Genomic DNA, 41,765 nt, shown 5'->3' on the forward strand with positions numbered 1-41,765 from the left:
CAGTAGTATATTGTAGGATGATTTGTCTTGTGAAATAGTCTTTGGCGTCATGTATCCTATTTTATAACACTTTTTTTACTCTGCTTACTTTTTTCTCTCCTACCCCGAATTATTGAGCGGATACGACTGAAGTCCTCACTACGAACCTGAAGGACTGAAGTCCTCACTACAAACCTGAAGAAGGACTAAAGTCCTCACTACAAACCTGAAGAAGGACTAAAGTCCTCACTACAAACCTGAAGAAGGACTAAAGTCCTCACTACAAACCTGGTTCGTAGTAAGGACTTCAGTCCTTCTTTCTTTCTTTTCCCTTAATTACCTGCTTCCAAGATTTTCTCAGCATTCTTCACACTTTCAATATCGTAAATATCGCGGTTGTAACAAACAATTTGTGCTACCAACTTTTCATGATGTTGCTGAGCTTTTGCCAACATAGAACCCTGGGAACGCCGATAATTGACAACTACTTCTTTCGTTCCCAAAAATGGGATATTATGTCTGTGACAATTGACCCAAAATTCCCAATCTTCGTAACCTTCTTTCATTCCAGCTTTATAACCTGCCACTAAATCCAAAATAGATTTGTGATACAGTGAAGACGGGTGAATCATGTTAGAGTGCTTGATGTTTTCCGGCGAATACAAATCGCAACTCGGTACTATGCGATTTTCTGTACCAAACATTTGATAAGAACCAAATGCTACACAAGGTACATGAGATTTTAAGCATATTTCTAAAAGACTATTCAAGGCGTTTTCAGCTAAAATATCGTCGGCATCCAAAGGCATGATGTATTCACCATTTGCTGCTGCTATTCCAGCATTTCTTGCCAGAGACAGCCCTTGATTTGTTTGTTCTACCAGCCTGATATTATGCTGGGGATTTGCTGCTATTAAATTTTTGGCAACTGTGCTAGTAGTATCTAAGCTGCCATCATTGACAATGATAATTTCCAAATTTTTGTAAGTTTGCTTAATTGCGCTAGTTACCGCTTGTGGCAAAAAATGAGATTGATTGTAGCAGGGAACAATCACAGATACCAAAGGTCGATTTTCCAATTGCTGGGATGCAGAAATTTGCCTGAAACTTTCTGTTTGGGCTGACTTTTGAGCAGCTTGCAAGCTATAAAAATAAATCTTGGGATGAACAATTGCTAATTGATTCAAATCCGTGTTTTGATATTCACTTTCTAAAATTGGATATCTCGATAAATATTCTTGTTTAACAAAAATAAATATATTCTGAGCGTACCAAGGCTCTACTTTGTCATTGTTCCATATTTTTCTCCTCAAGCAATCCACGACTGCAAAACCTTTTGTATGAAAATAATTTACCCAATATTGCGGCCACTGTTCGTTAACGTGTTCGACGCCTCCTTGAAACGGTATCGCAGCCGAAAACAAAATTACTGGTGCTAGTTGAGTGAGAGAATTAACAAAGGTTTCAGCACAGGTAGCTGGTAAATGTTCTGCAACTTCTAGGGAAATTGCTAAGTCAAACTTTCTTTTTAATTGCAGCGGTTGCTTTAAATCGGCGGATTGGAACTGATTTAAAGGAATTTGTAAAAGAGTGCGATCCACATAATCGCCATCTATTCCCAAACAGTCAGCAATTCCCAATTTATGAAAAGCAGCTAACCAACTTCCCGTACCGCAGCCCACATCCACTACACTTTTAGGTAAAATTGGTTGCAGCAAGTCTAACAGCAGGGGGATAATTTCTATAGCAGAAGTGCGAGTTCCTTCTCCTATTAATTCGTAGAAGTCTCTTGTATAAGAGGACTGTTTTTTTTTATTTTTTTTACTGCATGGGGTCGAATCAATGCTATCTAAATTGCTAATTTCATAACCCTGCAAATGTGCTGGTAACTCCCAGGAAACATTCGGATCTGGTTGATGTTTTACAGGCTCGACATTCCCCCGCCAAGCTGCACCCATAATTTGCATTGTTTGATATACTATCGTTTGCCAACCCTGTTGTTTCAAGTAATCTAAACCCTTAGCAACAGCCGGAGCAGCTAAGTCGTGAAATAAAATTATTGCATCTTCTTCAGCCAATTTTTCGCAGGCGATCGCATCATTTAACGGCCCATCACCTTCGTGTTCTCCGTCAATAAAAATTAACGACCATTTTCGGTTCAAATCCTTTGCTAATTGCTCTACTCTTTGGGGACTGTAACCGGGTACTAGCTCGACGGTTGTTTGCACGCCAGACGCATTGAGAGCGCCTTGAATTGAATCGATGACGCTTTGTCTGATGTCCTCTCTTTCTAATAGCGGATCGATGACATCTAACTCAACTCCTGCGAGGGCTAAGTGACAGGCCGACCATCCCAGCCAGCAGCCGATTTCTAACGCTTTTTTACCTGTAAATAGCAGGGCTGTATTGTAAAGGATGTGTGCTTCGTCGCGACTGAGAAATCCGACTGAACTAGCACGGCGATCGACATACCAATTGTGCTCGATTTCCCGGCGCAGATATGGCCACGGACAAGTATTGGTATCGCCCACAATCATGTTGGGAAAGTATGCATCTGGGAGAGTAATTTTTAGTCCGGGCGAGACGTAATCTCCGACAGGCAATGTATTGTTTTGAATTTGAGAGGGTGGTTGTACACTCATTTTTTCTGATTTTAATTGTGGGGATACTGGCTGTTGAATTGGTTGGTAGCGGAGACTAATTTCTACTTGATTCCCGTCTGTTGTTGCTAATTTTACCAAGTCGTGCTTGTGACCGGTGATGTGCAGAATGCCGATCGCCCCGTGCGGCAAATACGGCTCCACAAAACAGCGTCGCTGCTTGTCCCAGACGGGCAAACCGAAGTTGCAACTCCAATTGCACCCAGCCGGCAGCATCTCCGTGCGATCGAACATTTCAGTACCGTAAACCAACCGATTTAACGCTATTTGGTCAGTCATCAAAGAAACGTGCCGCTGCAATGCCTCATCCAGATATTCTGCCCAAAGTTGCCAATGCGGCGCATCTTTGTGCAGCGCAAAGATACCTGCATTAATAGTTGGATAGCTGTGCAACTGTTTGGCAAATTCTTCCCCAAAAGCTGCTTGATAATCGCGATAAACAAATTCCCAGTACCAAGGCAATTTGCCATAAGCTAAATAATAGCCTCTATCTAATTCTGGAACAACTGCTAAACCCCGTTTTGCCGCGCCTTTTACGAATAATTCCACAGCTTGCCAATCCTGTACCCAAGCATCAGCATCTATCCACAGGTAGATGTCAAAATTGGGGAAGTAACGGCGCAGAAACGGACGAGCTAAAAGCCCTTTGAGATAGTGAGGTGCTTCATTTTTACCGGGAAAGTTGAAGTCCCAATCGGGTTTTTGAATGATATTAACTCTTGTTTCCAGCCACTGCAATTGTTCGGGAGTGCAGCCGAGATCGAAAAAGCCGATCGCCACATTTGCACTTTCTGATTTTTCCCGCACCGATAAAATAGTACCTCGCACCAGTTCAAAGTAATTTGCATCGGCAGCCGTAATGATGATAATCTGCATAAATATAGGATTTCTAGTTAAGGATTGGGCATCGGGCATTGGGCATCGGGCATCGGGCATCGGGCATCGGGCATCGGGCATTGATTGTTTGTTATTTTTTATTTTATAGCGGTTATCAAAAAGATGAGGTATGTTGTTGGGCTTTAGCCCTCTTAGTCTAGTGGTTATATAAGCCGTCAGTCATATCTCATCTTTTTGAGAAAGTCTATATAATTGCTGATTCTTCCTTCTTCCTTAAATTATACTATCGAGGATGACTTATGAAAAACTCAAAAGGAAAAGTTTATCTAGTCGGTGGGGGGCCGGGAGATTGTAACTTGATGACAGTGCGATCGCAAAAACTGCTCTCCCAAGCCGAAGTCTTAATCTACGACGCACTCATCGACATCCCGCAACTCGCATTAATTCCAGTAACTTGTCAGAAAATCGAAGTGGGGAAACGCGGCGGCAAACCTTCCGCCCAGCAGCAAGAAATTAACCGTTTGCTGGTAGAACATTGCCAACTTGGCAAACAAGTAGTCCGTCTTAAAAGTGGCGATCCATTTATTTTTGGTCGCTCCAGTTCCGAAATTCAAGCATTAATTATAGCAGGCTGCGAATTTGAAGTAATCCCCGGAATATCCTCAGCATTTGCGGCACCTTTACTAGCAGGAATCCCCCTCACAGATCCGGTGATGAGCCGCTGTTTTGCAGTGATGAGCGCCCACGAACCGGATGCGCTGGAATGGGAAGCTTTAGTGCGGATAGAAACTCTGGTAATCTTGATGGGAGGACGCAATTTAAGCGAGATAGTCTGGCAATTAAAAAAACACGGACGATCGCCCGAAACTGCGATCGCCATTATCCGAGATTGCGGCCGCCCCGAACAGCAAATCTGGATCGGCACGCTCTGCGACATTGTACAGCAAACAACAGGTGAATCTCTATCGCCTTGCGTCATCGTCATTGGGGAAGTAGTTAGATTGCGCGAATTTTTAATCCAGCCAGAAAGCACAAACATGAGCCATACACCTGTCACCGCTAACATGAGCCAACCGCTAGCCGGAAAAACGATTTTAGTCACCCGCGCGGCTTCCCAGTCCGGTCAATTTAGCGATCGACTCCAGCAACTGGGTGCCCGCGCGATCGAAATGCCAGCCTTAGTAATTGGTGCGCCTTCAAGTTGGGAACCGTTGGATAGTGCGATCGACCAAATGTCAAGCTTTCACTGGTTAATCCTCACTTCCCACAACGCCGTAGACTGGTTTTTTCAAAGATTGCAAGCAAAAGGCAAAGACGCGCGGAGCTTGTTTGGCATTAAAATCGCAGTAGTTGGGAAAAAGACAGCAGAAAGTTTGCGATCGCACTCACTACAACCCGACTTTATTCCCCCCAACTTTGTCGCCGATTCCCTAGTCGAAAACTTCCCCGACAATTTGCAAAACTGCAAAATCTTATTTCCCAGAGTAGAAAGTGGGGGAAGAGAAGTTTTAGTCAAAGAATTCACCGCCAAAGGAGCGCAAGTAATCGAAGTACCAGCGTACCAATCTTGCTGTCCCGAAACAATCGATCCGATCGCCCTAGCCGCACTCCAGAATCAAGCCGTAGATATCATAACCTTTGCCAGTTCCAAAACCGTACATAACTTTTGCCACCTGATCGATACAATTCCCGAATTCTCCTTATCTCAGGATTGGCTAGAAAAAGTTTGCATCGCCTCCATCGGCCCGGAAACCTCCAAAAGCTGCCAGAATTTATTGGGCAAGTTAGACCTAGAAGCGACAGAATATACATTAGATGGGTTGACTGAGGCGATCGTCCAATGGGCAACAAAACATCAAATTACATAGTTGCACCCGAAGCGGTACGTAGTTGCGCTTGAGCGCTCTTTCAGGGCTAAAGCCCAACAACGTACCACTTCAGATCGCACAAGTACGTAGTTGCGCTTCAGCGCTCTTTCAAAGGTACGTAGTTGCGCTTCAGCGCTCTTTGAGGGCTAAAGCCCAACAACGTACCGCTTCAACTTTTGCATCCAACAATTAGCGAACAAGCTACCACATAGCAATGAATCATCCATAGTGAGTAGGGTTCGTCAAAGGCCAAGCCTAATTTATTGTAGACATTGCAAGCCTGACATACCTTACAACTGAATGTCTAGATAGGAAATCGCGGAACAAAAAAGCGAGTAAAATTATCAGTAAAGAACAAAGCCGATCGCCAATAGCGTCAAAACATTAATCAAACTAAAAACCCAAAAAGCCCAAACCACCAACCGCAGCGAACTCCCATACCAAACTACCAATTAGCAACAGCCATGAATATAAACTTTTCTCGTTACGACACCTTAACCACCTTGCTAGCAGGAACCACCGCAGCCTTAACCATAGTCATCAGCCAACCGGCGATCGCCAAAACACCCCAAGAAGTCGCCAGCATCGCCGGGCCGCTGACAGTACAAATCAATAGTTCCCTAGGAGACGGTTCCGGGGTAATTATTGCCAAAAACGGCAAAACTTACACAGTTTTAACAGTCAATCACGTCGTAGAAAAAGCAGACGTGAAATACACCGTTCGCACGTCGGCTGGCAAAAACTATCAAGTAAGCAACGTCACCCGCTTGCAAACAGCCCCAACAGATCCGGATTTAGCAGTAGTCAAATTTGAAAGTCCCGAAGAATATCCAGTGGCGACGCTAGCCGATTCTGACAAAGCCGTCATCGGCACTCAAATCTTCGTTTACGGCTATCCCGCTACGGGGGGACTCTTTGGGGCCGAACGAGAACCAGAAATGTCTCCCGGACTCGTTACCAGCCGCCCGCGCGATCGCCGGGAAGGTTACACTTTGCGGTATCAAGCCGTCACTTGGAGTGGGATGAGTGGCGGGCCAGTTTTCGACTCAGAAGCCCGAGTCATCGGCTTGCACGGACAAGGGGAATTCGGTTTCGCCCAAATCAGTAACGGCGAAGTCGCCCCGATTAAAACAGGATTTAATGCAGCAGTTCCCATTAATACATTTATCGCCAAACTGGTGGCGGCGGGAATTAACAAATCCGAGTTGAAAGTAGACAATACTCCCACAACTATCGGCCCGGTATCCACCGCCAATCCGCAAGACGCCCAAGCCTATTATTTTCGAGGGCTTTCCCGCTTAGATGAAGGAGATGCTTGGGAGGCGATCGCCGATTTCAACAAAGCACTCACTTTCAATCCTAAATACAGCCCAGAATTGCATTTTAATATCGGCAATGCCCGCACTTTCATTACTGCCGGCTTGCCACAACCCGACCCCACCCGCGGTGGAACCGCTATTCAAGCATACACGCAGGCGATCGCAGCCAATCCCGGTTTTGCCGACGCCTACTACAACCGAGCTTTAGCTTACCTGACAGAAGACAAAGCCAAAGCAATTGCCGACTTTCAAAAAGCAGCGGAACTTTACAAGCAAGGCGGCAGAACAACCGCATATCAAGACGCCCTCAAGCGCATCCAACAATTGCAGTAGAATGATAAGTTAAGAATTAAGAATTAAAAATGAATTATCCCATTTTTAATTCTTAATCGAATTCATACAAACAGCAGGTAAATAATCATGACTGCTATTACATTAAATCTCAATTCCATTATCCAACTAACTTCCGAACAGTTTTATCAACTGTGTGAAGAACACCCAGAATTGAAACTAGAACGCAACGCCAACGGAGAATTAATCGTCATGCCACCAACCGGAGGAGAAACAGGGAAACGCAATTTAACAGCAGGCGCTCAACTCTGGATCTGGAACGATCGAACCGAACTCGGTGAAGCCTTTGATTCCTCCACAGGATTTACTCTGCCCAAGGGCGCCGATCGCTCTCCTGATGCGTCTTGGGTAGAAAAATCGCGTTGGCAAGCTTTGACACCGGAACAAAAAGACAAATTTATCCCCTTATGTCCTGATTTTGTCATCGAGTTTCTTTCTCCGAGTGACAGCTTGAAAAAGACTCAGGAAAAAATGCAAGAATATATGGATAATGGGGCGTTGCTTAATCATGGTATGAAAAAAATAAGTTTAAAATCCAAAACCTTTGTGGATACTGGTTTCTATGACAGACCTATTTAGCCTTTCATACCGTAAATCAGCAACGCCGGATAATGGCTGCCGCTTGGGTTGGCTGATTAACCGCAAAAAACGAGAAGTAGAAATTTATCGCCCCGGCCAAGAAGTGGAAGTTTTACAATCTCCTCTCGCCCTTTCTGGGGAAGATGTTTTGCCGGGATTTGTTTTAAATTTGCAAAAAATTTGGAATTAGTAAGATTAAACTATAACTTCGCCTATCTTCGGTTCGTAGTGAGGACTTTAGTCCTCATCAAGGAAGGACTGAAGTCCGAACGATCGAACCAATTTGATATAAGTGTAAATATCTATAAAATTAAGGCTAGCGAATTATGGTTCAAACAATTCAAGCTAAAAATGTCACATTAGAAGAATTAAAAACCATTTTTAACCTGCAACTTGTCACCGACGACCAATTTTTCCCTGAATGGCAAGACGAGTTGCCCGAAATCACCGACTTTCAGAAACGACAGCTAGATCAGATTAAAGCGGGTTACTTCAACTTGCTTGAGTATCCGCCGATGCTGGAAAAAACCATCAGTTTGTCGATCGTCTCTCCGCTGTTATTTGCTGGCGAATTTTACCTGCACCCATTTTACATTAAACCGGAAAAGTCCGTCGAAATTTCCGAAGAAGATGAAGGCGTGATTATTAAAGGCAGCATCGACACTTTAGTTTTAAAAGACCAATTGTGGCTGATGGTAATCGAGTCTAAACGAGTTTCTTTTTCCATCGAAGCGGGGCTGGCACAAATCTTAGCTTATATGCTAGCAAACCCCAATCGCGATCGCCCGAGTTACGGCACGATCGCTACAGGCAGCAGTTTCATCTTTGTCAAATTAGTCAACGGAGAATCACCGCGATATGCCACATCTAAAGGATATCTCACTCGCAACCCTGGCAACGAACTTTATGATGTACTCCGCATCCTCAAACGCTTGAGTCAGATAGCAGCTAACAATTAGTCATCAGTCATACCAGATCGTATCCCGTCGATTAGCATAACAAAAAAGGTTCGTAGTACGGACTTCAGTCCGCTCTTTTCTCAGAAGTAAAGCCCAAACATTGCACCTTTTGATTGCGCGTAATTTAGAGAACTTAATCTCACCCGATCAGGCTCCTGTGCCAAGCATTGCAGGTAAATCGATTTCTTTGACGCAAGTTGCACGCGATAAGGACAACACGCAGTCGATAATACAAAGTAGGTCAGCGAGTGGAATTGCACGATCGCCCAGCAGTCCTTCCGCTTCCAGATCCGCAAGTACCTCCGGCGTTCCCACATTACCCGGATTAATGACAGTGACACCTATTTGTTGCGATCGCAATTCCTCCCGCAGCGCGTGAACCACTCCTCGCAATCCGAACTTGGATGCCGAGTTTGCAACCTCGCGGGCAGGGAAATTATCGCGCCCAGACAAAGCGCCCACAAACACAATTTTCGGATTGTGCGATCGTCTGAGTGCAGGTAAAAGCCCCTTAACGAGTCGAATTGGTGCCATCAAGTTCACAGCAATGACTCGTGCAATGTCTTCATCCGAACAGTTTTCAAAGGAATATTTGCGAGTAAAAGCGTTAGTTTCCCAAGTACCTCCCGTGTACAGCAAGGCATCGAGTACATCGCTGCCAATTGCCTGCACAGTTGTCTCCACACCAGTCAAATCTGACAAGTCAGCACTTATCCATTCTCCGTTGGGTGAAGGCGTGCGGGATACGGCTAGCAAACGGCGGGACTGCGACGCGAGGTGTTCGGCAACCGCCAGCCCAATTCCGCGACTTGCTCCTGCGACAAGAATAGTGTTGAACATTTTCCAAATTCCTAGCACATAGTTCTATCGGGTATACTAACGAATCAAGGGATTTTTGTTTTGTGCGATCGCAAATATCGTTTTCTCGATTCTACTCAATCTCGTCTCTGGGCGTTTAGCACTTTGAATCCAAGATAGAATATTTTTTTTAGTTGTTTTGTTGAATCCTGCAAAGTTTCTGTTTGCAGTATCGTCTGTTTCTAAAGCTTCTTTTAAGTCTGCTGGAATCACTAATGCTTCAATCAAATCTAAACTTGTCCATGAGCCATCTTGTTTAGCTGCTATAATTTTTTCTAACCCAGCTTCGGTCATCTTCCCTTCAGCAATTAATTCTTCGATATATTGCTTGTTCAATTTTGACCAGACACTTTTTGGTTTTCGAGGCGTGAAGATTTGTCGGTAACTTTCTGCATCCAATGATTTGACTTTGCTGTCAATCCAGCCAAAGCAAAGTGCTTCTTTGACTGCTTCGCTATACTGCACGCTAGGTTTGCCACTTTTGACTTTGTAATAAACCAGCCAAACTCCGATCGCATTTCCAGAGTTTTGCTGCAACCACTGCCGCCAGCAGGCTCGATCGCTAGCGTAAACTATATCGAGTTGGTCTTCAAATTTCGGCATAACAGGAAAGAGATTTAACCAAAACTATCTTACCAAGGCGAACCAATCATTGTAAAAGCGGCCCAATAATACGGATGCGACAAATTACGATCGCCCCTAGCCGTCAATTCCGCAGGCAAAGGCAGAGGTTGATTGTTGCCCGATCGCACCAAATAACCATCCTGCAACCGCACTTCCCCGCGCAACATCGTCAACTGCGCTTGCCGCAAAGCCTCAGCCTTAATCGGTGCCGTCCGCAAATGCTGGTAAAACTCGGTCATCAACCCCAAAGTTCCAGCATCTGACACATACCACAAACTCGCCAAAGCCGATTTTACCCCCGCGTGTACCGCCAATCCCGCAAACCCCAACTCAGCCTGTTCGTCTCCCACCGCCGTAGTGCACGCACTCAAAACTAACAACTCCACCTGCGGGTTAGATAACTTCAACTCTTCCAACTGATTTAACCGCAATTTAGTATCCCAAAACTGAATGTAAGAATTTTGGGCACCACCAGGCTGAAAATCGCCGTGAGTAGCTAAGTGAATAATTTTGTATTGGGATTGATTGCGTTTTTCCTTCAAATTTGCCAGCGTAAAACGTTCGTTGAGAAAAGACGCACCATGCCAAATCTTGCCCACAATTGTTGATATTTCCAACGGCACCGCAGGTAAAGGATTTTGATCGTATTTTTCGGGAAATTTCGACGCACCCATCGCCAAAACTTCCGAACCCTTAACATCGGCATAGCGAGTATCAGTCAAACTCAAACTGGGAATCAGCCCCAAACTATACTTTTCTACCAAAAACTGTTTGCCGTCAAACAGAGCAGCTAAAGGTAAAGTTCGCAAACCGGCATCCATCGAAAACGCCAACGTGTCAATCTTGTTAGCATCCAATTCCGCTTGCAGCGGTGCAATTAACCACTGGTAAAGTTCCTTGGCAGGTTCCTTGTAATCAGAACCAGTCAATGTCTTGGGAGTTCTGATAGCATTAGTGAATTCCTTAGCAACTTGCAGCACTGTTTCGCGACTTGCAGGCACGCTTTTAAACACATTTTTGCCGTCTGGCAATAACAACACAAGTTCTAAATTCTTGTCTTTCACCCAGACGTAAACGATCGCCGGTTTAACTCCCGTCAAGCGATTGACGCTGCTGAGAGTATCTCGGATACTTTGCTGCGTGATTGACTTTCGATCGAGATTTCCACCAAAGTAACGTTCAAATTCCCGGCCCTGATCTCTATCCCTTTGCTGCACTGCGTCGATCGGACTTATTTGCGCGATCGAAGTCGATCGAGAAATCTCAGGCAGCCTCAAACTCGCGATACTGTCTGGATTGCCACTTCCAGGTTTTTGTGCAGTTGCTGCACTGCCGTTTTCTGTCGCACTAGACGCACCCACATTGTCTTTTAACACCGACTGCGACAGCAAAACAGAGCCGGCAGCAGTCTCGTTCGACCGTTCGTCAACAGGCACAGTAGCAGACCCTGAGGATACATTTGCTGTACCGCTCTTGGCCGGAGACGCTGCGGGAGTCTGAGTGACAATTTGTGGAGAATTGCCTGTATTTTTTAGTCCCACAGTGGTAGTTGGTGCTGGACTCGGCAGGCTCAACAGGGGCGCGGTAGCAGTAGTTGAGGAGGTAGCGTTCGACTTCGAGTTTCCTGTCCCAACAGTCGTGGTTGTGCAGTTTCCCGACGGGCAAGTGCTTTGCAACAGCGTCAGCGAACCCGATCGCACCTGTCCGTCTGTAGAAATGCTAACGCTGGTGCGATCGCTCGTCGTTTCGCTTCCAGCAGCCCGAAACAATCCCCCAGCCTGGATTGCCACATCGCCGCCCGTATTTCCATTAGCTTTGATGGAAACAACTTCAACATCTTTCTGCCCGGTAATCTTGCTCGAACCGGCACTTCCCGACTGCGAACTAGAATTGATCACCCCTGTCACGATCCGGCCCGGCGCCACGATCGAGATATCTCCGCCGCTTTTTGCACCGAAAGCATTGACATTACCAGCTTCTACCGAGCCCGCGCTGCGGATGTTGATATTGCCCGCCGTCCCATTTGCCGATCGAGTGGAAACCATACCAGCAGTCACATTACCTTGGCTGCTAGTGATGTTAATCCCCGCATTCGAGGTAACGTCTCCCACTGCCACACTACCGCCCATCAGAGCGATGGTGGCGTTATCTGTTCCCGCGATCGCACCCGTTCCCACGATCGCACCGCTTCCCAAGGGCGATCGAATCGTCGTCGGATCTTGAAATGTCACCGCCGGCGTTGAATTGGGCGTTGTGGTTGCCGGAGTAATCGCGATCGAGCCGCTGCCGTCAGCACGCCCGATCGCGATTGAAGCAAACCCGTTTCGCAGCGAGTTCAATTCCGCAGCAGTCAAGTTCAAAGCCTCAGTCTCAGCAGCACCAGCGATCGTCATATTTTGAGTTGGATCGACTGGTTGCAGCACCAGATTGCCGTTGCTGGCGATCGAATTGTTGCCGCCCGTCAAGTCAATTTCGTTGCCTGTCAGAGTAATATTTCCACCTGTTTCCGAGCCGCCAGCTTCGATCGCGCTAACAGTGACTCCGCCGCGGCCAGTCAGCGTCACATTCCCCGCGCGATCGCCCCTAGTGTCGATCGCGCCAGCAGTCACCGTACCCTCGGCGGTAACGCTCACATCTCCCCCCGACGTGCGCGGCACTTTGGCAGAATTGACAGAAGTGTTGATGCTGGGGGGACTTCCTGTGCGTAGCGCAGCCGTAGTCACATTGCCGGTTGTGCTATTGATGCGAATTTCCTGATTGTTGGTAGTGATATTTCCGATGCGGATATTGCCCTCAGCTTTCAGAGTAATTGAGGCATTGTCTGCCCCTGTCAGGGAACTTGTGCTCGTAATTGTTCCCAAACCCGCCGGCGATTGAATAATTAGCGGATCGTAAAATGTGAAATTATTAGCAATCAGAATCGAACCGCTACCGTTGCTGCGGCCGATCGTAATTCCAGCAAACCCATTTTGCAAATTTTCGAGTTCGTTTGCTGTCAGATTCAAATAAGTATTAGTCCCGACATCTCCAGAACCAGCGATCGCAATATTTTGACCGGAATTCCAAGGTTGGAGTACCAAAAATCCCGTCCCGCTGACCGAATTTTTGTCCCCTTTCAAATTAATTTCATTACCAGTTAAAGTAATGTTTCCCGAACCACCGGCGATCGAACTAACTCCCAGAATATTCCGAGCCGTCAAAGTTACATTTGCCGACGATTTAGAACCGCTAGCATCAAGTTTTTGGGCTGTGACGTTCAGGCCTTCGATCAAAATATTGCCGCTGTTGCCGCCGCTGGAATTCGATGCCGAAACATTGGCTGCAACGGTTGTTCCGGGACTTATCAAACTAATATTTCCGCCGTTGCTGGACAAATTACCCGCAGTAATTTGACTTCCCTCCAGGGAAAGCGCGCCTCCGCGAGTGCTAATTGTATCTCCAGCATTCATCGAAAAAACACCCGCACCGTTGCGATCGGCATCTGCTCTCAATGTTACCGATCCAGTAGTTGCGGCAAAGCTCAACTTATTATCCGCCAAATCAGCAATTTTAATATCATTGAGCGCTTCCAGAACCAGATTTGTCGTCCCCGAGATACTTTCCAAAGCTCTTCGTGAAATAGTCAGCGAAGAATCGTCCTGGTTTTGCTGCCCTGGTGAACGCGTTTGTGTTGCCAAAATATTACTGTTAGCAATAACTGCCGCATCCCCCGCAGCTTCTGAGGAATCTGTAATTAAAATATTTTCAGGATCGAAGAGCAAAGTCCCCAAACCGTTTGTCCCGGAAGTATCGACAGTGCCGTTAAACATCAATCTTTGCTTGCCGGAAATTTCCACAAACCCGCCAACACCGCTGCTGTTCGATTCAGAAACGCCCGTTGCGCTGATGCGGCCCAAAAATGCTGTTGTGTTGTCCGCCCAGACAAAAACTCTGCCGCCGTTACCCGATTTAGTGGCGTTGGCTGCGATCGAACTTTTGCCATCCACGTAAGTCATTCTGGCATTCGGCACAGTTCCCTCGCCTCGGTAATCTCCTCCGATCCGCACCGTACCGCCGCCGTCGGGCCCAGAAGCCTCAATCTTCGCTCCCAACACCCCTACCTTGTCGCCCAACACGTTGACAGTACCTCCCGCGCCAGACGATCGGGCAGACACGTCCGCAGTACCTGATACCAAAGCAGTTCCAGCACCTGCCGGCACTGTTTGGCCGCCCGTAAGTACGACTTCACCGCGATCGTTCGTAGTTATACCAGTAGCGCTAGCCACGCCGGAACCCGAGAGTAGCTTTGGCAAACTCAGAGGAGAAAACGGCAGAGCTTCCGAACCTGGCACTCCCGCAGCCGGAGCAACTTCTAAACTCAGCAAAAGTCCGTCTTGACTCAACCGCACCAGATTTTCGCCCGGGACAGCCGCCACCGTAATTTGACCCCCCGGCGCTGAAAGTCTCCCCGTACTGATGACAGTACCGCCCAGCAAAGTCAAACTCTGCCCGTTTTCCACAGCCAAGTCACCAGCATTGACAATACTCCCCGGCTGTGCGCCAAAAGCAAAAGTATTCGGTGCTCCCACTAAGCCCGCATAGTTATTCGCCCCCGTACCGTTGAACCAGCCGCTGTCAAAACCGATACCGCTAGCGGTGGTAGCCAGAAAAGACCCTGGTACGTCTAGTCGCGCATTACTGCCAAAAATAATCCCTGCCGGGTTCACCAGGTACAAGTTAGAATTGCCACCAGTAACTCGAATTAGACCGTTAATTAAGGAAGCGTCGCCACCGACAACGCGGCCGAGGATATTTTTAATGTTTGGGTTGGAGAGGAAATTGGCAGTTTCGCCAGGATTTAAACCAAATCGAGTAAAACTGTGGAACAGATTTGCTCCGTCTCTGGAACTTGTGCCACCTGTAATATCGTAGCGAGAGGGCGACGCACCGGGCGTGGTGATGGTGGTTCCGGTGCCGTCTGGGGCTGCCATAATTGGCTGTGCCGCAGCAATTTGAGATTGGCGATAAATTGCCACAAGCACCCATCCGCTGCTATCTTCTTTGAAGAAAACCAGGTTGGGGAAAAAATCTAATATCAAAAATCCAGCCAGGGGAATTGCTGCCAGAATCGATCGCACAGCAGATTGAGCATTCATAAAATTTGCCTCGATCTAGACCTGAATTCGAGTTTTAAATGGAGATTTTTGGTAAAACACAGTCGATCGCACCCTCATGCTGACCATTCCTAAGGCTAACTCTCGATCGCCAATTCCCAAGTTTTAGTCCGATTTTGATTGTGCCACCAACATAGCAAACACTGACACTAAGTGTCGAAACACCGTTGAGTTTAAACAGAGAAAATTATGAGCGATCGAATTGTCCGCACGATCGGTTTAACTGGGGGCATCGCCACCGGGAAAACCGCTATATCTAATTATCTGGCATATACCTATAGATTTCCGATTTTAGATGCCGATATTTACGCTCGCGAAGCTGTGCACCCAGGTTCGCCAATACTAGACTCTATTGTAGAACGATACGGTGCCGTTATTTTGCTCCCCGACGGCAATTTAAATCGGCCAGAGTTAGGAAATATTATTTTTTGTAACCCAGCCGAGCGGCAGTGGTTGGAACAACAGATTCACCCTTATGTGCGCCGCCGGTTAGTGGAGGAAACTCAAAGCTACATCGCTGCCTTAAATCTTGTATCCCCAGACACAGATGAATTAGGTACAAAAACTCAAGAAAGCGGATTTTGGGAAGGCGATCGAGAACTAGAACCAAGTATGGTTGAAAAAAAACCAGGTTTCTGGGCCCAGACTGACAGGTTGACTTTGGTGTTGGTAGTGCCGCTGCTGTTTGAAGCTAACATGACTGACTTGTGTACCGAAATTTGGGTGGTGTACTGTTCGCCCGAAGTGCAGTTACAACGGCTGATGAACCGAGACGGCTTGAGTTACGATCGAGCTAATGCACGCATTAACTCCCAGATGCCGCTAGCTAACAAGTGCCAACAAGCTGATGTTGTTTTGGATAACTCGTCAACCCTGGACTCTTTATTCCTAAAGATAGATGTGCAAATCAGATCGTAGCGTATGTTACGTGCGGCGATCGGATGTGCCATTAGCTTGTCTTTAATCGCAAGCTGCATCTAGGTATCAATAAATTATGAAGTTAATCTGAAGACTCGTAAATATTTACAATTTCAGGAATCAGATTCACCAAAATATAAATATATAGAGTGCCCAAGCTGCCCCCAGGGTACTGTGTTTTTGTGTCTTTCATCCGAGGCTGCATCTCAGTATCAATAAATTATGAAGTTAATCTGAAGACTCATAAATATTTATAACTTACGGTTTCGTTTCGTGGTTGGAAGAGTCTCGAAACAAGATTGCAAGCCTTGACTGCTGGTGGTTTCCGGCAAATAGTAGGTAACTTGAACTTATAACTGAAACAGTGAGGGAAACGAGGGGTTTTACCCCATTTGACTAAAATTCCAAAGAATGTAGGGGCCGTCAATTATCAATTGATGATTTCGCCGCAATTCAATTTTTTTTTCCTGTTTTTGCCCTGATAGCAGAGTACAGGCTGCGTATCAAGAAGTGGAAAATACGACACGGAACTCTATGATGCGCCTTTACTCTTCCATGCTGATGTCAACCCTGCTACTGAGTAGCACAGCAGTTAACGCTCAAAGCTTAGAAACCCGATCGACCTTTTTCTCTCAAGACAAACCTGCTCCCGAAATTACGAGAGTCCAAGCCAACGCTCAGATATTTTACGCAGATAACGATAAAGATACCTTGCCCGAACGAGGCAGCGGGAGATAAACCCAAACAATGGATGTTTTTGCTAAACAAAGCAAAATAAATCGGCCGATTACTTTGAGTATTTTTCCCTACTAGATCGAGGGAGATAAATAAGGAATGAGGGCATTCTTAAACGAAGAGTTAAACGCAATTACTTCCAGATTGGCTGAAGCGATGTTGGATCGGGGAGCAAAAATCTCTGAAAAAAAAACACAACACAATGAATACTACCATCAAGTTAATTTATTTGAGTACGCTATTAGTTAGCGCTCTTGTGATTCCTCAAAAACTAGCAAACTTTTCAATTGCAGAACATCAGTTCAATAAATCGCAACAACTGCTATTAGTGGCTAAAGATACCAAAAACGATGCACAAAGGTGTAGAACCTCGCCGTCTCCGGGATGTTCTCGCCGAGACTCCCACGCGATCGCAGAAACCAGACTTTTTGAGTCTTGAGACTTTCTCGACTGATGCTGATGCCGTCAGTCATCCCAATCAAAAATCAAAAATGGTACGATCGATTCATATCATGTCCGATCGATTGACCCCAATAAGCAAGGTTTGTAGTGCGGACTTCAGTCCGCTTTATGCTGCGGACACCAGGACGCACTACAAACGGTTTTTGTGATGGTAATCAACCAGACATGATATCACCCTAAAATTTCAGATTTGAGATCAAAAAAAAATAGGTAAAGCGCTAGTAGGAATCTGGCGCTTTACCTAGATATTCCACAGTTTAGAAGCTTTAGTCTTCCGCAGCTTCGCCACCAACCACGACATCCCGGATCCGCAAACTCGGGCCGCCGCAGCCCACGGGTAAACCGCTTTGTCCTCCCTTCCCGCAGCCGCCGGATTCATCCCAGTAGAAATCGTCGCCGATCGCCTCAATATCCGCTAAAGTGCTGAAAACATTACCCGAAAGAGTCACATCCCGCACCGGATTGTCCAGTTTGCCATCGCGAATCATCCAAGCTTCGCCGGCACTGAAAGTAAACATTTCGCCATTAGTCATGCCACCTTGCCAATTGCGTGCGTAAACACCCTCTTTGATCCCAGAAAATAAATCCGCAACCGGCGTATCGCCCCGTTCGATCCAAGTATTCGTCATGCGGACGATCGGCGGATAGTGATAATTTAAACAGCGAGCATTGCCCGTAGGCGTTTCTCCCAACTTACCCGCAGTTTCCCGCGAGTGCAGCCGCCCAACTAAAGCGCCGTCTTTAATTAACTGAGTCGTAGTCGCCGGAGTCCCTTCATCGTCATAGAAATAGCTGCCACGGTGTCCCTGGGGCGCAGCACCGTCGAAAATTTGCAAGTTTTTTGGCCCGAACTGGCGGCCGAGGGTCATAATTTCTAAGATGTCGGGATTTTCGTAGGCCATGTCAGCTTCCGAAAGGTGTCCGAAGGCTTCGTGGACGAACAATCCGCTGAGTATTGGGTCGATGACGACGGTGTAGGTGTTGCCTTGGACGGGGGGCAAGGCTAGGGAGTCTACCGCGCGCTGGGCGGCGCTGCGAACTTGGGTTTCAAGTTCGGTTAAATCTTCGTAAGCTTTCCGCGAACCAGTGGTTTCGCGGCCGGTTTGTACGGTTTCCCCGCTGCGGGCTGTGGCGGCAAAGCGCATTTCCATGTCTGCCCAACCTTGTTCGAGCATGGTGCCTTCGGAGGTGGCGAGGATCGTGCGCTGGGTGCTGTCGCCGTAACGCACGGAGATGGTGGCGATGCGGGGGTCTATGCTCCGCAGGATGGCTGCGTAGCGATCGCACAATTGCTTTTTCTCAATTAGCGGCACCAGACGGGGGTCTGTTCCTGTCAAAGGCAGGAAGCAAATGTCTTGTACTGGGGTGACAGGCGCGAGAATCGTTTCTTCTTCGCCGATCAGTTTGGCTGCGGCGATGGCTTCTTCGATTCTTTCGGCGAGGGTGGAAAGTCGGTTAAAACTGGCAAAGCCCCAGCCGCCTTTGTGACAAGCTCGGACTTGGCCTCCGATTGAGACTCCTTCGCTGAGGGTTTCAATTTTTTCGCCCCGCAGCAGGATGTCTGTGCCTTCGGCTTCTTCGAGTCGAATTGCTAGATAATCTACTTGGTTGCGGTAGCGTGCCATTAACTCTGACAACAGATTTTTCGAGTCGGCGATCGAGGTGGGCATAAGGAAAGCACGGTGTTTAACTGCTTTCATTTTGCACTTTTGCCAGGGCGATCGGGTGGGTTCGTCAAAAATATCGCCCGCAGCGCGGAGATTGCGACTTAATTTGTACGGTTCTGCCAATAACGATAGTTGACAAATGTGGATATCCTGTGAGTTAGGAGCAAAGCGCAAGAAATTATGCGGGATTTTTGGGTTCTGCTGGTGCTTGAATTTTTACTCCTGAACATTCCTATAAATAAATACTTCATCCTTCATACCTGGTGAAGGTGGGTTTATACCTACTGTGAATACTTACTTTTTACCGACAATCAGCGAGATTTTAGCCTCCGAGGCCTTAGAAAATGACCTCAGTCTGTTTGATGTGAAGTTGGCTGGAGAAAAAAACCGCCCGAAGTGTCCTGGGAGTCGTGCTGCTTCCCGGCCCAAAGCTGAACAGGAATGGTACGGCGCGATCGCAACTTTGAATCAAATGCTCGCGAAGCAAACACACTGTCTCTCCCCATCCCCCGTCCCCAATTCCTGTCAGGGATTGATTTTGTCGGGCCCATCTTCGGTTTTGACTGAGCCGGTTGTGGCTTCGGGCTTTGCTAATTGGATTTTTACCAGTATTCCTGACAACGATGCAGCTTTGTGGTCTTTTCGTGCTAGACAAACTTTAGCTTTGCTACCGGCCGCTGACAAGCAAAGATCCGTGCCTGCGACGGCCCCGACTTTGGCTTTGGCGATCGGCGATCCTTTGGCGAACGAACAATTTTGTGTGGTTTTAACGGCTAGTTTTAGTCTGGTGATGGTTTTGGGTGAAAATGCTGCGGGAATGCCAGCTTTTCTATTTTCCTTCGATCCGCAAGTCGTCGCCAAAGCTTGGGAAGTTTTGCGGCGCCGCGTCACTGAAAGTGAAAGTTTGCTTGCTAATTCTGACAGCGGATTGAATTTGCGATCGCACCAATTAACTCCTAATTCTACTCACGATTCTACTCAGAAATTAGATGCGCTATTCCAGCAATTTTTGCCTGTTGCTCCCAAATATCAAACAGTCACGCTGTTCGCCAGCTTGTTGTTAAATAATTTGCCTGTTGGGAAAGAGGAAGCAGGCAGGCTCAAGGATGAAAGAGTTGAGGATAGCCCCAAAGGTAGGCAAGATATCAAGTGCAAGTCTGCAATTCCTCACGCTACTAAAGAGGTGGAGTTGCTACAGGCGATCGCCCACGAAGTCCGCACTCCTTTGGCCACCATCCGCACCCTGACTCGGTTGCTGCTGAAACGCCCCAAACTCGATCCAGTGGTGGTGAAGCGTTTGGAAACCATCGATGCTGAGTGTACCGCTCAGATCGATCGCTTCGGTTTAATTTTCCGCGCCGTGGAAATGGAAATGTCGCAAGCTAAAAATTCCGCATTGCAGCTAACAGCCATGTCCCTCGGTGAAGTGCTCCAAAATAGTATTCCTCGCTGGCAAAAACAAGCGATTCAGCGCAACCACACTTTAGAAGTGATTGTGCCCCAAAAATTGCCGGCGGTAGTCAGCGATCCGACGATGTTGGATCAGGTGTTAACTAATTTGATTGAAAATTTTACTCGAACTTTGCGATCGGGGAGTCGCATTCAGGTAGAGGTGACGTTGGCAGGGAGTCAATTAAAATTGCAGTTAGAATCGGAACACTTACCTGAAGGTAACGGCGTATCGACTTTTGCAGGATCGGCGAATGCTCCTTTGCGATCGATCGGGCCTTTGCTCATGGTACAACCAGAAACAGGAAGTTTGAGCTTAAATTTGAGCGTCACTAAAAATCTATTTCGCGCTGCTGGCGGGAAGCTGGTAATTCGCCAGCGCCCCCAAAAAGGTGAGGTGATGACCGTATTTTTGCCGCTGCAATAGTTATAGCTAGAGCAATCCTAAATCATTTGTGAACTTCTTCTTACTCCTTCCCCTTAATAAGGGGAGGGTTGGGGTAGTTTTATTGTCGTCACACAAATTAGGTACGTAGTTGCGCTTCAGCGCTCTTTATAATATTAGGAAAGAGCGCTAAGACCGCAATTACGTACCTTGGCCCAAGCGCGATCCGATCTTTGAGCGATACTTTTGGTATTTTTATATATCCTATCCTGACAATAAAACCACCCTACTTAATAAGGGGAGGGTTGGGATGGGGTAAAAAATTTACGACTCCTGCAAGGATTGCTATAGAGCACAAGGCATTTCAAACAAGCGGTAGCACGATCGCAAATTCTGTTCCTTCTGCCAATAACGAATGACAAGTCAAACTTCCCCCGTGCATTTCTTCCACAATTTGTCTGCTGATTGATAAACCTAAACCAGTTCCTTTCCCAACAGCTTTCGTTGTAAATAAATGCTCGAATATTTTTGACTTCACTGACTCTGACATTCCCTTGCCATTGTCTTTAATTGCGATCGTGACACAGCCAGTCTCCTCAGACAATTGAGTTTTAATAGCAATCATATTAGGATTTATTTTGATCTGAGCAAAACTCAAACCTTGATTAGTTTCTTCCAAGCTATCGATCGCATTTGCGAGCAGATTCATAAATACCTGATTTAATTGTCCCAAATGGCAAGTTACTGGTGGAATATTACCATAATCTTTAATAACTTGAATAGCCGGACGCTGACTGTTAGCTTTCAATCGATGCTGTAAAATAGTCAAAGTGCTGTCAATTCCGTCGTGAATATTGGTAGCAACTTTTGAGTTAGTATCGGCACGGGAAAAAGTTCTGAGAGATATACTGATGTTGTGGATGCGTTCGACTCCATTTTTCATAGATGAAAGCATTTGTGGCAAATCTTCTAAAATATAATCTAACTCAATTTGCTCTGCATCTTCCTCGATTTCTTGTCCAGGATTTGGCAACTTTTGCTGATAAAGTTTTAAGTGATGAATTAAATCTTGGACGACGATGATAGATTGGTCGAGATTCCCGCTAATAAACCCAACAGGATTGTTAATTTCATGGGCAACGCCTGCCACAAGATTGCCCAGAGCAGACATTTTTTCACTTTGAATCAGTTGCAGTTGAGCTGCTTGCAAGTCTTTCAAGTATTGTTCTAGCTGTTGGGATTTTTCTTGCTCTCGCAACAAGAGTTCAGCATTGTCTTGATTGGTTTTTTGCAAATTCATGAAAGCTGTTTGGAGTTGAGCAGCCATGCTATTGAACGTCCTTGCTAAAACTCCCAGCTCGTCTTTTCTGTTGGCAGCTAATGTTAATTCTAATTGACCATCTGCCAGAGCTGTAGCAGCATTTCCAATCTCAAGAATTGGTTGAGTAATCCAGCGAACTGTTAGGATACCAACAATTGTAGAGACTACTAAGGCTGACAGGCAGAGAATGATAGTAATGCGAGTATTAGCATATATTTTATCCATAAAACTTGATTGTGGAACTACGACAACAATCAGCCAATCTATACCTCGACTGTCAGAAAATGGAGTTACTTGCACAAATTGACGATCGCCATTAATTTTAAAATCAAGTTGTTGGTTGCTTGAAATTCGATTAAACTCGTGAAAGCGTTCGCTCAAATGCTTGGCTGTCAAACTAATTATGGGAACTTTGCTGTCTCTTGCCTGAATTCGTTTAGAACTCTTGCCGTCAGCAGCGACGACAAAAGGTTGTTCAGTGGTGGAAGAAGCAATAATATATCCAGAGCGATCCACAATAAATGTTTGTCCCAATCGTCCAAATTTCACTTGTCTTAAAAACTCACTAATATCAGATAAAACTAAAGCAACTCCTAGAACTCCTACCAGTTTTCCTGACTTGTAAACTGGTAGACCGGCATCAATACTAATATTAGGAGTTGGAGCTACCCATACAGAAATTGGACTCCAGATAGCTTTGCCTTCCTTGGCTGCAACTTTGTACCAAGGTAGAGTCCGGGGATCGAAGTTAGGAGTAACTGACAGCAACTTGCCACGTTCGCCAGTATTATTGGTTTCATAATTATAAAATTTACCGCTAGCAGACTTTTCTACAATTCCCAGATTCAATGTGCGATCTGCCAATCTACCTGTCCCGATAAATTCTCCAAATTCATTACTATAATGAATGTAACTAACAGTATCAAATCTCTGCATTTGCTGCGAGAAGTAGCGTGCAAGTATTCCCCTGTCTTCTATATTTAAAATTCCGAGACTAATGGCATCTAAATTAATTTGATTGATTGTCTGAGGCTGTGCTAAAAAAGTGTTGAGATGCTGTTGAATGCGGGAAGTAACTTCGCTTCTTAGTTTGATTGCCACATCGTTAACGGCTTGTTGTCCGCTGTTAAAGGAGAGACAACCCACTATCGCTACTGTGCCGGCAATTTCTACAAGAAAAGGAACGAGCAGAGCGGTTCGGAGAGGAACTTGGCTGAAAATTCGGGAGAGAGGTAATACCATTTTAGATTTTAGATTTTAGATTTTAGATTTGGGAAAATATTATAAATTTTTAATTCCCGATCGCTGTTTTTCTAAATACTCATTTTAGTAATCTCCCGCCCGCTCAAACTCACTAGCCGATTTGATTTTTGTGGCAATGTTTTTGTTCCAGTTTCAGAGGGTATTGTCGGAGAATTGCAGAATTTTACCAGCTTCTAGGCGGGGTGAAATAAGCTGTGGAGCATTTAAATCACTAACGGGGTAAGTAGGGTGCGTCAGCCATAACACTTACGCTTAAACGGGAAACACTTCGGACTGACGCACCCTACAATCTGTTTTAAATGTTTAACAGCTTAGCGGGTCATTGTATTGATTTGGAGGTTCTACGGCATTCTACTACTTTATTTAACAATACTTCGGACATTTTTAGATCTAATCGAGTATCTCAAACCCTTGATGGCTATAGGGATGAGTATTTTTTCAATGTTTGAGTCTAGCCCTGACTTTCAAAAAAACATTAAAAATGCCAGGGCTTACGCTGTAACGCTTACAGAGTCGTTGAAAAACTGTCCGAAGTATTGTTTAATCAATTTGATTGCTTTGAAGTTACAGATCGCGATCGCAAAAGTAACGTATTTCTGTTATTGTTCGCGCTCGTCTCGAAATCTCAAAGCCTTGCCACACAGTCATCCTGCGTGCAGGACTGACTTATTATAATCTATGGCAACTGCCAATACATCCGTTAAATCTAAATTGCTCGTTGCCAAAGTTCATTTTTCCTTGTGCCATAAAAACGATCGCCCTTTTAGCAAATTCTATATTCACTGTCAACCAGCACGGTTGAGCTAGCCCGATCGGGTTAGCTCAAATGAGTGTCACTCAAAAAAGTGACTGGTAACTAACTTGTACCCCCGGTTATCAATAGATATAGCGAGGGAAAAGCAAAAAACAAAACTTTTGTGCTCGCACAACCTACTTAGATAGACACATGGAAATTTCAACTTTTGAACTCTTGGCAAAGCCCATTGCACCTCCAGTACCCACAGCACCAGAACTCACTCCCGTACTTCGCCGAGTCGTTCAAGGATACTTTCTCACCATCTCTAATCTCGAAGCGATCGACTTGCGATATCGGATTGAGTTTGCCGTTAGTTTGCCCGTACCGCCAGATCCTAATAAAATCCCGATCGACGGCGTTAACGTTCGTTTAATTATTGACGTTGAAGGCGCTAACACCTCTTTATCTCTGACTCAGATCGGATCTAGTAACAGATATCGCGGGGTTTTCACAATACCTGCTGGCAAAACTGCATCTGTTGAATTGTTACCTCTTGTGCCAGCAGTGCTCACTCCGGGTAGCCTAGAAATACGGGGATATGTCTCGCTGTTTTTGCACGCCCGCCGCTTCTTTCCAGGCCCCGTACCTCCAACCAAACCAGCCAGAGTGTTGCTGAATCCAGAAATTCGGGGTACTTTTTTGCCGAATGATTTTCCAGGTGTGCTTGGGGATCTAGACTTCGATCAAATCAATTACACTCTGGCGATCGCCAGCGGCAAAGCATTGAATGTGCTTCCTCCGGCAATCTCTGGGCCAATTATTATCGATCCACCAATCATACTGCCGGTTTTGGAAGAGTTGCGCGATGGTAATTTGGATTTAGCTAGTTCAGACGCAGACAATTCAGAAAAAGCTCAAATGCTAGTACAACTTCTGGCTGAACTTGAACCAAATGAGGCCAATTTGAAGGCGCTAAATACCGTGATGAACAAGTTCGATATTCCCGTGAAAATGTCTCACTGTTAGAAAACAAGGGAAGTATCCACCAACTTTGTAGAGTGGGAAATACGGTTCAGTTAATGCTGATTTCCCCTAGCTAAGAGGGCCGGCACGGGGGCACGGCCCCTACAAAGGGGAGTAGGGGGTGGGACAAGAAAGCTCTCAAAGTCCCCCTTCTTAAGGGGGATTTAGGGGGATCTCCGGGGCATAAATAGTCTTATCTGAACCGTATCGATCTATAGGGTGGGAAATACCTAAAATCTCTTGTATGTAGGTGCGCTCCCGCCGCGCACCTTGCCGATAGTTTGTAGTGAGGACTTCAGTCCTCACTACAAACGTTAAAAATCTAAAATGGTATGAGGATTATTCGGATGCAACCAGTATTTAAGTTTCAGCCAATTTCTTTTAGTTGGGTAGCGCTTCACCCCCAGCCAAAAGGTGTCATTCAATTTATAGGAGGTACTTTTTTTGGCACTTTTCCTACTGTATTTTATCGAGATTTCTTAAAAAAGTTGTTTGCAGATGGCTATACAATTGTTGCTTTGCCGTTTAGGTTTAGTTTTCGCCACTGGCCGATCGCAGTTAGTTTATTGCAAGAACAGGAGATACTTAGGAAAGAACTAACGGAAGTTGCGAAAAAATTGGGTTGGGAGTCGGATATTTATCAAGAGCGATCGAGCTATTTTTGGGTGGGTCACAGTTTGGGATGCAAGTACATCGCTCTTTTAGAGTTTTTAAGCGATGCCAATTGGCAAAATATTGCGAATCAATGTTATGGCCAAGATGAAAACCGACAGATTCAAAAGTTAATCTACAATAGCAGTATCGAGACACCTTCAATTAAAGGTCAACCCTCTTTATTAATTGCTCCCGATATCAGCAACACCGAGAGTGCAATTCCGATTCGAGCGCTCGCAGTGCTGTTAGACAAACTAGGTTTGGGAGTGCGGCCGACAAGAGCAGAAACTCAGTGTTTTATTGCTAGCAGTTCTTTGTTTAATTTAACTGCACTGATTTCGTTCGATCGAGATGACATAGCAGGCTCAGTTAGGGATATTGACAAAAGTTTGGAAGTACAAAAAAACAGCGATGTGCTGTGGTTGGTTGAACAGTTGAAAGCTAGAGATTTACCAGTTTTAACTCGGGAAATAGAAGGCACTCATTTATCCCCTATCGCTATCGAAACTGGCAATTATATTGTTGGTTTAAATCATTTTAATGCCTTCATCAAGCCGATTAAATACCGATTGCTTGAAGCTGAATGTGTTAAATTTTTAAGCGCTTTGAAGCTCAAGTCCGCACCCAAGGTCGATCGATAATATCACATCCGATCGCGCGATCGAGCGACTGGGCGCAATGTAATATTTTTTACACCGGAAGTTCGATCGCAAATTCTGTCCCTTCACCCACCGCAGAATGGCAGATTAACTTGCCGTTGTGGGTTTCTTCTACGATAGACTTAGCGATCGCCAATCCCAATCCCGTCCCCTTGCCAACCTCTTTCGTAGTAAACAGATGATCGAATATCCGCGATTTTACTGAGTTTGGTATACCATAGCCGTTATCTTTGATACTAATTTTTACGGTGGAAAGGTCGATCGACCTGGAAGTAGAAATAATAATTCGCCCAGGATCGGCTTCTAATTCCTCATAGGTTCGCCCAACGCACGCTGCATCCAAAGCATCGATCGCATTGGCGAGAATATTCATAAACACCTGATTTAATTGTCCGGGAAAACAATTAATCTCTGGCACATCGCCGTAGTTAGCAATCACTTCAATGGCTGGACGCAGATTATTTGCCTTGAGGCGATGGCGCAAGATCAGCACAGTGCTGTCAATACCTTCAGCCAGGTTGAATTTCTGCTTTTTATCGCTGTCGGCGCGGGAAAAAGTGCGGAGGCTTTGACTAATAGATACAATGCGATCGCCCCCATCCTTCATGGATTTAACCAGTTTGGGCAAATCTTCCCGCAGATATTCTAGATCGATCGTGTCTAGAGATGCCTCAATTGTCGGGCCGGGTTCGGGGAACTGTTGGCGATATAAATCGATCAAATCAAATAGATCGTTAATGCTATCTTCCACAGCACTAACATTACCTACAACACAAGCAATGGGATTGTTAATTTCATGAGCAACGCCCGCCACCAGTTGTCCCAGAGTGGAGAGTTTTTCTTGGTGCACCAATTGCAATTGGGCTTTCTCCAACTCATCAGTACGTTGTGCCACTCGTTGTTCTAAGGTGTCGGCGAGTTGCTTTAGACGCCAGTGAACTTTCACCCTTGCTAATACTTCCTGGGGTTCAAAAGGTTTGGTAATGTAGTCCACCGCCCCCAAGGATAAGCCTTGGATTTTATTCTCCGTATCTGCCAAAGCCGTCATAAAAATTATGGGGATACCTTGAGTAGCGGGGTCTGCTTGGAGGCGGCGGCAGGCTTCAAAACCGTCCATTTTGGGCATTTGCACGTCGAGTAAAATTAGGTCTGGGTGAGCATAGGCCACCATAGCTAGGGCTTCTTCGCCATCCATTGCCATGCGAATTTTGTAGTTGGCGGATTTCAAGGTTTTGGAGAGGACAGACAAGTTGGTTGGATTGTCATCCACAATCAAAACAAAGGAACTGCTTGAGTTAATCATAGTTTCTAATGCTACACATTAAGCGAGATACTGCTGAATAAATGCCCGTAGTTGTTTGATCTCGCACGCCTCGGCCATCTGGATAAGTTCTCGGACAAAAGCGGCATTATCCCCATCGGAAATTTGCTGGGCGACTTCTATCACTCCCTCTAAATCGCCCATTTTGGTTAGTTGAGCAAGTTGTGTCAAAATGGCGTCAGATGGTGGCTTAATTTCTTGAGCTACATCAGGATCCCAAAGTTGCTCGTCTTTGGGATCCTGATAAATCCACTCTAACTTTAAATACTTTTGCACTTGTTCTAGCAATATTTCAGCTTGAATGGGTTTGGGTAAAAAATCATTGCCGCCCGCTGTAATGCTATTGTGGCGATCGATCTCAAAGACACTAGCTGAAGAAACTAGCACGATGTGATGTTGTAGTTCTCTATGCGATCGCAATGAGTGCAAAAACTCAAACCCGTCCATGACTGGCATTGCCAAATCGGTAATAATCAAATCCGGTACAGTCTGTAAAACTTGCTGGAGTCCTTCTTGTCCGTTACTAGCTTCAATAATTGTAAAACCAATTGGTTCCAAAAGATTCAGCAATACCGAACGATTTTCCCAGCGGTCATCGATCAATAAAATTTTGCGTCGTTCTCCAGCATAGCCTACGATCGCCCCTTGTGACACAACTCTCGAATCCGCAGCCCAATCCCTAACTTCCGGCAATTGTACTTCAAAGGAAAAGGTGCTGCCTTTCCCGGAAATGCTCTCGACTTTAATTTCACTATCCATTAAGAAGACTATTTTGTGACTAATTGCTAGTCCTAGTCCGGTACCTTCGGATTGTTTTTTGGTATCACCTACCTGTTCAAACGGCTGGAATATCTTCTCTACTTGTTTGGGGGTCATGCCTACTCCGGTATCTGCGATCGCAAATCGAATTCGTGTATTTTTTCCCTCATTTACTGTATCACTTTTCTCTACTCTGAATGTCACTTGACCGCGCTCGGTAAATTTAATGGCATTGCCCAACAAGTTAATCAATACCTGCCGCAAACGCTTTTCATCGGCAAGGACTCCGATAGGTAAGTTGGCATCGGGAAGGAAATCAAAGGTAATGTCTTTTTGTTGAGCGCGAATAAAGTTGATTTCGACAATTCCCTGGAGAAAAGAAGGAAAATGGAAGGAGCTGGGATTTATTTCTAGTTTCCCCGCTTCGATTTTAGAGAGGTCAAGGATATCGTTAATTAGGGTGAGCAGGTGGGAGCCGCACTGATAGATGATGTCAATGCCATTACGTCCTTTAGAGTTGATGGATTCGTTGCGTTGCAGAATCTGAGCGTAGCCGAGGATGCCGTTGAGCGGTGTGCGGAGTTCGTGGCTCATGTTGGCGAGAAATTCGCTTTTGGCGGCGTTGGCGTTGTCGGCTGATTCCTTTGCTTGTTGCAGTTCTACGGTACGTTCGGTAACGCGAGCTTCGAGGACTGTGAATGAGGTTTTGAGTTGCACTGCCATTTGGTTGAACGATCGCCCTAACCCTTCCAATTCCTCGATGCCCTTTACTTCCACGGGGCGATCTAAGTCTCCTGCTGCGATCGCCTCGCTTGCTTTTTGGAGGCGGACAATCGGGCCAGTAATCCACCTAGATGTAAAAAATCCGATGATTGTTGCCAGGACTAGGGCGCCACAGCATAGAAGAATGGTCGATCGGGTATTAGCATTAATTTGCCTCATAAAGTCTGACTCTGGTATCGTCACCACAATCAGCCAATTCAGTCCATACCGATCTTTCCAAGGAGTGACTTGGGTAAAATAGCGCTGGTTGTTGTATTTGAATCTCAATTCGCGATTTGTCTGAATGGATTGCAAGCTGCCCGACTCTTGTTGAATTTGAGTGGCGATTGTTTGAATCAACGGCTCGGGAATGGTGAAGACTGTAAACCTTTCTACGGGATCTTTTTGTTTGTTGAGAATCGGTTTTTTGCCAGAACTTGCCACCATTCTACCATCCGGTTCAACGATGAAAACCTTCCCAGAGTGGCTAATTTTGAGACTCTTTAAAAATCTATTGATGTCGTTAAGCTGCAAATCACAGATTAAAGAAGCTAAAAATTTTCCATTCCGATCCTTGATCGGATAAATTGCTGGAACACTTATATAATCTGAGTAGTCTCCTACATTTTCACTTGCACCTCCAGCCTGTGCTTCAGCACCTGTCTGAGACACTTGAATATTGTTAGTTGCAACTCCCGAGATATCTGCCCAGAAAGGTTTTTGGGCTCGGGTTGCCTTGATATACTTGTTGTTGTCATTGAGAATGTCCAATTCGTAGGTCTGAATCAGCTTGCCACGGTTTCCTGAAACATCACTGGTGTAGTCTGATGCCTTGCCTCCGGGAAGGTTTTGATACAGGGTGATATCTTTGGGATTTAAATAGCGCCCCGCCCCAACCTCTCTGCCATCTGGCAGGGTATAACCGAAATAGCTAATCGCGGGGAAGGCTTTTGATTGTCGCCAAAAATAGAGTTCGCTGGCTTTGGGGTTATTTAGGTCAAGTTGCCCGGTAGCGATCGCATCGGCTGTCACTTGCGTTAGTTGTTGCGGCAGGGCTAGATAGCTGTCTAACTGGTTATCTACTCGCTGAGTTGCGCTATCTATCAACTGATTTGCTAGGTCATTGACTGCTTGTTCACCGTTTCTAAAGGAAAAATAACCTACTAACCCAACCGCTGCAAAGATTTGGACGACGAATGGGACAACCAGAACTGCTTGTAGCGGTAAACGACGGATGAAATGGCGATCGCCTGATTTGTTTTCCGAGGAACACATATAAAAAGTTTTGAAAAAGTTAAGTAATATGAGATTTTTTATTTATATTAAAATTTTATACATTTTTTGACCGATGCAATGTAATCTCGATCACAAAATCACCAGTGCGATCGGATATTTCTCGACCGTCTACCAGAGTTTTTGCTCCTCGTCATTAAGCGAGATATTGCTGAATAAATGCCCGCAGTTGTTTGATCTCGCACGCCTCGGCTATCTGGATAAGTTCTCGGACAAAAGCGGCATTATCCCCATCAGAAATTTGCTGGGCGACTTCCATCACTCCCTCTAAATCGCCCATTTTGGCTAGTTGAGCAAGTTGGGTTAAAATGGCGTGAGATGGCGGCTTAATTTCTTGAGCTACATCCAACTCCCAAAGTTGCTCGTCTTTGGGATCCTGATAAATCCACTCTAACTTTAAATACTTTTGCACTTGTTCTAGCAATATTTCAGCTTGGATGGGTTTGGGTAAGAAATTATTGCCCCCCGCTTTAATGCTATTGAGGCGATCGCTCTCAAAGACACTCGCTGAAGAAACCAGCACGATGTGATGTTGTAGTTCTCTATGCGATCGCAATGAGTGCAAAAACTCAAACCCGTCCATGACTGGCATTGTTAAATCGGTAATAATCAAATCCGGTGCAGTCTGTAAAACTTGCTGGAGTCCTTCTTGTCCGTTACTAGCTTCAATAATTGTAAAACCAATTGGTTCCAAAAGATTCAGCAATACCGAACGATTTTCCCAGCGGTCATCGATCAATAAAATTTTGCGTCGTTTCCCAGCATAGCCTAGGATAGTTCCCTGAGAAACAACTCTCGAATCCGCAGCCCAATCCTTCTCTTCGGGCAATTCTACTTCAAAGGAGAAGGTGCTACCTTCCCCGGAAATACTCTCGACTTTAATTTCACTACCCATCAAGGAGACAATTTTATGGCTAATTGCTAGTCCTAATCCAGTACCTTCGGATTGTTTTTTGATATCACCTACCTGTTCAAATGGCTGGAATATCTGCTCTAGTTGTTGCGGGGTAATTCCGACTCCGGTATCTTTTACTGAGAAACGGAGAGTGCAAAAATCCGGTCGATCCGTTGTTTCAACTCTCTCAACTAAGAAGGTCACGCTGCCTTGATTCGTGAATTTAATGGCATTACTCAACAGATTAATTAGTACCTGACGCAAACGCTTTTCATCCGCCAGGACTCCCATAGGTAAGTTATCATCTGGGAGAAAGTCGAAGGTAATTCCTTTTTGTTGCGCTCGAATACTGTTGATTTCTACAACGCTTTGGAGAAAGGAAGGAAAGTAGAAGGAGGCGGGATAGATTTCTAGTTTACCGGCTTCGATTTTAGAGAGGTCAAGGATATCGTTAATTAGGGTGAGAAGGTGCGAGCCGCACTGGTAGATGATGTTAACGCCGTTACTTCCTGTGGAGGTGAGGGGTTCGCTGCGTTGCAAGATTTGAGCGTAACCGAGGATGCCGTTAAGGGGTGTGCGGAGTTCGTGGCTCATATTGGCGAGAAATTCGCTTTTGGCGGCGTTGGCGTTGTCGGCTAATTCCTTTGCTTGTTGAAGCTCTACAGTACGTTCGGTAACGCGAGCTTCGAGGACTGTAAAGGATGTTTTGAGTTGCACTGCCATTTGGTTGAACGATCGCGCTAACCCTGCTAATTCTTTGATATCGTTAATTTCGACTGTGCGATCGAGTTCACCCGTGGCAATGGCTTCACTGGCTTGTTGCAATTTCATAATCGGATCGGCAATCCATTGGGAAGTATATATACCGAGAACGGTTGCCAAAACCAACGCACCCAAACAGAGGACAATTGTGGTGCGAGTGTTGGCATTGATTTGTGCCATGAAATCTGATTCTGGCACGACAATGACGCTGAGCCAATCGATACCTCGTTCGTCTTTAATGGTTGAAACTTGAACGAAATGACGGTGATTTTCCAGCATAAAATCAAGCTGTTGACCCTGTGCAATGGTGTTAAAAGTACCCAATCGATCGACTATTGCTTGGGCTGTCGCACGAATTACAGGACTTTCAGACTTGAGGGCTGGAATTTGTTGCAAATCTTTTTTTTTGCGATCTATAATATAAGGCTCTTCGATCGTGGAACTTGCAATCAGGTTGCCCGATCGATCGATAATAAACGTTTGTCCTGTTTGACCAACCTTTAGCTGGCTGAGAAAGTTATGAATCTTGTCAATCCGAAAAATACTGTTTACAACTGCTAATAACGTACCATCGCTATTATAGATTGGCAGGGATATACCTATTGTGGCCGTCTTATTCAATGCACCGAGGAAAGGATGAGATGTCCAGGTTGGTTTTCCGGCTTTTTGTGCATTTTTATACCAAGGTCGCATTCGGGGGTCAAACTTTGCTTGAGTTTCTATCAGGGCAGTTCTTTGACCTTGATGATTAAGTTGATAGATTTTGCGCTGAGGTAAATCTGCTTTTTGGTTGACAGCAGCCAAGATGTCTCCATTCACTAACTCTTCTACTAAAATGCTCGTACCATCAGCCATAGCAAGCTGCATAAATTCGACCGTATCTTGGCTGACTAACTGCCAAAAAGTTCGTTCCAGTTTCGTGACATCTGTTAGATTTAGCTGATTTTCTTGAGCCGCAGCCACGATTGTTTGTCCGACAAGATAAGGTTTTTCTAAGTAGTTAAGAACTTGTAAATTGAGGCGATCGCTAATCTCTTGACGCAACTGACTGGAAACATCATTTACTGCTTGCTGTCCGTTACGCAGCGACAGATAACCAGTCAGTCCGACTGCGGCAAAGATTTGCAAGACAAACGGAACTACGAGTACAAGTCGTAAAGGTAGAGTTTTAGCGGGATGAGCCTTTGACTCGATCATGGTTAGTAGGTTTTAAATTTCAGATTGGAGATTTTGAGATTTTCCCAAAATTATGCAACAGTATTTGTCGGGCGCCCAGCTACGAACAATCTTTCAGATTTAATCTAGAATCTCATAGATTCGCACCTTACACGTTGGGCAGAATAAACTAAAACAACAATTATATTGTACCAAGCTTTTTTGTCAACGGTATTACTTACAGCATTGAATCTGGGATCTTGAAGTTTAGTCTTCAAATCCTGCGTTTACCGACATCGTACCCTGAGCTTTGCCACCAATGCTTCGATCGCTATCCCCTATTTTAAGTTTCGATCGCAAGCCATTTTATTAACTTTTATATATTGCCTTTAATTGGGATCGAGATTATAAACTCAGTACCTTCCCCTAGGGTGGAATTAACCTTGATACTACCTTGATGAGTTTCTTATACGATCTGTCGGGCGATCGCCAATCCCAATCTCGTCCCCTTGCCAACCTCTTTGGTAGTAAACAAGTGGTCTAATATCCGCAATTTCACTGACTCAGGTATACCAGGGTCGTTATCTTTGACCCGAATTACTACTGTTTGTAGGTCGATCGACCTGGAAGTACAAATCATAATTCGCGCAATTACTTTTTTTATTATTTTTGATCTAACTATTATAATCTAGTAATTATCCAATAATGCCAGTAAAAATACTTAAAAAAATCACAAAAATGATACCCAGTAAGCCGTTAATAGTTAACCAAATTTGGTTAACTATTAACACTAAGTGTAATGGGGTTAGTCGAATCAGTTCATTCTGGCTGTCAAGGCATCTCGTGCTTGTTCTCGATCGTCAAAATGGACTTTTTCGGTGCCTAAAATCTGATAATCTTCGTGTCCTTTGCCTGCAATCAGCACGCCATCTCCGGGTTTAGCGTCCATAATAGCAGTGCGAATTGCTGCGGCGCGATCGCACATCACGACCGGTTTTACCTCAGCGGGAATGCCTGCGAGCACATCTTCCAAAATGCGATCGGGATTTTCGGTACGCGGATTGTCGGAGGTAACAACCGCTAAGTCGGCTAACTCTGCCACGATTTTACCCATGATCGGGCGTTTCGTGCGATCGCGATCGCCACCGCAACCAAACACACAAATCATTTGACCGGGAATAAACGGCCGCGAAGCCTTCAACAAGTTCTCCAAACTATCTGGAGTGTGCGCGTAATCGACAATTACACTAATATCTTGATCGGAACTAATTTGCACCCGTTCCATCCGTCCGGGCACTCCCGAAAACAGAGCTAATTTCTCCACAATTGCGGACAAATCTAAACCCAATTCTAAAACCGCACCGACAGCAGCCAGCATATTCGATAAATTGAACTGACCGACTAAAGGCAAAACAAAAGCAGTTTCGCCCTTGGGAGTGTGCAACATTCCCTTAACTCCATTGGGCTGATATTGCAAATCAAAAGCATACAAATCAGCAGTTTTGTCCGTAGTGCTGTAACTCCATACTTGCTCGGATTTGAGGCTTTCAACAATCCGCCGTCCGTAGGAGTCGTCAATATTAATTACAGCGCGATTTGTGAGATAATTTTGACTAAACAAAAGCGACTTTGCCTCAAAATAATCCTCCATATCGCGGTGATAATCGAGATGATCTTGAGTCAAGTTGGTAAACACAGCAACTTCAAAAGTACAGCCCAAGACTCGCTGCTGTGCTAAAGCATGGGAACTGACTTCCATCACCCCGTGTTTGCATCCAGCGGTTACAGCTTCTGCTAGCTGTTTTTGCAAGTCGATCGCAAAAGGTGTAGTGTAAAGTGCAGTTTGTTGAAAACCCGGCCAGCGAGTGTAAAGCGTGCCGAAAATTGCTGCCGGCAACTGCATTTGATTGAGCAAAAATTCGATTAAATGAGTTGTTGTAGTTTTGCCGTTAGTCCCAGTAACGCCGACAAGTTTTAATTTGCTAGCAGGATTGCCGTAAAATGCGGTGGCTATTTGACCGCAAATTTGAGCCATGTCGGTTGCCACAATCACGCAGGTATCCCCGTCTTGGGGGGGTGTTTTCTCGGCGGCTTGAGTGGAAATTATGGCGGCAATTGCACCGCTGGCGATCGCACTTTGCCAAAAATCTCCGCCGTCTACCCGCGTCCCCGGCATTCCCAAAAACAAATCCCCCGCCTGACAAGCATGGGAATTAGTAGATAAACCCTTGACTTCGGCATCGAGAGCCCGATGTTGGGTGTCAAAGGAAATGCCAGGAAGTGTTGCTAATAATTCTCTCAATTTCATCTGAAAAACTCCTCATAAAAATCAATACGGGATGCGGGAAACTCAGAGACTTCAGTCCTGAGAGGAAAGCGACGCGAGGGACTTTCAGTCCCCGTCAGTCTTAAAATGCGTAACTGTAGCCATCTTTTCTGTGAACTATTTTGCAGTATTTATGGCTAATCCCTTGCACCAATCCTGATGCTGAGATATTGAACGAACCCGTCGTTCTAACCGCAACCCGACCAACATATTCACCTATTTTCTTGCCACTGGTAACGACTGATTTTACAATGTCACCAGTTTGAAAACCTTTAACAAACTTGTTTTGAGGAACGTACCGAGATGGAAAGCCAAACCTGTCTGTGCGACACATTTGACGAGTTCCGTGTCCAGTTGCTTTGATTAGCAGTGGTTTGTTTGTTAACACCTCTAGCGATTCAATTTGACCGATCGCCCGTGCAGCATCAAGCCAATGAGTTTTAGGTAATTGTAGTCTAGTACGATTGAACTTAGTCAGTCCCCCCGAACCAGTCACAACAGGCAACCCCGTTTCTCTCAGTCGAGAGAACAGCGCCCATCGGGTCGAATTCACGGCAGCAGCGTCTTTAAGTGGACGTTTGGCTTGTGCAATAATCTGTTTCAAAATGTCAGGTTTCTTGGCTAAGAATTGCTCAATATTTTGAGTGCCTTTCTTGAGATTGCATTTCTCGCAAGCAAGGCAAAGATTAGAGATTCGATTGCTTCCACCTTTGGCTTTGGGATGAATGTGCTCAACCTGCAAAGGTACATTTTCAGTGCCACAGTAAGCGCATTTCCTGTTCCATTTGTCAAGCAAATATTGCCGAACTTCGTAGCCTTGTAGCTCGCCTTGCTGGTATTCAATGCCTGAAATTTCAGGATTTTCTAATTGTTGCAGGTCAAATCTGACCAGCTCTTGAACAATTAAGTCGATAGGTACCAGTCTGCGTAATTTGTTGACCCAAGTCAAGGTTGTTTCTACGCGATGCTGCAAAGATGGTGCTAACCAACCTTTTTTGCGGGTGCGGTTTAAAAACCTTGCTTGGCGGTAGCGAGTATGACGGTTTCGCCTTCCTCGACGCAGTGAACGACGAGAATCAAGACTTGCTTTGATAGCTTGACCGCGATGGGTTAGTTCAGCTCCAAAAATAACTTTTTCGCCTTGCAGTAAAGCGATGCCAGTAGTCTTAGAACCTGGATCTAACTTGAGACTAATTGATTCAACAGTTCCTGTTACCGCTTTTTTGAGAATAATGGTACACGGGAATCTTCTGAAAACAGCCGCTTTACCAGCGATTAATAACTTACGAGCCATTGATGGCTTGCAAGGTGTGAGTGGTTTCTTGTTTGCATCAAGTACGAAAATAAAATTGGACATTTTTGTGTCCTTCCACTTGCGTGTAATGTTAGCTTCGCCAATGTTATAAGAGCTTGTTAGACCTGCAATACTGCCTCAGTGACTTTAAGACTGTTTAATTGCAGATGACAGAGCAAGGAACTAGCTTCGCATTCGCTTGGTGTCGTGACTCAAATAACGTAGCCTGTTAAGACCTAGGCTGGTCAGCACAGCTTGCAATTTCTTACAAGCTCAGTCTATGAGAGAGCTGAGTTACTGACATTATTCTGATCGATCGATTTGCAAATATTTCTGTAACATTTGCTCCAATTGTGGAACTGTACAGCGGGGAGAAGGACGAGGTAATTGTTCTGCGGGGGAAAATGCAGCATCGCCACCAGAACTTTTTTCTTGGGACTCCACTTTAAACAAAACTGGCACTTCGTACTGGTAAGCTTGAAACCAGTCATCACGTTCGGTAATGTCTCGTACTTCCAATTGAAACTTGAGGCTTTCAATCTGTTCGAGTTTTTCTTGCAACCCTTCGCACAAGTGGCATCCGGGTTTGCTGTACAAAATCAATCGCATCATCAGAGTACAATTAAACTTGATGTTAAATTCTCGAAAGTGCAAAAAGTGCGATCGGAAGTTGGCGAACCAGACTTCGCAAAAAGCCAGCCCCGGCATGATTGACCTCAACGCACGATCGAGGCTATCTTAGCATTGGTGGCGAACCGATTACTACAATTTGCCATCTCAATACAAATGCCAGCCGATCGAACCCTACACTTTTTCTGTAAAAAATGCAAATTACGCCGGAAATATCTTGCCGAATTAAATTATTGCGTCTGCCTCTAATCGTTGGGATTGTTACTATTCACTCGTCCATCAATTCTGTGGGATATGCTGACAAATTTTTCCAGACGTTGGTTGCCGGGACTTGGGGCGGTTCTTGCGTGGCTTTTTTGTTCATGCTTTCAGGCTTCCTGTTTTTCAGGAATTTTAATTTATCGCTGAATTCTTACAAGGAAAAGCTCCAATCTCGGTTTTGGACTCTCCTGGTTCCCTATTTGTTTTGGAACTTGGCTTTATTGACACTGGTGTTAATTGTCATCAACGTACCGGCAACGAGTGGAATTATCCAAGGGCATTACAAAAAATATATTGGAGACTACAGTTTTGCCAACTTTATAGATTGTTTGACCGGATATAAAAGCCTTTATCCGATCGCATTTCATTTCTGGTACGTCCGGGATTTGATGGCGATGGTGATTCTATCTCCGGTATTTTTGCTGATTGCTAGAAAGATACCTTATCTAGGTATAGCTTTGTTTGCCACGCCTTGGTTGCTGGATTTTCAAATTGGTTTTAGCATCCAGTGGTTGGGGCCGTTGTTCTTTTATTTGGGATGTCTGATTGCTGTTCAAAAATTGGATATAACTTGGCTCGACCGACAAAAAAGTGCGATTATCGGTATATACTTAGGGATGGCTCTTGTGCTGGCAATAACCCAAACAGCCGATATTAAAACTTTCCAACACCAGTTAGAATGCGGCACGAGAGTAATGGGTACGGCGGCGATTTGGTGCGCTTCAGATTTGGTGTCGGGAAAGCTAGAAAAAGCCTGTTTTAATTTTTCTGGTTTGGCATTTTTTGTTTATGCTATTCACGAACCGACGGTAACAGTTTTTAAGGAAGTTTTTAACAAGTTGTCAAAGCCTTCCAATTCGATAACTGTCATTGTATACTATTTATTGACAATCATTCTGGCAACTTTAATAACGCTGGCGGTGGGGAGTTTTTTACAAAGGTATACGCCTAAGTTCTTTCAAACGATCACAGGTGCAAGGGGATAATCAGTTGACAGTTGACAGTTGACAGTTGACAGTTGACAGCGACCTCTCTCTTTTCGGGAGAAATGATATCAAATCTGGTAACATCGTAGGAGCATCTCTGTTTTGCAAAAAGCATTTTTTATTTTTTTTATATAGTGCGAGCGTCCCCGCTCGCGAGTTGTAGAATACGCGAGCGGGGACGCTTGCACTGAGATGCTCCCACCATTCTCCTGTATTCAGATCTCTATTCTCTCCCTCTGTGTCCTCGGGTGCATCTAGTTTTTGAAGCCTGAAGAAGCATGACCGCATATAAGTTATTAGTTATCATTCCATATTGATTGCGGTCATGCTTCGCCCCTACAGATATATTTGCCTTGCGCCAGATACACCCGTGTCCTCTGTGTTCTCTGCGGTTAAATCATTCCCTTGACTAATGAATCAAGCTTCAGTATAGTGTACAAATAGCCCTACGAAAAGACCGAGGCATTATGGACTGTACCGAATACGCAGAAGCTAAGCGAAAATCAGCCAAAAAAATTAGCGCCGATATTCGAGAACGCTGGAACAATCGCATTGTCACGCGGGGATTGCACTTAATGGGTGAAGCAGGGGCAGTGCAGTATTTAGCTGATTACGGGCGCGGAATTGGTACGGCAAAAGTTATTAGTTTTGCACTGTGTGCGGAGTCGGAAGGATACCCGGAAATTGCGATCGGCTTTTGGAAAAGAGCGTTTGAATTGGAAACCGGAGAAAAGCCGACTAAAAACACTCCAAACAACTCTACCACCAATCCTGCTCCGGCGGCAAAATCAAAGGCTGCGGCCAAAGTTGAGACTGTCAACAATCCGATTGTCCCGGAATTACCTCCGCACTTGCAGCCGGGAAGGATTGTGACGATGCAGCCGGTTGACGCGCCCAGCGAACGTTCTTATTACATCGAAAATGCCGATTATTGGGGACAGCCAAAACGCGATGGCAATCGAGTGGTGGTGGTGGCGACGCCAGATAAAGTATACTACCAATCGCGATCGACAAACCTGCGACAACAAGCGTCAATTGCGATCGATCGCACTTTAGCCGACACAGCAGCTAAAATTGGCATCTTTGTTTTAGACGGCGAACTGTATTACAAAAGCTGTACGGGCAGCGAACACCGCACGGGCGCCCAAGCTGCTACAGTTAATATTGAAAGGGGTTTTCCGACAACTCAGCCAACGGCAGTTTATGCCATTTTTAAAGCTTTGTTTTTCAAGGGAAATGACCTGACCAAAACCGCCGAATCTGAAAGAATTGCCGCCGGAGTTGAAGTTGGCGAAATGCTAGTGAGTTTATCTACGGAATTTGAAATTGTACCGACATCTCGCACCGCAGGCGAAAAACTTTTACTGGCGCAGCAGCAGGAAGCTGAAAACAGAGAAGGCGAAGTTTGGGTTTTGCACAACAGCCTCTATGTCGGCGGCAAAGATGTTAAGAAATTTCCGATGGTGAGGACTAAATACTGTCAGGAATATGATTTATTTATTGTCGGGTTGACTCCGACAAAAGTGGCGGGGCGGCCGTTTAGTGCGATCGAAGTTGCACAAGAAATCAATGGCAAGTTAGTACCGATCGGAACAGTGGGAACGGGCTTTAGCAGCGGGGAAATGCTAGAAATTGCCCGACTGTACGAGGCGAACCCTCGCGGAATCAAAATCAAAGTGCGATCGCAAGGATTGACAGAAAGTGGCAAACTGTGGCACGCCCGATTTTTGGAAATTTGTTAAATTTGTAGGGAAACTGCACTGCCATTTCCCATCCGGGTATGCGATTATAAACCAATAGTATCAAATAGAATCTAGGAAAAAAAATCAATGTTTGTCAGCAAAAATAATTTCCACATCTCCCCAGAAGAGTATCTAGAAGGCGAACGAGTCAGCCCCATCAAACACGAATATAGACGCGGACACGTTTATGCAATGACTGGTGCAAAAAAGCCCCATATCGTTATTTCTAGCAACTTAGTAAGGCGGCTAGGAAATCATCTTGATGGTACTGACTGCATCGTTCTCACGTCAGATATAAAAGTCCGATTGGAAGAGGCAGATTGTTATTATTACCCCGATATAGCAGTTACTTGCGACGAAAAAGAGATAAATTCCACTGAGGATTTTATCCTGTATCCGTCTTTGATTGTGGAAGTCTTGTCGCCGTCAACAGCAAACTTTGATAGGGGCGATAAATTTGCAGATTACCAAACTGCATCGAGTTTGCAAGAATACGTACTCATCACTCAATCGGAAATCCAAATTGAATGTTTTCGACTCAATCCTGAGGGGAATTGGGTTTCTCAGATTTACCGACAAGGAGATGAGTTAGAATTAACGAGTATAAATTTTCGCTGCCCGATTGCCCAAATTTATCAAAAAGTTCCAGGTATTATATGATGAAATATGAAAGCAGATCCTCTGTACTTTACAAAAATCTTAAACCTGGTTCGATCGTTCGGACTTTAGTCCTTCTTCAGAATCCAAAGAAGGACTGAAGTCCGAACGATCGAACCTAAATTAAGTCCTCACGTTGAAAAGTATAAATTTTCGCTGCCCGATTGCCCAAATTTATCAAAAAGTTCCAGGTATTATATGATGAAATATGAAAGATTTTTTTCAACCCCGAAATCCTTTGGTTCGTACCTTCGGACAAACCTTAAAACGCTGCTGTCCAGAGGCACTTAACTTGCTAAATTCCGGTGCCATCGAAACAGAAATCGACTTATTTAAAAAACGTATCGGCTCAATAAGTAGGGGTAGCAGTTAATCTGGCTGCCAAGACAATCCCAAGGGATAAAGAGCAGATTTGGAGCGAATAATAGTGGACAGAGAGGGAATAACTCCAAGTTGAGAAATT

Annotated in this window: 27 protein-coding genes and 1 pseudogene; 15 read left to right on the forward strand and 13 right to left on the reverse strand. The window is 45.2% G+C overall.

The window, feature by feature from the left end:
* Window positions 1–311: 311 nt before the first annotated feature.
* Window positions 312–3,596 (reverse strand): glycosyltransferase, encoded by a 3,285-nt coding sequence (locus tag QZ938_RS26530; RefSeq protein ID WP_293354479.1) that lies wholly within the window; start codon window positions 3,594–3,596, stop codon window positions 312–314.
* A 179-nt stretch (window positions 3,597–3,775) separates the two neighbouring features.
* Between QZ938_RS26530 and cobA the strand changes: the two genes are divergently transcribed.
* From cobA to QZ938_RS26555, 5 genes and pseudogenes are all read left to right on the forward strand, one after another.
* Window positions 3,776–5,344 carry a uroporphyrinogen-III C-methyltransferase gene (cobA, locus tag QZ938_RS26535; protein WP_293354481.1) on the forward strand — a complete coding sequence of 523 codons (1,569 nt, stop codon included), beginning with the start codon at window positions 3,776–3,778 and terminating at the stop codon, window positions 5,342–5,344.
* Window positions 5,345–5,808: 464 nt separating this feature from the next.
* On the forward strand, window positions 5,809–6,996 hold the full coding sequence (locus tag QZ938_RS26540; protein WP_293151773.1) for a tetratricopeptide repeat-containing serine protease family protein: 1,188 nt from the start codon (window positions 5,809–5,811) through the stop codon (window positions 6,994–6,996).
* Between the two features lie 87 nt (window positions 6,997–7,083).
* The gene (locus tag QZ938_RS26545) at window positions 7,084–7,593 is read left to right on the forward strand and encodes a Uma2 family endonuclease (RefSeq protein ID WP_293354483.1); all 510 of its coding nucleotides are present in this window, start codon (window positions 7,084–7,086) and stop codon (window positions 7,591–7,593) included.
* Between the two features lie 28 nt (window positions 7,594–7,621).
* Window positions 7,622–7,783 (forward strand): annotated as a pseudogene (locus QZ938_RS26550) (Uma2 family endonuclease); the annotation flags it as partial.
* A 136-nt stretch (window positions 7,784–7,919) separates the two neighbouring features.
* A complete protein-coding gene (locus tag QZ938_RS26555; RefSeq protein WP_293151768.1) occupies window positions 7,920–8,552 on the forward strand; it encodes a restriction endonuclease subunit R in 633 nt (210 codons plus the stop codon).
* Between the two features lie 147 nt (window positions 8,553–8,699).
* On the opposite strand, the gene QZ938_RS26560 is transcribed toward QZ938_RS26555, so the two are convergent.
* From QZ938_RS26560 to QZ938_RS26570, 3 genes are read right to left on the reverse strand one after another with little or no spacing between them, the layout of a single operon-like run.
* Window positions 8,700–9,392: an SDR family oxidoreductase gene (locus QZ938_RS26560; RefSeq protein ID WP_293151766.1), complete on the reverse strand. Its 693-nt coding sequence runs from the start codon at window positions 9,390–9,392 to the stop codon at window positions 8,700–8,702.
* Between the two features lie 36 nt (window positions 9,393–9,428).
* Entirely contained in the window at window positions 9,429–10,013 is a 585-nt protein-coding gene (locus tag QZ938_RS26565; RefSeq protein ID WP_293151763.1) for a YdeI family protein, read from the reverse strand.
* A gap of 29 nt (window positions 10,014–10,042) precedes the next feature.
* Window positions 10,043–15,169 (reverse strand): CHAT domain-containing protein, encoded by a 5,127-nt coding sequence (locus QZ938_RS26570; RefSeq protein WP_293354485.1) that lies wholly within the window; start codon window positions 15,167–15,169, stop codon window positions 10,043–10,045.
* Window positions 15,170–15,376: 207 nt separating this feature from the next.
* Here QZ938_RS26570 and coaE point away from each other — a divergent pair, with 207 nt between their 5' ends.
* From coaE to QZ938_RS26585, 3 genes are all read left to right on the forward strand, one after another.
* On the forward strand, window positions 15,377–16,105 hold the full coding sequence (gene coaE / locus QZ938_RS26575) for a dephospho-CoA kinase (RefSeq protein WP_293354487.1): 729 nt from the start codon (window positions 15,377–15,379) through the stop codon (window positions 16,103–16,105).
* Between the two features lie 534 nt (window positions 16,106–16,639).
* Window positions 16,640–16,843, forward strand: a complete 204-nt coding sequence (locus tag QZ938_RS26580; protein ID WP_293151754.1) for a hypothetical protein — start codon at window positions 16,640–16,642, stop codon at window positions 16,841–16,843.
* Between the two features lie 347 nt (window positions 16,844–17,190).
* Window positions 17,191–17,451 carry a hypothetical protein gene (locus tag QZ938_RS26585; protein ID WP_293354489.1) on the forward strand — a complete coding sequence of 87 codons (261 nt, stop codon included), beginning with the start codon at window positions 17,191–17,193 and terminating at the stop codon, window positions 17,449–17,451.
* Between the two features lie 117 nt (window positions 17,452–17,568).
* On the opposite strand, the gene QZ938_RS26590 is transcribed toward QZ938_RS26585, so the two are convergent.
* Entirely contained in the window at window positions 17,569–18,972 is a 1,404-nt protein-coding gene (locus QZ938_RS26590; RefSeq protein WP_293354511.1) for a TldD/PmbA family protein, read from the reverse strand.
* Between the two features lie 283 nt (window positions 18,973–19,255).
* On the opposite strand from QZ938_RS26590, the gene QZ938_RS26595 reads away from it, so the two are divergent.
* Window positions 19,256–20,845, forward strand: a complete 1,590-nt coding sequence (locus QZ938_RS26595; protein ID WP_293151750.1) for a HAMP domain-containing sensor histidine kinase — start codon at window positions 19,256–19,258, stop codon at window positions 20,843–20,845.
* Window positions 20,846–21,167: 322 nt separating this feature from the next.
* Here the strand turns inward: QZ938_RS26595 and QZ938_RS26600 are convergent, their stop codons facing one another.
* On the reverse strand, window positions 21,168–23,366 hold the full coding sequence (locus tag QZ938_RS26600; RefSeq protein WP_293354491.1) for an ATP-binding protein: 2,199 nt from the start codon (window positions 23,364–23,366) through the stop codon (window positions 21,168–21,170).
* A gap of 967 nt (window positions 23,367–24,333) precedes the next feature.
* On the opposite strand from QZ938_RS26600, the gene QZ938_RS26605 reads away from it, so the two are divergent.
* Together QZ938_RS26605 and QZ938_RS26610 are read left to right on the forward strand one after the other, a co-directional pair.
* Window positions 24,334–25,149 (forward strand): hypothetical protein, encoded by an 816-nt coding sequence (locus QZ938_RS26605; protein WP_293151744.1) that lies wholly within the window; start codon window positions 24,334–24,336, stop codon window positions 25,147–25,149.
* Between the two features lie 344 nt (window positions 25,150–25,493).
* Window positions 25,494–26,441, forward strand: coding sequence for a DUF1350 family protein (locus QZ938_RS26610; protein WP_293193324.1), 948 nt, complete (start codon window positions 25,494–25,496; stop codon window positions 26,439–26,441).
* Between the two features lie 49 nt (window positions 26,442–26,490).
* On the opposite strand, the gene QZ938_RS26615 is transcribed toward QZ938_RS26610, so the two are convergent.
* The 7 genes from QZ938_RS26615 to QZ938_RS26645 all read right to left on the reverse strand — a co-directional run bounded on the left by QZ938_RS26615 (window position 26,491) and on the right by QZ938_RS26645 (window position 37,635).
* The gene (locus QZ938_RS26615) at window positions 26,491–27,762 is read right to left on the reverse strand and encodes a response regulator (RefSeq protein WP_293354493.1); all 1,272 of its coding nucleotides are present in this window, start codon (window positions 27,760–27,762) and stop codon (window positions 26,491–26,493) included.
* A gap of 18 nt (window positions 27,763–27,780) precedes the next feature.
* Window positions 27,781–30,576, reverse strand: a complete 2,796-nt coding sequence (locus QZ938_RS26620) for a hybrid sensor histidine kinase/response regulator (RefSeq protein ID WP_293354495.1) — start codon at window positions 30,574–30,576, stop codon at window positions 27,781–27,783.
* Between the two features lie 154 nt (window positions 30,577–30,730).
* A complete protein-coding gene (locus tag QZ938_RS26625; protein ID WP_293354497.1) occupies window positions 30,731–33,448 on the reverse strand; it encodes a hybrid sensor histidine kinase/response regulator in 2,718 nt (905 codons plus the stop codon).
* A gap of 424 nt (window positions 33,449–33,872) precedes the next feature.
* Window positions 33,873–34,046, reverse strand: a complete 174-nt coding sequence (locus QZ938_RS26630) for an ATP-binding protein (RefSeq protein ID WP_293151729.1) — start codon at window positions 34,044–34,046, stop codon at window positions 33,873–33,875.
* Window positions 34,047–34,220: 174 nt separating this feature from the next.
* A complete protein-coding gene (locus QZ938_RS26635) occupies window positions 34,221–35,714 on the reverse strand; it encodes a UDP-N-acetylmuramoyl-L-alanyl-D-glutamate--2,6-diaminopimelate ligase (RefSeq protein ID WP_293354499.1) in 1,494 nt (497 codons plus the stop codon).
* A 100-nt stretch (window positions 35,715–35,814) separates the two neighbouring features.
* Entirely contained in the window at window positions 35,815–37,089 is a 1,275-nt protein-coding gene (iscB, locus tag QZ938_RS26640) for an RNA-guided endonuclease IscB (RefSeq protein WP_293354501.1), read from the reverse strand.
* 240 nt (window positions 37,090–37,329) lie between these two features.
* Window positions 37,330–37,635, reverse strand: a complete 306-nt coding sequence (locus QZ938_RS26645) for a glutaredoxin family protein (RefSeq protein ID WP_293151810.1) — start codon at window positions 37,633–37,635, stop codon at window positions 37,330–37,332.
* Window positions 37,636–37,850: 215 nt separating this feature from the next.
* Between QZ938_RS26645 and QZ938_RS26650 the strand changes: the two genes are divergently transcribed.
* The 4 genes from QZ938_RS26650 to QZ938_RS26665 all read left to right on the forward strand — a co-directional run bounded on the left by QZ938_RS26650 (window position 37,851) and on the right by QZ938_RS26665 (window position 41,675).
* Window positions 37,851–38,903 carry an acyltransferase gene (locus QZ938_RS26650; protein ID WP_293354503.1) on the forward strand — a complete coding sequence of 351 codons (1,053 nt, stop codon included), beginning with the start codon at window positions 37,851–37,853 and terminating at the stop codon, window positions 38,901–38,903.
* Window positions 38,904–39,370: 467 nt separating this feature from the next.
* Window positions 39,371–40,645, forward strand: a complete 1,275-nt coding sequence (locus QZ938_RS26655) for an ATP-dependent DNA ligase (protein ID WP_293354505.1) — start codon at window positions 39,371–39,373, stop codon at window positions 40,643–40,645.
* Between the two features lie 87 nt (window positions 40,646–40,732).
* Entirely contained in the window at window positions 40,733–41,305 is a 573-nt protein-coding gene (locus QZ938_RS26660; RefSeq protein ID WP_293354507.1) for a Uma2 family endonuclease, read from the forward strand.
* A 205-nt stretch (window positions 41,306–41,510) separates the two neighbouring features.
* Window positions 41,511–41,675: a hypothetical protein gene (locus QZ938_RS26665; RefSeq protein WP_293354509.1), complete on the forward strand. Its 165-nt coding sequence runs from the start codon at window positions 41,511–41,513 to the stop codon at window positions 41,673–41,675.
* Window positions 41,676–41,765 lie beyond the last annotated feature (90 nt).

The sequence above is a fragment of the Microcoleus sp. CAWBG27 genome, from assembly GCF_020883145.1.
Taxonomy (GTDB): domain Bacteria; phylum Cyanobacteriota; class Cyanobacteriia; order Cyanobacteriales; family Microcoleaceae; genus Microcoleus.

What these genes read in the sequence shown, in the direction of transcription:
- coaE (WP_293354487.1), top strand. Translation starts at nt 15,377, where the DNA reads ATGAGCGATCGAATTGTCCGCACGATCGGTTTAACTGGGGGCATCGCC.
- QZ938_RS26545 (WP_293354483.1), top strand. Translation starts at nt 7,084, where the DNA reads ATGACTGCTATTACATTAAATCTCAATTCCATTATCCAACTAACTTCC.
- QZ938_RS26605 (WP_293151744.1), top strand. Translation starts at nt 24,334, where the DNA reads ATGGAAATTTCAACTTTTGAACTCTTGGCAAAGCCCATTGCACCTCCA.
- QZ938_RS26585 (WP_293354489.1), top strand. Translation starts at nt 17,191, where the DNA reads ATGCACAAAGGTGTAGAACCTCGCCGTCTCCGGGATGTTCTCGCCGAG.
- QZ938_RS26570 (WP_293354485.1), bottom strand. Translation starts at nt 15,169, where the DNA reads ATGAATGCTCAATCTGCTGTGCGATCGATTCTGGCAGCAATTCCCCTG.
- QZ938_RS26600 (WP_293354491.1), bottom strand. Translation starts at nt 23,366, where the DNA reads ATGGTATTACCTCTCTCCCGAATTTTCAGCCAAGTTCCTCTCCGAACC.
- QZ938_RS26565 (WP_293151763.1), bottom strand. Translation starts at nt 10,013, where the DNA reads ATGCCGAAATTTGAAGACCAACTCGATATAGTTTACGCTAGCGATCGA.
- QZ938_RS26630 (WP_293151729.1), bottom strand. Translation starts at nt 34,046, where the DNA reads ATGATTTGTACTTCCAGGTCGATCGACCTACAAACAGTAGTAATTCGG.
- QZ938_RS26650 (WP_293354503.1), top strand. Translation starts at nt 37,851, where the DNA reads ATGCAAATTACGCCGGAAATATCTTGCCGAATTAAATTATTGCGTCTG.
- QZ938_RS26645 (WP_293151810.1), bottom strand. Translation starts at nt 37,635, where the DNA reads ATGCGATTGATTTTGTACAGCAAACCCGGATGCCACTTGTGCGAAGGG.
- QZ938_RS26610 (WP_293193324.1), top strand. Translation starts at nt 25,494, where the DNA reads ATGCAACCAGTATTTAAGTTTCAGCCAATTTCTTTTAGTTGGGTAGCG.
- QZ938_RS26660 (WP_293354507.1), top strand. Translation starts at nt 40,733, where the DNA reads ATGTTTGTCAGCAAAAATAATTTCCACATCTCCCCAGAAGAGTATCTA.
- QZ938_RS26615 (WP_293354493.1), bottom strand. Translation starts at nt 27,762, where the DNA reads ATGATTAACTCAAGCAGTTCCTTTGTTTTGATTGTGGATGACAATCCA.
- QZ938_RS26540 (WP_293151773.1), top strand. Translation starts at nt 5,809, where the DNA reads ATGAATATAAACTTTTCTCGTTACGACACCTTAACCACCTTGCTAGCA.
- QZ938_RS26555 (WP_293151768.1), top strand. Translation starts at nt 7,920, where the DNA reads ATGGTTCAAACAATTCAAGCTAAAAATGTCACATTAGAAGAATTAAAA.
- QZ938_RS26625 (WP_293354497.1), bottom strand. Translation starts at nt 33,448, where the DNA reads ATGATCGAGTCAAAGGCTCATCCCGCTAAAACTCTACCTTTACGACTT.
- iscB (WP_293354501.1), bottom strand. Translation starts at nt 37,089, where the DNA reads ATGTCCAATTTTATTTTCGTACTTGATGCAAACAAGAAACCACTCACA.
- QZ938_RS26635 (WP_293354499.1), bottom strand. Translation starts at nt 35,714, where the DNA reads ATGAAATTGAGAGAATTATTAGCAACACTTCCTGGCATTTCCTTTGAC.
- QZ938_RS26590 (WP_293354511.1), bottom strand. Translation starts at nt 18,972, where the DNA reads ATGCCCACCTCGATCGCCGACTCGAAAAATCTGTTGTCAGAGTTAATG.
- QZ938_RS26560 (WP_293151766.1), bottom strand. Translation starts at nt 9,392, where the DNA reads ATGTTCAACACTATTCTTGTCGCAGGAGCAAGTCGCGGAATTGGGCTG.
- QZ938_RS26620 (WP_293354495.1), bottom strand. Translation starts at nt 30,576, where the DNA reads ATGTGTTCCTCGGAAAACAAATCAGGCGATCGCCATTTCATCCGTCGT.
- QZ938_RS26665 (WP_293354509.1), top strand. Translation starts at nt 41,511, where the DNA reads ATGAAAGATTTTTTTCAACCCCGAAATCCTTTGGTTCGTACCTTCGGA.
- cobA (WP_293354481.1), top strand. Translation starts at nt 3,776, where the DNA reads ATGAAAAACTCAAAAGGAAAAGTTTATCTAGTCGGTGGGGGGCCGGGA.
- QZ938_RS26580 (WP_293151754.1), top strand. Translation starts at nt 16,640, where the DNA reads ATGATGCGCCTTTACTCTTCCATGCTGATGTCAACCCTGCTACTGAGT.
- QZ938_RS26530 (WP_293354479.1), bottom strand. Translation starts at nt 3,596, where the DNA reads ATGCCCGATGCCCGATGCCCGATGCCCGATGCCCGATGCCCAATGCCC.
- QZ938_RS26655 (WP_293354505.1), top strand. Translation starts at nt 39,371, where the DNA reads ATGGACTGTACCGAATACGCAGAAGCTAAGCGAAAATCAGCCAAAAAA.